The sequence below is a fragment of the Serratia sp. CoH_134_PS_4 genome (assembly GCF_058190535.1).
The window spans coordinates 1-56,494 of the sequence record NZ_JBXWKI010000008.1; the positions used below are offsets into that span (position 1 = coordinate 1).

The window sequence follows — 56,494 nt, forward strand, 5'->3', positions numbered from 1 at the left end:
TGGGTCGTTAGCTCAGTTGGTAGAGCAGTTGACTTTTAATCAATTGGTCGCAGGTTCGAATCCCGCACGACCCACCATTCTTAAAGAAATACCTCCCCTTATTATTAAAAATCTTGATTGGCATAAAGCACGAATCGTGTGGGTGAGACCCTGCGTTCAGGTTCGAGCATCGCGCAGCGATACGACAACGCGTAGCGTTGCCCGAAGGGTGAGGCCAACGGCCGAATCAATCCCGCACGACCCACCATTTCTCAAAGTACTTCAGCACTTTTCCCAAACTCGAATATCGCATAACGCACGAATCCTGTGGTGAGACAAAAGCGTATACGCTTTTGAACAGCGCTTGCGCTGGCCCGAAGGGCGAGTCTCTGAAAGAGACGAGTAACCTGCGTTCAGGTTCGAGCATCGCGCAGCGATACGACAACGCGCAGCGTTGCCCGAAGGGTGAGGCCATAAGGCTGAATCAATCCCGCCCCTTTGCGCTGATTAATCCCTTTTAGACCCCCGCACGGCTCTCTTTTGAACTTCATTATCCCAATATTTTTAATGTATTAAACACAACTAGCGTAAACGCAAAAATATCAGCGGACTTTTCGCGCTATTTTAGGTATTTTGTTTAGTATATAAAACGAATGGGTTGTAGTAGGGGGAGCACCCTTGCGGCAGACACCCAGCCTAGCACAGAGATTGTAGCGATGAGTGAAATGTTTGATGTGAACGCGGCGGTGTATCCGTTCCCGCCTAAACCCGTGCCGCTGGATGTTGCGCAGAAGGCGTTTTATCGCGAGAAAATTAAAACGCTGCTCAAGCAACGTAATGCGGTGATGGTAGCCCATTATTATACCGATCCGGAAATCCAGGCGTTGGCTGAAGAAACGGGCGGCTGCGTGGCGGATTCGCTGGAGATGGCACGATTCGGCAGCAATCACCCGGCGTCGACTCTGCTGGTTGCCGGCGTCCGTTTTATGGGGGAAACCGCCAAGATCCTCAGCCCGGAAAAGCAGGTGCTGATGCCGACGTTACATGCGGAATGCTCATTGGATCTTGGCTGCCCGGAAGAAGAGTTCAATGCCTTTTGTGATAGCCATCCGGATCGTACCGTGGTGGTCTACGCTAATACCTCCGCGGCGGTAAAAGCACGTGCCGACTGGGTCGTGACGTCCAGTATTGCTGTTGAATTAATTGAGCACCTCGACAGCTTGGGTGAAAAGATCATCTGGGCACCGGATCGCCATCTGGGTAACTATGTGCAAAAGCAGACGGGTGCCGATGTTCTTTGCTGGCAGGGCGCTTGTATCGTCCATGACGAGTTTAAAACCCAGGCCTTGATGCGTATGAAGGCCTTGTACCCAGACGCAGCGATACTGGTGCATCCCGAATCGCCTCAGGCAGTGGTTGATCTGGCAGATGCGGTGGGTTCAACCAGCCAATTGATTCAGGCGGCACAAACGCTGCCTAATCCGCAGCTGATTGTCGCCACCGACCGCGGTATTTTCTATAAGATGCAACAAGCCTGTCCGGACAAAGAATTATTCGAAGCGCCTACTGCCGGTGAAGGCGCCACTTGCCGAAGCTGCGCACACTGTCCGTGGATGGCGATGAATGGCCTGAAGGCCATCGCTGATGGGCTGGAGCAAGGTGGCGCACTGCATGAGATACACGTCGATGCTACGCTACGCCAGAAGGCCCTGATCCCACTGAACCGGATGCTGGATTTCGCTGCGCAATTAAAAATGCAGGTAAAAGGGAACGCCTGAGGGCAGATTAACCGCTTAATAAGGATGATAAAATGAGCTTTTTCAGTACCAGCAATATTTTGGTGCATATCCCGTTGGGGGCCGGAGGCTACGATCTTTCTTGGATTGAGGCCATTGGCACCCTGTTCGGTTTGCTGTGCATTTGGTATGCCAGCAAAGAGAAGATTATCAACTACCTGTTTGGTTTGATTAACGTCACGTTGTTTGCGGTGATCTTCTTCCAAATTCAGCTCTACGCCAGCCTGCTGCTGCAGCTCTTCTTCTTTGTTGCCAATATCTACGGTTGGTACGCCTGGAGCCGTCAGACTCAGGATAACCAGGCTGAATTGAAAATCCGTTGGTTGTCGTTGCCGAAAGCGCTGGCGTGGGCTGCCGTGTGTATTATCGGTATTGCCCTGATGACGTTCAATATTGACCCTGTGTTTGCCTGGCTGACGCAGATTGCGGTCGCGGTGATGCAGAGCCTGGGTCTGAGCGTGCAAATGCCGCAGTTGCAGCCGGATGCCTTCCCGTTCTGGGACTCAACCATGATGGTGTTGTCAATCGTGGCGATGATTTTGATGACCCGCAAATACGTGGAGAACTGGCTGTTGTGGGTGGTGATCGACGTGATTAGCGTAGCGATTTTCGCCTACCAGGGGGTTTATGCCATGGCGCTGGAATACGTAATTCTGACGCTGATTGCGCTGAACGGCTCCTGGCTGTGGATCAAGAGCGCGAGCAGTAACCAATCGCGGCCTTTATCTTCCGCCTCATAATCTTCCACATATAAATTGTTAGGGCACCTTATTAGGTGCCCTACGTGTTTTAGTGATGATGCCCCAGGTGAGAATAGGAGCCAGAATGTAAGTGGTCACTTGGCTCGGGCGCGCGGTTAATTCCGCAGTCGGGCGTATCACAATGCCGGTATTCCATCTGAATGGTGACATGGCCAATCCGGTAGTGCTCCAGTAGGTAAGCCTGGATGCGATACAGCAGGCCATCGTGATCGTTTGGCGGTATCACCTGCGCATGCAGTGTCATGAGCTTCTGCTCACCAATTTGCCAGACGTGCACATGATGGATGTTACGTACTTCCGGAATATTCAGGCACAGGTCTTTTTGCAACTTGTTGATATCCACCTCCTGCGGTGTGCCTTCCAACAGCTCGTGGAAGCTTTCTTTCAACAGCCGCCAAGCGCTGCGTATGACCAGGCAGGAGACCAACACCGAGAGTATTGGGTCGATTGGGGTCCAGCCGGTGGTCAATATCACAATGGCGGCCGCAATGGCACCCACGGATCCCAGTAAATCCCCCAGCACGTGCAATGCAGCGGCGCGTACATTGATATTTTTCTCTTCACTGCCACGGTGTAGCAGCCAGAAGGCGAACAGGTTAGCCAGCAGCCCCGCTATGGCGATAATCAGCATTGGCGTACCCATCACTGGCTGTGGTTCGAAGAAACGCCGTATGGCCTCCCACAGGATGAATACAACAATCACCAGCAACGCGGCAGCGTTGAGGAAAGCCGCCAGAGTGGTCAGGCGCAGATAACCAAAAGTGTGGCGTGCATTGGGTTTACGTTGCGAGAAGTGCACCGCCATTAGCGCGACCAATAGCGCTGCGGCGTCGGTGAGCATGTGGCCGGCATCTGCCAGCAGTGCCAGTGAACCGGAAATTAACCCACCGGCGACTTCGGCGACCATAAATACCGCAGTGACTAAAAAAGCGGTCAGTAGGCGTTTACTATTACTGTCTTTTGGCTGGTGTACATGTGGGGCGTCCGACATTATTCATCCTTATGCATAGCGAAATACGACTTGTCAGTGCTGACCAGACCCGCCAGTTCTATCAGTATCTGTTCCACTAACACACTTAATTCAGTATAGGCGGCCTGATTTAATGTTCCTTCACGGCCACTTTCTACCAGGTGCTGGCACAGGTTTGCTGCTGCCGGCAGTTGCAGCATCAACAGGCTGCCCTTAATACGATGTGCGCTTTGCCCCAATGCTGATAAATCTTGGCTCTGCCGCGCCTTTTCAAGCCGTTGTCGGTCTTGCTGTAACGTTGCCAGCAGTGTTGTCGCCAGACGTTGGAGCATCGCGTGATCATTACCCGCCATCTCGATCAGAGTCTGTTGTAGGTCAGTGAGGACTAACTGTTGCTCTGTCACCTGCGGCTGCTGCGGTAATACTTGAGCGATAGCCGACAGCGAAATAGGTTTGGTTAAAAACCGATCGATCGCCACCCGTCCTGATGGGATGCGAGTAAATTCCTGCACATCTGCCGAGCACAGAATAATTTGGCAGGCGGGAAGGTGGTGGCGTTGTTCGTCCCGGCGTATCAATCGTGCCAGTGTCAGGCCGTCCGGGCGCGGCATATTGTAATCAATAAACAGCAGGTCAAACGGATGCTGGCGGTGGGCTTTCAGCAGTGTATAGCCCTGTTCGAACAGGGTTGGTCGTAGCCCGAAGTGGCGTAATTGCCGCTCCATCAGCAACAGATTGGTGGGATGATCGTCGATCAGTGCCACGCGTAGGGTTGGCGACGGTAAATTGAACGTTTTGTCAGCCGGGTGGGTTGCCCGATCAGCCGCGATCCGAGTCACTGGCACCCTAACATAAACCTGGGTGCCCACGCTGGGTTGTGAATGTAGCGCAATATGGCCACCCATTTGCTCGACGATTTCCTTGCAGATAGACAGACCCAGCCCGGTACCCTGCACGGATACGCGCTGTGCACTGCGCGCGCGGTAAAAGGGTTGGAACAGCTTGTCTATCTCGTCGGCGGCGATACCGCAGCCGCTGTCGGCCACCGTCAGGCACAGGTCCCCCTGAGGCGCGGCGGACGCGTGCCAATCGATATTCACCTGAATAGTGCCGCGGGGGGTGAATTTAATCGCATTATTTATCAGATTGTTAGCTACCTGAAGTAAACGCTCACCATCAACAAGAACGGCGGTGGGTAGGTTGTCGGCCGCATTCACACTGAATCTCATCGGGCGTTCGCCAATCAGTGGTTGATACAGGGCGCTGATGTGGTCAATCCAGGGGCGCAGCGTCACAGCTTTGGGCACTAATGTCAGCGAGCCGGTTTCCAACCTTGCGTGATCCTGCAAGTCATTGAGTAAGTTGAGTAACGATGACGCTGAGCTGTAAATGACCGGTAATCCCTCAGGGGCTGGCTGGCGCTTTAGCTCCAGCTCCAGCAAGCCGAGAATAGCGTGCATTGGCGTGCGCAGTTCATGGCTGACGGTAGCCAAAAATTTGCTTTTCATGCGATTTTCCGCTTCAGCATGTCGGCGTGCCTGCTCGAGCACTTCACGCTCGCGCTTTTCTCGTCGTTGAAGCACAAAGCGGCGAAGTGTCAGCCCCAGCAACAGCAAGATTGCTGCTGCCAGCAGCGCTAAAAGCCAGGTGGTTTGTGGCTGCATACGGTTTTCGTTCACGGCATCAATCAAGTTGCTGCGATCGACAATCCATTCATCGCGTAATGATTGCAGCGTTTCTGACGGGATCTGCATCAGATTTTTATCGAGGATAGCTAACAGCAACGGCTGATCCTGACGTACACCGAAGGCCACTGGGTAGGCAATGTTATTGGCGGCAAACGCCAGTTTTATCGCACCAGAATAGCGTGACAGGGCGACAAAGTTTGCTGAGATCACATTATCTACCAGCGCATCTATTTGGCCGTTGGCCAACGCGTCATACAGGGTTTTGCTGTCGGTAAAACGGATCAGCTCTTCATCGGGGGGAACAAGCCCTTGAGCCAGGTCCCCCTGCAACACCCCGATACGCTTGCCGGCCAGATCGCTCCAGGTGGAAATGCCGTTGGTGTGTTGGCCAATGTAAACCCCCCACAGCGAGCGGTGGATTGGCATGCTGGCGCTGTAGCGCGCTTTAACGCCACGGGCTAATGGCAGTGCCGTTCGGAAACTGGCCTGACCGGATTGCACCAGTTGGTCCGCCTCCTCGGCATTACGTGCCCAAAGCGGCATAAAGCGCAGCCCGGTGTTCTGCGCAATGATATTCAAAATGTCGATTGCGTAGCCGCGCGGCTGCCCACCGGCACCGCGGTAGGCGAACGGAAAGTTATTCTCAATGGCGGCGTAATAAACGGTAGGGTGGGTTCCCACCCAACTTTTTTCCATTTGGGTCAGATCGGCGTTGCCAGTGTCGAGATAGCTGGGGATTTTTTTGCTCCAGCGGCTTTGAATGGCATTCATAAACTCCATCGGGGTATCGGCGATGGCAATATTGAGAGTGTCTATCAGTTGCGGGTTGGCGGCGGCAAAGACGAACGACAAATTCCCGAGATTAACGGTACTTTCGATCTGATAAAGCTGCCCGAGCTGCAATTGGTCAATAATAAAGCTGGCGCTGGCTTCGTCAGCAATAAAGTAGTCGCTGCTGCCGTTCAGTAAGGCATATACCGCCTGCAAGTTATTGTCATAACGCTGTACGTGAGGGGAGATCGCTTTCAACGCGTTACCGGCCTGCATATCGGTTAAGGTACTGATCGCCACCCGTGCATTGGCGGAATTGAGCATCACCTGACGGTCATTACTGCGATCTCGCAGTACACGTAAGTTACTGACGTAATAAGGCTGAGAGACTTTCAGATTATGCAGCGCTTCGTTTTGCGGAATGCCGTACACCAGATCGATAGTGCCGTTATGTAATGCCTGCTCAAGGCGTGCCAGATCGGTAAAGCCGTAGATTTGAAAGTGGATGCCTGTGACCTGCTGTATGTAACCGAGGTAGTCGGCGTTCAGGCCGTAAAAATCGTCATCCACAATGATGTTATAGGGGCTGGTGTTTTCACTGATGATCCCGATGCGCAGGCTGGCGTCGCGCCAGGGGTTTTTCTCACTGGCGATCAGCATATCGGGAGGGATACTCAGGTTGCTGACCAGTTGGTAGCGCACCGGTTGCCCCGCTTGCGCGGTTTTACCTAAACACAACAGCAGGGCTAACAACAATAGAACGCCACGCATCATGGCGTTAGCTCTTTAAATACCGCTACCAGTTCCAGCAGGTTGCTGGCACCGGTTTTGCGCAAAATATTCTTCTTGTGGGTGCTGACGGTTTTGTTACTGATGCTCAGCATGTCGGCAATTTGCAGATTAGACAGTCCCTTGCTGAGTAATCCGAGAACCTGCAGCTCTTTTGGGGTCAGCAGCGCCCCTTCCACTGACTGAGTTTCTTCTGCCATTGCCGTGTCGGGAAAGCTCAGGGCACCATCGAGTACAGTTTCAATCGCTTGCACCAGCTGTTCGAGTCGGCTGCCCTTATGGACAAACCCATTGGCACCTGCTGCATAGGCCATACGGGCATAAATGTCTTCTTCCTGTGCGGTATAGATCAAGACCGGTTGCTGTGGATAGCGACGACGGATTTTTTTCAACAGCTGCAGGCCATCTACCTGCGGCAGGCCAATATCGAGGATCACCAACGAAAAATCGCGAATGGCCAGTTGGCTCAGCGCCTGGACATCGTCTTGTACCGCCTGCAGGTGATACGGGCGGGACGATTTGATTAGCGCCGCTTCCAGTGCGACATGAACCACCGGGTGGTCATCAACTAATAACAGAGAGGGCATGGTTTGGCTCGAGTAACTGTATCCTGGTTGTTAGCATAACGAAAAAGGAGCCACTACGCTCCCCTGATGAAACAGCACAATCTACTGTTAATTTGGCCGTTCATTCTGCGGGCGGCAAAGGTGATTTACAGCGCTACCCTCACAGGCTAAATTGGTGGGATCTATACCCGTCGCCTTTCAAGTTGCAGCGTTGTTACCTGCACTCACTCACCCCAGTGACTTACTTAAGTAAGCGCCTGGGGATGAGTGAACTGGGTGCCTAGCTGCAACTTGAAATTCATAGGGTATGCGTTTTGTGAAATACCGCCTCTCGATACCGAATGGAAAAGTTATGAATTACCAAAACGACGATTTACGCATTAAAGAAATTAAGGAACTCCTGCCACCGGTGGCCCTGTTAGAAAAGTTTCCGGCGACTGAACGCGCAGCAGAGACGGTGTCCAAGGCACGCAATGCTATTCATCAGATCCTTCGTGGTAGTGACGATCGCTTGCTGGTTGTCATCGGTCCTTGCTCTATTCACGATACCAAAGCGGCCAAAGAATATGCGGGCCGCTTGCTGTCACTGCGTCAGGAGCTGAGTGGCGAGCTGGAAGTCGTGATGCGTGTTTATTTTGAAAAACCGCGCACCACCGTGGGCTGGAAAGGCCTGATCAACGATCCACAAATGGATAACAGCTTCCAGATCAACGACGGTCTGCGTCTGGCACGCAAACTGTTGCTGGATATCAACGACAGCGGTCTGCCGGCAGCTGGCGAATTCCTCGACATGATCACCCCGCAGTATCTGGCGGATCTGATGAGCTGGGGCGCGATCGGCGCACGCACTACAGAATCCCAGGTACACCGCGAGCTGTCTTCCGGCCTGTCTTGCCCGGTTGGCTTCAAGAACGGTACTGACGGCACCATCAAGGTCGCGATTGACGCCATCAATGCTGCCAGCGCACCGCACTGTTTCCTGTCGGTCACCAAGTGGGGCCATTCGGCGATTGTGAATACCAGCGGTAACGGCGATTGCCACATCATTTTGCGTGGCGGCAAAGAACCGAACTACAGCGCTTCACATGTGAAAGAAGTCAAAGAAGGCCTGGTCAAAGCGGGTCTGCCTGCACAGGTGATGATCGATTTCAGCCACGCGAATAGCAGCAAGCAGTTCAAGAAGCAGTTGGACGTGAATGCCGACGTTTGTGGGCAGATCGCCGGGGGTGAAAAGGCGATCATGGGTGTGATGATCGAAAGCCATCTGGTGGAAGGTAATCAGAACCTGGAAAGCGGCGAGCCGCTGGTTTACGGCAAAAGCGTCACCGATGCTTGCATCGGCTGGGCGGATACCGAGACGGTATTGCGCGAACTCGCGCAAGCCGTGAAAGCGCGACGCGCCAAATAAAGCTCGCTTTGCGCCATAAAAAAAGCCCCCGGCCAAAACCGGGGGCTTTTTAGATCAACGGGCGAAAATTACTTCGCTTTACCCTGGTTTGCCACGGCGGCCGCTTTAGCAGCGATCTCGTCGGCATTGCCCAGATAGTAACGTTTGATCGGCTTGAAGTTCTCGTCAAACTCATACACCAACGGCACGCCGGTTGGGATGTTCAGTTCGAGGATCTCGTCTTCGCTCAGGTTATCCAGGTATTTCACCAGTGCACGCAGGGAGTTACCGTGTGCCGCAACGATAACGCGCTCACCGCTTTTGATACGTGGCAGAATTTCTTCGTCCCAGTACGGGATCACGCGATCGATAGTCAGGGCCAGGCTTTCAGTCAGTGGCAGCTCTTTTTCGGTCAGCGCAGAGTAACGTGGGTCGTGGCCCGGGTAACGCTCATCATCTTTGGTCAGCTCTGGTGGGGTGACGGCAAAACCGCGACGCCATTGCTTAACCTGCTCATCACCGTATTTTTCTGCGGTTTCAGCCTTGTTCAGACCCTGCAGCGCACCGTAGTGACGCTCGTTCAGCTTCCAGGATTTCTCCGTCGGCAGCCAAGCCTGATCCAGTTCGTCCAGAATGTTCCACAGGGTGTGGATTGCACGCTTCAGTACGGAGGTGTAAGCAAAGTCAAAGGAGAAACCTTCATCTTTCAACAGCTTGCCTGCTGCTTTTGCTTCGGTACGGCCTTTGTCTGACAAATCAACATCATACCAACCGGTGAAGCGGTTTTCGTTGTTCCACTGGCTTTCGCCGTGACGCACCAGAACCAGCTTAGTTACAGCCATAGCTTAACTCCTTAATAATCTGACATTTCAATGATAACGAAAATCATTATATTGCCGCGGCCAGTGGCTCGGCAATCGATAGTGTTTAACCATAGCCAATTTCTTGCCGCAAAGTAAGTGCTGTGCTGAGGAAAAGCTGAATCGTTCAGGCGGGCGCCGAAAGGGAAAGTCGCACGGCTAAAGGGAATTCAGCCGTGCGGCAAGAGCAGGGGAATCAGGCCGATTTTTTCAGGCAATTACTCATAAAGGTTTTACGTTCGTCGCCTTTCAGACTTTTGGTCTTGGCATCGGCGTTACAGGTTTTCATTTTCTGCTGCTGCGGTGTCAGCGTTTTCGTCGCAGCGGTACCTTCGGATTTTAGGCAGGTGCTCATAAAGGTGGAGCGGTCCGCGCCTTTCAGCGTTTTGCTAGAGGCCTGTTGATTACAATCGGTCATGCGTTTCTGCTGCGCGGCCTGGGCGGGTGAAGGTGTTTTTGTTGCCGTTTCAGCCGCCATCAGATTGGTGCTAAGCAGTAAACCTGCCAGTAATGGAAGTGCAGTAATCAGACGCATAGGTGTTCCTTCAGCTATTGACCGGCCGGGCTGGCCGAAAATTGTGACGTTGCACAAGGTGTTGTGCTTATCACCGTAGCCTGATTCTAGTGCGAGGTTTGGAATAAGGAAAGGTAACGGCCGGCAGGGGGGAGATGTAAAAAGGTAAGTATTTATAACAAACGGCCCCTTGCCGCATGGCAAGGGGCGTAGCGGGTCAGATAGGATAAAACTGATAATGGGTGGCGCTTTGATAACGTTGGCCGGGTTGCAGCCAGCAATTGGGCTGCGGCCATTCTGGATGGTGCGGGCTGTCCGGTAAGAACTCGCTTTCAAGAGCCACGCCAGCGTAATTTGCGTAGCTGCCCCCGTCACGCGCTGGGGTACCGCCCAGATAGTTGCCACTGTAGAGCTGCAATGCCGGTGCAGTGGTGAAGACACTCATTTTCACCTGGCCATCTGCCGACCACAGGTGCGCAGCCGGGCTGTCTAACGCAGCGCATGTGCGGTGCAGCAGGAAGGCGTGATCGTAGCCCTTTACACGTTGTTGGTCGCGGTCGCGCAGAAAATCCTGCAGCAATGTTTTTGGTTGACGGAAATCCATGCCACTGCCTTCTACCGGTGTAAGCGCAGCACAGGGGATCCCATCACTGTCGACCGGCAGATAGCGGTCGGCAAACAGTTGCAACCGCTGGTGGCGCGCATCGGTGCCCTCACCGTCCAGGTTGAAGTAGGCGTGATTGGTCAAGTTAACGGGACAGGCGCTATCGGTTTGCGCCTGATAACTGATTTCCAGCCGGTTATCGGCAGTGAGCTGATAGCACACCTGGACATCGAGATTACCGGGGAAGCCTTGGTCACCGTCTGGCGAATGGAGGGCGTAACTGACCTGACGTTCACTCTGCTCAATAATTCGCCACCTGCGGGCGTTGAAACCCTCTGGCCCGCCGTGTAACTGGTGTTCCCCTTGATTGGCATCCAGAGGATGCCGCTTGCCATCAATCTGCAGGCTCGCGGTCGCGATACGGTTAGCGTAGCGCCCGACGGTGGCTCCCAAATAGGCCGCTTGCAGCAGATAGTCAGCCGGCGTTTGGCAGCCCAGCAGCAGTTCGCGGGTTTTGCCTGATTTCAGCGGAAGGACGGCAGAAAGCCAGGTAGCGCCCCAGTCCATCAGGGTTACCGTCATCCCAGCTGCGTTTTTCAACTGGGTTAATTGGTAGGGCTGGCCGTCAGGTGCCAGCGCCTGGTTGTCGCTCAACATGTACCAGCCCCCTCGGATGCTTTGCAAACGTAGAAGGTTTCTTTCAGCCCATTGGTTTGTAATGGATATTCACGGGCTACTGCTTCGCGCACGGGGGCAACTAATGCCTGTGGCATCAAGGCAACAATACAACCGCCAAAGCCGCCACCCGTCATACGCACCCCGCCTTGGTCGCCGATAACGGCTTTGACAATGTCTACCAACCGGTCGATTGGCGGCACGGTAATTTCAAAGTCATCGCGCATAGAGGCGTGAGATTCCGCCATGAGTCGGCCCATCAATGTCATATCGCCCGCGGCCAATGCATCAGCCGCGGCCAGCGTACGATCGTTTTCACTGATCACGTGGCGCGCTCGTTTGGCGACGATCGGATCCAGTTCATGTTGGATCGGGAAAAACAGATCTGGGCTGACATCGCGTAGCGCCTTGACGCCAAAGAAGCGCGCTGCGGCTTCACACTGCTGGCGTCGGGTGTTGTATTCGCTGTCCACCAAACCGCGTTTTACATTGGAGTTGATGATGACCACGGCAATATCTTCCGGTACGGATACCGCCCGTGTCTCCAGTGAACGGCAATCGATCAACAGAGCATGATCTTTCTCACCGAGTGCGGAAATCAATTGATCCATAATCCCGCAGTTGCAGCCGACAAACTGGTTTTCTGCCTCTTGTCCATTCAGTGCCAGTGCCACGCCATCCATCGGTAATTGATACAGAGCCTGTATCGCCTGGCCTACAGCAACTTCCAGCGAGGCAGAGGAACTTAGGCCGGCACCCTGCGGCACGTTGCCGGAGATCACCAGATCGGCACCGCCAAAATCGGCGTTGCGCTGTTGCAGGTGTTTGATCACTCCCCGCACATAGTCGGACCAGCGCTGGCTCGGGTGGCTCACGATCGGCGCGTCGAGCGAGAATTGATCCTGTTGGTTGTCGTAATCGGCGGCAATGACCCGGATCTGACGATCATTGCGTTTGGCACAGGCGATTACTGTCTGGTAATCAATGGCGCACGGCAGCACAAAACCGTCGTTATAGTCAGTGTGTTCGCCGATCAGGTTCACCCGGCCAGGGGCCTGAATAGTCAGCTCTGGCGCGTAACCAAAACGTTCGCTGAACAGGGAGTGGGTAAGATTTTTCAAACTCATTATTGGACTCCGGCTTCACGGTAATGAATATCACTAACGGCGCGCAGACGCTCTGCGGCCTGTTCTGCTGTCAGATCACGTTGGGTTTCCGCCAACATTTCGTAACCCACCATAAATTTACGCACCGTGGCGGAACGCAGCAGCGGTGGATAGAAGTGAGCATGCAATTGCCAGTGGCGGTTATCCGCATCATTGAACGGCGCACCGTGCCAGCCCATGGAATATGGGAAGGAGCACTGGAACAGGTTGTCGTAGCGGCTGGTGAGCTTTTTCAGTGCCACGGCCAGATCGCCACTCTGTGCGGTACTGAGATCGGTAATACGCTGCACGCTCTGCTTCGGCAACAGCAGCGTTTCAAACGGCCAAGCGGCCCAGTAGGGCACCACAGCCAGCCAGTGTTCGGTTTCCACTACGGTGCGGCTGCCGTCGGCCAGTTCGCGTTGAACGTAATCCAGTAGCATGGGGGATTGGTGTTGTTGGAAATAGGCGCGCTGAAGGCGATCTTCATGCTCGACTTCGTTTGGCAGGAAACTGTTGGCCCAAACTTGCCCATGCGGATGGGGATTGGAGCACCCCATCGCTGCACCTTTATTCTCAAATACCTGGACCCACGGATAGCTGCGCCCCAGATCGGCGGTCTGTTCTTGCCAGGTTGCGATCACGCATTCCAGCGCCGGAAGCGTCAACTCCGGCAGCGTTTTGCTGTGGTCGGGGGAGAAGCAAATCACCCGGCTGGTACCACGTGCGCTCTGGCAGCGCATCAAAGGGTCTGCACTTTCCGGTGCCAGTGGGGTGTCAGTCGTCAATGCGGCAAAGTCATTGGTGAACACAAAGGTATTTTTATAATCCGGGTTTTTATCGCCGGTCACGCGGGTATTTCCTGGGCACAGGAAGCAGTTCGGATCGTGCTGCGGCAGTGTTTCTTGCTGCGCGGATTCCTGCTGGCCCTGCCAAGGCCGTTTGGCGCGGTGCGGTGAAACTAATACCCATTGCCCAGTCAGCGGGTTATAGCGCCGATGGGGGTGATCGATTGGGTTAAATTCCGTCATGACGGTTCCTTTTCTTGGTCGATGCGGCTGGGTGTAATCGCTTTCATCTGCCGCTAACGGCCCAGTAATGCATATAAATGGATAGCTATGGGCAAAAAGATAGCACGTCTTTCGGAGGGAAAAGGTGATCTAGCGCGAAAAATGGAATCGCTTACACAAGGTGTGCCGGCAAGGAGTGCCGGTGATGCAGTCCGAGGAATATCAGGAAGGAAACAAGAATTCGTACATGGGTGATAACGTTTTCACCAGGACGGCCGGCAGGCAGGTACCTACCGGCTAAAAGGTGTCAGGAATGTTGATAGAGCGGGTAAGTGAACAGCAACAAATGTGTCAGATTAAGCCCAAAGTGGAACAAAATAGGTACCCACAAGCGACCACTCCACATCCATGCCAGACCGTATATCAATCCGGCCAGCGTGGCGAAAGCCACCATCAACATGCCACCAGCCAGATGTGCGGCACCAAAAATCACGGCTGCAATAATCAATGCCGGCCAGGCACCCAACCATTGGCTAAGACGTTGCTGCAAATAACCGCGGAATAATGCCTCTTCAGCCATGCAGACAAAGAACAGGTTAGCCATGACGAACGGCAGGATCCAGGATGGGGTATGCAGCTCGATCTTCAGGCCGCCAAGTGCCACGGCTATCAGCAGTAGAACCGGAACGCTGATAATCAACGCTATCCAGGACAATGACCCTCTGCTTTTCTCCGGTTCGTCGCGTTTAAATAACGTTGGCAAACAAGCAAATAGAAGGAATGGCACCAGCGCTTTGTCGAAGTTGTAGTACATCGTAAAAGGCGCGCTTAACGGGCCCGCTTTTTCACCGTCGATCATCAATTGGTTATTGATGCCCGGCACCAGATGCAGGAACAGCGCCACACAACTTGCAACGACCAGCACTTCGAACAGGACACTGAGATTACGCTGCGCGCGGAAATGGTGCCTTAGCCCCGCGAGAGCAACGATGCCCAATAAGCATGCCAGGCTGAGCGGAGTAAGCACCCCATGGTACATCCCCATCCCTGCTGAAGCGGCCAAAATTGACCAGGCAATCAGCCGGTTAAATGGCAAAAAGAATAACGAAGCAGCCAGTACGCCCCACATAACTATGTCCCTTTAAAATATGTACACGGCGCTCAGTGCCTTTGCGGCGTGTGATTATGGCGGAATTGAGCGCTAAGTCGGATAGTAACACAGTGAAGTTACAGTAAAGGTCGGGGCAGTAGCGCAAATGTTGCTATTAACCTTTCATCCAGGTTGACGACCGGGAAATTTCCGCCAAATTCTGCAAAAGGTCCAGACTCTGCTGGTGGATTTCCAGGGTGGGGGCTGCACACAAATCCTGTAAGACCGTGATCTGAAAACCGGCATCGTGCGCCTGTCTGGCGGTACTTTCTATTGCCAGTGGCGTGCTGACGCCGCCCAGCAAAAGATGGTGGCAATGATGTTCCTGCAACCAGGCTAACAAATTGTTACCGGCAAAGGCGGAGACGCCATGCTTTTCAAACTCAATATCTGCCGGCAACACCTGTAAATCCTTATCCCATTGGCAACCGGGGCTACTCAAACGCAGCGCGCCTATCTGTTTTAGGTGGTTGAACAAAGGAGAGTGGGCGGGAATATCGTGATAGTCGTCGGCAAAACCGACGCGTACCCAAATCACCGGGATTTTACGCACACGGGCGTAAGCCGCTGCGGCATTGGTGTTGGCAATCAGATTTTGCGCCACTGCCTGTTCACGACAGTGATTCGCACGGCCTTTGGGGCCAATCAGATCGTCAATAAGATCGATAATAATCAGTGCGGCGGACATAGTGTCTCCAGAAACGAATCCTTTACCCCTTATGATAAAAGGCCAAATGTGATGTGTTACGGAGGAAGTGTTGCCGGATATGTCATCGGATGAGTGGCCTTGCCACCCATCCGCATCATTCTCGGGGATTAGGCTAATGCATCGTGCTGATAGCGATATCCTGCAGCGTCAGGGACAAAGCTCAGGCGGTGAGTAATGCTCTGCGGCGCGTCCTCTGCATGGTGAGAGACAAACAGTAACTGGGTGCTACCTTGGGCGATCAATACGTCGATAAACCGGCGTACCAGCTGACGATTGAGCGGATCCAACCCTTGAAGTGGTTCATCGAGGATCAGCAGCGTCGGGTGCTTGACCAGTGCGCGGGCGATCAGGGCTAATCGCTGTTGTCCCCAGGACAGGCTATGAAACGGCGCTTCTCCCTGTAATCCCAGCAGCGCCAACCATTGATCGGCCAACTGCCGTTGGCGATCGGATACCGCTTGGTAAATACCAATCGAATCGAAGAAACCGGACAGGATCACGTTGCGGACGTTGGTGCTGACACGGTAGTCCAGGTGCAGGCTACTGCTGACGTAACCGATGTGGCGTTTGATATCCCAGATGGTTTCTCCGCTACCGCGACGGCGACCAAACAACGTGAGATCGTTGCTGTAGCCTTGAGGATGATCGCCAGTGATCAGGCTGAGCAGGGTGGATTTTCCCGCACCGTTCGGACCAACGATCTGCCAGTGCTCCTTGGGGTTAACCTGCCAGTCGAGGTGGTTAAGGATCGGTCTGTCGTCGTAACTGACAATGCCGTCGCGCAGGACAATTAACGGTTGATCCGCCGGTAACGTGGTTGTTTGGGTTGGATCTTCCGTTTCTGGCAGTGCCAGGCCATCAAGATTTTCACTGTGCGCCAATTGTGCGACCAACGCGTCGGCCATGACCTGTTCGCGTATCCCTTGGCTTGCCAGCGTGCAATCTGCCAATACGCCAACCTGGCGGATAAAGTCCGGCACTTCGTCAAAGCGATTGAGCACCAGGACCAGGGTATAGCCATGCCCAGAAAGGTCGCTCAGCAGTGCAGCCAACTGGGCACGCGAATTCACGTCCAGCCCGTCGAACGGCTCGTCCAGGATCAGTAAATCGGGTTGTGGCATCAGCGCGCGGCACAGCAGCGTTTTGCGTGTTTCGCCGGTTGAAAGGTATTTGAAACGGCGTGACAGCAGCGGAGTAATGCCAAACAGCTCGGCGAGTTGCGCACAGCGCGCGGGGTCTTTGACGTCTTCCTGAATGATTTCAGCCACGGTGCGCCCGGTGTCTTCTTCACCGGGGCTGAGCAGGTCGGTATTGTTGCGTTGCCATTCGTCGCTGACCAGCTTTTGCAACTGTTCGAAAGAGATGCGCACCGCATGCTTGAAATCGCTGCTGCGTTCGCCGTTGAGCAGCACCAGTTCATCGGCAAGTGCACGTGCCAGCGCGGATTTTCCGCTGCCGTTGGCACCAACAAAGGCCCAACTGTCGCCGGCCTGAATATCCAGCGTCTCCAGCGTCAGGGTACGGGTATCGCTTAAGCGAAACGAACCTTGCGAAATGTGCAACGACGACATCACCTATTCCTTTTTATGCAATTATTTTGTTTAGAAATAGGCGCATTGCAAGGCGATGTCAATCGGCAAAAATGCAACGTAACGTTGCGTTTAACACAACGTCGCGACGATCACGCGATCGGCATTAAACAAGGCCTGTACTGTGCTGCCGGGGCGTAATTTAAGTTGTTGCAACTCTGGATTGGCTACTGTGGCGCACAGGGTTTCACCGCCCGTCAGCGTGACCAGCACTTCGCTATGATCGGTGCCTGGCTGGATACTGGCTACCACGCCCTCCAGCGCGTTGTCCGCGGCCCCCGCCAACGCGGGATCGGTATTCAGCTTTACCCAAGGGGCTTTAATCAACGCCAGCACGTCTTTACCGGGGGAGAGTTGCAGTCTATCGGCACTCTGCTGGGTTATCGCCGCACTAAGACGCGTTTTGCCGTCGTTAAGCAAGATATCGAGATGTTGTTGTACTTTCTGGTGATCGCGTCCTATCACGGTGCCAAAGAACTGGTTACGCGCACTGGTTTGCAACGAGAAACGCGAGATGGCCGCCAATAGGCTGTCGAGCGGCAGGTTGTCTTGTTGCAACACATCGAAGGCTTTTTGCTGGATCTGCCCCAACAGGTCGTAAAGCTGGATCAGACGTTCACCGTAATGGGTCACCTGCGCACCGCCACCGCCTTTCCCCCCGGTCGCACGCTCAACCACAGTCTGCTCCGCCAACTGGTTCATGTCGTTAATCGCATCCCAGGCGCTTTTATAGCTGATACCCGCCAGTTTTGCGCCCTGGCTAATGGAGCCTGTGTGCCGGACCTGTTTAAGCAGCGCGATGCGGCGTGGATCGGCGAACAGTTTTTGCTGGAGTTTTAACGTGAGAAGAATTTCGGCCTGCATAACGCGTCCTGTCGGCTGCAAAAGTCTTATTGTCGCTGATTTAGCGGCAAAGCGCCAAAGGATGGCGCGTTAGTTGTCGTGGGGAGTGCACAAGGACAATAAAACTGGCGCCCAAGTTTCGATATGTTATAACATAACAAAAAATATAATGATGGCCTTAGGCCTCGCCACGTTTTTATTTCACCACAGGGATGCTGTAAATGAGTGTTGCACGCCGGCGTTTCGTCACGCCAATAAAATCACTTTATCGTCTGATTGCCTCGGGTTTTTTTCTCTTCTCGGGTGTCGCTCTGGGCGCCGTCAACGGTTGCGACAAAGCAGACGCGTCACCAGGCTGTGAAGACAGCGTTACCGTAGAAGCTTCAACTGCGTCCCCAGGAACCTACAGCGCCTTGGCGTCGGTCACACACGCGGCCTCACGTTTGGGACTGACCAACAAGGAAATGCCGCGCAGTGTGGATGTGATCGGCCACCAGGCTATTGCGCAACGTGGGGACAAAACGCTGGCTGACGTGGTCGAACACGCAACCGGTATGTCTGGCGTGGCATCACCTACGCTGAGTAATAACTTTTCGCTACGTGGTTTTAGGCCGGTGTCTTGGCTGTATAACGGTGTTGAAACGCCCGGCAGCACGATCCAACTGGCGGATCCGTCGCACTACGACAGTGTTGAGGTGCTGCGCGGCCCCGGCTCGGTGCTCAATGGCCTGAGCGCAGCCGGCGGTAGCGTCAATCTGGTGTCACGCCAGCCAACGTTTAGCCGCCAGCCTGTTGAGTTCGACTACGGCTTAGCCAGTTACAACAGCCAGCGTTTACATTTTGGTTCTGGCGGCACGCTTTTGGATGATGTGGCAGCTTATCGTCTGGATGTCAGCGGTAACGACAACGGTACCAACGTGCAATATGAACGCGATAAGCAGAAACGCGTATCCGGCTCATTGCTGTTTAAACTGACAGAAAATGCCCTGCTGACGCTGAGTTTGGATCGCATGCTTAACCGCACGACCAATCCTTACTACGGCACACCGCTGGTGGACGGGCGCATTGCACGCGAGCTGCGCGATATCAACTACAACAACCTGACTGACAGCCGGATTCAGAGCAATGCGACGTCTTTCCAGGCCAGTTTGGACTGGTTCACCACCCCGGAAATCGAGCTGCATAATCAGTTCTATTACTACAGCGGTTTTCGTGAATGGCGCAATGTAGAACGTTATCGTACATCTGCCGCGACCCAACCCGGCTATGTAAACCGTGATTCTTTCGGGGCGTTGGCCCACGATGATGATCTGATAGGCAACCGCAGTTCACTGGTATTCGATCGGCCGCTGGGCGGTTTTGACAACCGGTTGGTGATCGGTGTTGATGTAAGCAAAAGGCGCTTCCAGTACTACTCCAACGGGTTTCCCGGTTCTGAGGACGTTTCGCTGCTAACGCCGGTCAGTGAGGACTTCTCGCAGGGAACGGATCTTCAGCGTTCTCCTGTTCGTCACGTCACGCAAAACCAGTACGCGGGATTCCTGGAAGATCATTTCAGCCTGACTGAGCGCTTAACCTTGCTGGGGCAGCTGCGTTACAACCACATGCTGATGGATTGGCATTTCCAAAGCCCACAAGAAGAAAGCCATGAGCACACCTACGCGTTTAGCGTCTGGAGTCTGGGGCCCAGCTATGCGCTAACCGACAACCTTAATGTCTACGCTAACTACACCACGGGTCAGGAACCTGGCAACGATCTGTTCTTTTTAAGCCCGGCACAAACCGGTTTGCCGTTAACTCGAGCGCGCCAGTGGGAAATGGGTGCCAAGGGCCAGTTTTGGGCGAACAAGGGGGAAGCCACGCTGGCGTTATACGAGCTGCGCAAGGACAACTTGTTTGTGCCTAACGCACAACAACCGGATACGTTGAATGCTGTCGGGCGGCAGACCTCGCGCGGCGTTGAGTTAAGCGTGATGCTGCGGCCAAGTTGGCAATGGGAACTGGCTGCCAATGCGGCCTATACCCACGCTCGTTACGATGAATACCGTGGCGGTAGCCCGTTGCGCAGCTATAACGGCAATCGTCCGGCTTACATTCCTGACTGGACCGCCAACCTCACTGCGCGTTACAAACCGACGGAGTCATTAGGGCTTACGTCATCGCTGCGCTACGTAGGCAGCAGCTATAACGACGATGCCAACCAGCGCAAAATGCCAGCCTACACCACGCTCGATCTGGCAGCAGACTATCAATTAACCCCAATCGTTAACCTGGGCGTTCGTATCAGAAATGCGACCAACCAACTGTACGCCTACCAGCGCACCTACCCGGATCAGGTGCTGATTGCGCCGTCGCGTACGTATGAAAGCTTTATTTCGGTGAGGTTCTGATAGCGCCATGCCATCGATAATCCGCCTGCTGTGCGCACTTGGGCTGGTGATGAGCACGCTGGCACAGGCTACGCCTGTGACGCTAAGCAACTGTGGCCAACAATACCGTTACCCTTCGGTGCCTGAACGCGTGTTGGTGTACGCGAACCCTGCGCTGGAAAATATGCTGGCTCTGGGAGTCGTGGCGCACGTTGTTGGCATTATTGGCTATGACTACGCGCAGGATACTGTGTCCTCTCCGGCGCCCGCAGGATGGAATAAGGCACTGAGTAAGCTGTCGGCCACCGCGCCACCTGCGGCGGAGTCCTTGTTGTTATTGAACCCGGATTTTGTCTACTCGGCCAGCTACTACTGGCTTAACAGCCCGGAAGCCCCGAATCGCGAACGGCTGACAAAGTGGGGGATAGCGACGTATCTCTCGCCCAATGTCTGCGGGGGGCAACAAAGCGCGACAACTTCAACAGCGAGCTTTGACGGCATTTTCGCCGAATTGAGAGAGATTGCCCGCATTTTTAACGTCACTCGCGACGCCGAAACCTTAATCCAGCATCAGCAAGATCGGCTGCGGGAACTCAGGCAACAGGCGGCGTCACTTCCTCGTCAGCGGCTGCTTTGGTGGTATGCCGGTACTCAAACCCCATATGTGGCAGGGTGCTGCGGAGCTCCGGCGCTGCTTACCCGGGAAGTCGGCAGCGAAAATCTGTTTGCCGATCTGGCTGCACTTTGGCCTACCGTCTCATGGGAGACCATCGCTGCCCGCGATCCTGATGTGATTGTACTTGGCGATTTGCCCCGCGGTGGCCTTGGCGACAGCGCCAAAGACAAAATCTATTTTTTAGAACATCACCCGTTAACGGCAACTTTGCGTGCCGTGCGACAAAAACGCTACGTCATTTTGCCCGGTTATGACCTGGATCCTTCGGTCCGTACGGTTCCGGCTTTGCACCGTTTAATCAAGGGCCTGCAGCAACAGGTCTCACCATTGCCCATTCCCAACAAGGAACCCTGATATGTCCTCCCTTTCATTCTCTTCACTGCTGGCCTCATGGGATCAACAACAAGGTGCCTACATCGCCGAGCGGGAAGCGCGTTTCAGTGCACAGTTGGATGTACTGGAACTCTCGGTAGGCCAGGATTTTCATGTGCTGGATCTGGCCTGTGGGCCAGGTTCACTCAGCTTGCGCATCCTTCAACGCTTCCCGAGAGCCAAGGTGACGGCAATGGATTTAGATCCATTATTGCTGGCAATTGCCCGTGGCGCCTTAGCGGAATACGGCGATCGGGTCCGTATCCTTCAGGCCGATCTCGCCGATCCTGACTGTTTTGCATCTCTAGGTGGCTCCGCACCGCAAGCGGCGGTTTCCAGTACCGCACTGCACTGGCTAATGCCGGAACAATTGGGGGTTCTGTATCGTAACATTGTCGAACTATTGCCCGACGGTGGCGTGTTTTTGAATGCGGATCACCAGCGTTTTGATCACCGGCACCCACGCATTAAAACGCTCGCCGAACAGCACGATGACCAGACACAACAGCGGGCGTGGCAAGAGGGGGTTGAAGACTGGGATCAGTGGTTTGCCAAGGTGCAGCAACTGCCTGAGTTGGCACAATACCAGCAACAGAGGGAGAGCCTGTTCGACGGGCGTCCAGTGCCCCCTGCGGTAGCATTGGACTTTCACGTCGCCAGTTTGATACAGGCGGGTTTTAAAGAGGCAGGGTCGGTCTGGCAATGGCTGGATGACTACGTGATTGCAGGCTGGAAATAACATGGATGGGTCCGTACGTCGTCGTTTCACTCGCTTGCCGGGAAGCTCTGGGGGCTGCTGGCTGTTAATGCTCACCCTGGCGTTACCGCTGTTTTTACTGGGTGCGTCTTTGTATGGACCGGCCCCGATATCGCTGCAGGATGCGTGGCATATTTTATTTGCCCCCGGAGCTGCTGATGCCTGCGGAAACACGGATGTCTATCAACGGATAATCTGGTCGCTGAGAATGCCAAGAGCCTTGCTGGCTGCGGTAGCGGGGGCCGGATTGGCGCTGGCCGGTACGCTCCTGCAGTCGCTGACGCGCAACCCACTGGCCGATCCCTGGGTATTGGGGATCTCTTCCGGTGCAGGTGTTGGCGCAGTTCTGGTGCTGGTTTTTGGCGTGGGTGGTGGCTTGCTGTCGGTATCTGGCGGGGCATTTATCGGTGCTGCCGGCGCGTTTGCGCTGGTTTTACTGCTCGGCGGGCGCGCTCTGAATGCGGAGTCATCATTATTTATTCTGGCCGGCGTCGCGGTTACGCAACTGCTGTCTGCCCTGACCTCGCTGATTACCCTGTGGCAAGCGGACGCCAATACCACTCGCGGCGTGATGTTTTGGCTGCTGGGATCTTTTAGTGACGCTCGTTGGCCGCAGGTGGCTCTGATTGCGTTGCTGCTGGTCGTGGCATTATTGATTTGCTGGATGAAGGCAGGGGAGCTGGACGCACTGGCTTTCGGAGGCCTGACCGCGGCCTCTTTGGGGGTGGCGGTGGTGCCACTGAAGCTGCTGCTGTATGTCATTACCATGGCACTGACCGCCGTGATTGTCGCGTTCAGCGGTGCGGTGGGGTTCATCGGTCTGACGGTTCCCCATGTCGCCAGGCTCCTGGTTGGACCGCGCCACCGGCTGTTGCTACCCGCCAGCGCATTGTGCGGTGCGCTGTTTGCCGTTGCAGCAGATACGCTGGCCAGAACCCTGTTCGCACCCCGTGAATTACCGGTTGGAGTACTGACTGCGTTGTTGGGCGTCCCGGTGTTTCTGGCATTGCTCTATCGGAAAATAAACGCATGAGGGCTGAAAACGCTGTATCCGGGTTGCGTGTTGAACATGTGGGGTGGTCAACGCCGGAACATGTGGTGCTGGACGACCTCAGTTTTCAGGCGCGTCCCGGCGAGGTTACCGGCGTATTGGGCGTTAACGGTAGCGGAAAATCCACGCTACTCAAACTGTTGGCAGGGTTGATCCCGCCCAGTCGTGGGCGGATTTATCTGCACGAGACGGATATTGCCACGTTGAAGGGGCACGAGCGGGCTAAACGGATGACGTTCCTCGAGCAGTCTGGCCCCAGCGCCTTTGCCATACCGGTAAAGGACGTGGTGTTGCTTGGGCGCTTGGTGTACGCCAGCCGTTGGGCGGGATTTAGCGCAAAAGATTACCGCATTGCCGGACAGGCAATGGAGCAGGTGGGAATGTCATCGCTTGCTGAGCGAGAATGGCATCAGTTGTCGGGCGGCGAGCAGCAGCGCGTCCATCTGGCGCGCGCATTGGCACAGCAAACGCCATGGCTGCTGCTGGATGAACCCGCTAATCACCTTGATATTGCCCACCAGCAACAGTTTATGGCTTTACTGCGACGTTTGGGTATCAGCGTGGTGGTATCGCTGCACGATCTGAATTTGGCAGCCAATTACTGCGACCGACTGATGCTGTTGAAAGAGGGGCGTTTGCATGCCTTTGGTCCACCGCAGCAGGTGCTAACGCCTGAGACGATTCGCGACGTGTATGCTGTTAATGCCCGCGTGGTATCGGTTAGCGATTATGCCGCACCGTTGATCTATTATCCTGCTCAATAACGTCTATCGGCAGTCGGTATGACGCATCGCTGCACAAATGGCACGTTTGGCCGGTTACAAATGTCGTGCAGCCTTTAAAATAAGCACGTTTTAGTCTGTATTTTGGTTTAAAGTAGAGATTACGTGGCGGTGTTCATTACCGCTCAATGGGCAGTTAAGTGAGGCTACCATGTTGGAATTATTGGAAAGTTTGCTGTTCGCCGTCGTGATGGTACCTATTGTGATGGCTATCATTCTCGGGTTGATCTACGGTTTGGGTGAGGTGTTCAACATTTTCTCCAAAGTGGGCCATTCTAAAGAGAATCGTACCTAGTACCACCCCTTCCTTATACCCGTCGGCGCCGTTCGGCGGGTGTTTCTCAAGTTATGTCCCACTCTGCCGATAAACCGCATGACAAGCTTCTGCGCGACGTTATATTATTTTTTATATAACGAAGAGTGATAATGCACGTTAACTTGCGGAGAAAACAATGAAACAGCAATGGACTAAGTGGGTCGGCGGTATCGTATTGGCATCCGGTATGGTCATGCAGGCGTCTGCGGCAGATAAAATTACCGTTTTTGCAGCAGCATCGCTGACTAACGCGCTGCAGGACATCGCAACCCAGTATCAGAAAGGCAAGGATGTCCAGGTGGTGTCTTCATTCGCCTCGTCCTCCACGCTGGCACGTCAGATTGAGCAGGGCGCTCCCGCTGATTTATTTATCTCTGCCGACCAGCAGTGGATGGACTATGCCATCGACAAACAGCAGATGGTTAAAGACACGCGTTATACCCTGTTGGGTAACGAACTGGTGCTGATCGCCGCTAAAGATGCCAAACAGGCTAAAATTACGCTCGATAAACAAACCGATTGGACAAAACTGCTCAATGGGGGCCGTCTGTCGGTGGGCGATCCGGACCACGTACCGGCCGGTATCTATGCCAAGGAAGCACTGCAAAACCTCGGTGCCTGGACCGCATTAGAACCAAAGCTGGCACGGGCCAACAACGTACGTAGCGCTATGGCGTTAGTGGAGCGCGGCGAAGCGCCGTTGGGCATTGTTTATGGTTCAGACGCGGTAGCCAGTGATAAAGTCAGCGTTGTGGCCATCTTCCCAGAAGACAGCCATAAACCGGTTGAATACCCGATGGCGATCGTTAAAGGTCATCAAACACCGGCCGTTAGTGCGTTCTACAGCTACCTGAAGGGCCCAGAAGCGGCTGCTATTTTCAAACATTATGGATTCTCCCCGCGTAAATGATGTTGAGTGAGTACGAATGGCAGGCGGTAGAGCTGAGCCTGAAAGTGTCCGCCCTGGCGGTGGTGTGCAGCTTGCCCTTTGGCATTTTGATGGCCTGGGTGTTGGTTCGCTGCCGCTTCCCCGGCAAGTCACTGTTGGACAGTATTATTCACCTGCCGTTGGTGCTGCCGCCCGTGGTGGTCGGCTATTTATTGCTGATCGCCATGGGGCGGCGCGGCGTGATTGGCGAATGGCTGTATGACTGGTTCGGTTTCAGTTTCAGCTTCAGTTGGCGTGGCGCTGCCTTGGCTTCTGCGGTGGTGGCATTCCCGCTGATGGTGCGTGCCATTCGGTTGGCGCTGGAAGCGGTGGATACCCGTTTAGAGCAGGCGGCCCGTACGCTTGGCGCTAACCCATGGCGGGTGTTTTTCACCATCACGTTGCCATTATCGTTACCCGGCGTCATTGTTGGCGTGGTACTGGCTTTTGCCCGCTCATTGGGCGAGTTCGGCGCCACCATTACCTTTGTTTCCAATATTCCCGGTGAAACGCGCACCATCCCGCTGGCGATGTATACCCTGATAGAAACGCCGGGGGCAGAAGCCGCCGCTGCGCGCTTGTGTGTGATTGCCATTGTGTTGTCACTGGTTTCACTGATGGTTTCCGAGTGGCTGGCCCGCTGGGGTCGCAAACGGATGGGCGTGTAAATGCTGGAACTGGATTTTTCCCAACGGCTTGGCGATCTGAATCTTAACGTCCGCGCCGATCTGCCCGCCCAGGGCATCACCGCCATCTTTGGTCTGTCTGGCGCAGGTAAAACCTCCTTAATCAACGCCGTCGGCGGTCTGACACCTCTGCAACAGGGGCGCATTGTGCTCAATGGCCGTACGCTGGTGGATACCGATCAGGGGCTTTGTCTGCCGCCGGAAAAACGCCGTATTGGCTATGTGTTTCAGGATGCGCGGCTGTTCCCGCATTACCGGGTGCGCGGCAACCTGCAATACGGCATGGCAGCTGGCATGCGCAAGCAGTTCGACAGCATTGTTGAGCTTTTGGGGATCGGCTCGCTGCTCAATCGTCTTCCGTTGACGTTGTCAGGGGGAGAGAAACAGCGAGTGGCGATTGGTCGCGCTTTGCTGACCGCCCCCGAGCTGCTGTTGATGGATGAACCCTTGGCATCACTGGATCTGCCGCGTAAACGTGAGTTGCTACCCTACCTGGAGCGACTGGCGCAGGACGTCAATATCCCAATCCTCTACGTTAGCCACAGCATGGATGAAATTCTGCAGTTAGCGGAGCAGGTGATGGTGCTGGATAACGGCCAGGTACGGGCATTCGGTGGGCTGGAAGAGGTGTGGGCCAGCAGTGCATTGCGTCCGTGGTTACAGCGTGAAGATCAGAGCAGCGTGTTGCGTGTCAGTGTGATCGAACACCATGCGCGCTATGCGATGACTGCGCTGGCACTGGGTGACCAACGCCTGTGGGTCAGCGGTGTTGACGCCGCATTGGGGGCTCAACTGCGTATACGAATCAATGCCGCCGATGTCTCTTTGGTGTTACAACCGCCGGTCAACAGCAGTATTCGCAACGTTCTGCCCGCCAAGGTGACCGAGTGCCTGGAGGTCGATGGGCAGGTAGAGGTGAAACTGGCGGTAGGGGAAAGCGTACTGTGGGCGCGGATTACGCCATGGGCGCGAGACGAATTGGCGATCCGGCCGGGACAGTGGCTGTATGCACAGGTTAAAAGCGTGTCTATCAGCCGGGAAGCTCGTTGAAAATGCCCTCTCATCTATTTTGGAGAGGGCATGGCATCATTACTGGCCCAGCACACGCGTGCGGATCACCTCGGCGATGCCGGGTTGCAGGTGATCGGCGATCACCAAATCGGCACGTTGTTTGATGGCATCATCGGCATTGCCCATTGCCACACCCAATCCGACCGCTTCCAGCATACTGAGATCGTTGTAGTTATCCCCAAAGGCCACCACCTGATCCATGCTCAGGCCCTGTGACTCGACCCACTGCTGCAGGCGTTTCCCCTTGCTGTTACCGCCTTTGGCGATATCGACCTGATCGTGCCACGACCATTCGCACGCCAACCCCAGTTCTTTTTCCACTGTTTCAGCGAAGTTGCGCAGCGCAGGAATATCGGCATGCGAGGTGGCGAACTTCCAGATGGACTGCGCTTCATCGGCTGCTTGAGCCAGGCTGTTGACCTGCAGCAGTGTTGGGCGTTGCGCCGGTGGCAGGGTTTCCGCCCAGGCTAATGAACGGGTGACGTGGCCACTCGTATCCTGATATAGCATGGCATCGTCAACGTACATCAGACCATGGATATCGCTTTGTTTTAGCATCTGCAGTACCAACCGAGCCTGATCTTTTTCCAGTGGATCGGCAGCCAGCACTTTTTTCTGCTGGAAGTCATACAAATAGGTGCCGTTGCAACAGATTGCTGGGGTGTCTATCTCCAGTGCCTGATAGAACGGATGGATCGCCACATGATGACGACCGGTGACCACCACCACTTTGACGCCGGCGGCACGTGCTTCAGCCAGGGCCGCCAGTGACTGCGGTAAGATGCGTTTTTGGGTGTCCAGCAAGGTGCCATCCAGATCGAGGGCAATGACGCGGTAGCTCATAGGGATCTCATTATCGTTAGCAACAAAATTAAACCGATGGTACACCGGATAAGCGATGGATAAAACCGCACATATTTCATCTATAACACAGGGTTGTTATGTCACGGATGTGAGGTAAGCTAGGGGAAACCGAAAAACCTGAAACCGGTTTCTCTTTTACCCTATGCAAGGAGAACACATGAAGCAAATCGTTTATGTCGCCAGCCCGGAGAGCCAACAAATTCACGTGTGGCAGCTCAGCGATACAGGTGCGTTAGCACTGTTGCAAACCGTTGACGTCCCCGGTCAGGTTCAACCGATGGCGTTCCACCCGGACAGAACACACCTGTATGTGGGCGTGCGTCCGGCTTTCGGTATTGTCAGCTACCGCATTGAGGCGGATGGCACGTTGCAACAGGCCGGTATGGCACCGCTGCCAGGCAGCCCGACTCATATTTCTACCGATTTGCAGGGACGTTACCTGTTCTCCGCATCCTATAGCGGCAACTGCACCAGCATCAGCCCGATCGGCCATGACGGCGTAGTGGTGGCCCCTATCCAGCAGATTGATGGTTTAACCGCGCCGCATTCGGCGAATATCGACCCGACCAATCAGCTGCTGTTGGTTCCCTGCCTGAAAGAAGATCGCATCCGTCTGTTCAATCTGGATCAACAAGGCACCTTGACGCCGCATGCTCAGGAAGCCGTAGCGACTGCCGTTGGCGCTGGTCCGCGTCATATGGCATTCCACCACAATGACAAATATGCCTATTGTGTCAATGAGTTGGATGGCACAGTGGATGTGTTCGCCATCAGCGAAAACGGCGGCAAATATACTCTGGTGCAAACTCTGGACATTATGCCGGCTGATTTCAATGGCACCCGCTGGGCGGCAGATATTCATATCACGCCGAACGGCCGTTTCCTGTACACCAGTGACCGCACTGCCAGCATTTTGACGATTTTCAGTGTGTCCGAAGACGGTAGCACCCTGTCGGTCGTGGGCTACCACCCGACCGAAGAGCAGCCGCGCGGTTTCAATATCGATCACAGTGGGCGCTTTGTGATTTCGTCCGGTCAGAAGTCCGATCATATTGGGGTGTATGAAATCGATCAGGCCAACGGCAAGCTGACTACCCTGGCGCGGTACCCGGTAGGTAAGGGCCCGATGTGGGTCAGCATAGTAGATACCCGTCATACTTGAAGTTGCCTCTGTGTTGGCTGCGTTTGCTCACCCCAGTCACTTACTTGAGTAAGCTCCTGGGGATTTACAAACTTGCCGCGTTACTCGGCAAAGCCTCGCCCCGTTGGGGCCAGCGCAAGCGCTGTTCAACTAAGCCGTGGCTTTGTTGTGATGCAACTCCAATTATTTGGGGTATAGAAAAGGAATATTACGCAAGGTATGACAGGTGGTGATGTAGATTGGCTTTTGCAGTCTCATCTTCATCATATCTATGTCGAGCCAACATTCCCATCGGGGCGGGTATATCCGCCCCGAATCAAATCAGCTGTACGTCACCGTCAGCGTGGCGCTGCCGAGGCTGTGGAAGTGCACGTTAAAGCCGACCAGTGCACCGCTGGAGCCCTCATCCACCTCAATGTTTTCTACATCCAGCGCATGTACAGTGAAGTGGTAGCGGTGGCTTTCGCCCTGTGGGGGAGCCGCGCCGCCATAACCGGCGGAACCAAAATCGGTACGGGTCTGGATAGCCCCGGCCGGTAACCCCCCTTTGCCTGAGCCTGCTCCCTGCGGCAGTTCGCGCGCCGTCGCGGGGATATTGGCGACCACCCAGTGCCACCAGCCAGAGCCGGTCGGCGCATCGGGATCGTAAACCGAAATCACAAAACTCTTGGTGCCTTCCGGCACGCCATCCCAGGCCAGATGCGGAGACAGGTTATCGCCGTGATAACCCATGCCGTTAAAGACCTGAGGCTCCGGCATTTTTGCGCCGTCCTGCAGATCGTTGCTGTACAAACGAAAAGCCATGGTGACTCCCAGTTGTCGGTAAAAGCAGAGCCCCTAAGCTAGATCGTTTTGCCGGAACAACACAAGCATCATTGTATCTCGCCAGCTGTGTCACCAATGGGTTACCATAATTAACGCCGAGGCTACAAACTCGACATCTACAATTCACAGAACGATATAAAGTAACCATGATTTCATTAAAAAAACGCACGCCGTGGTTTGGCTGGCTGCGCCGCTGGGCCAAGGGCATTAAGCGCGACATTTATGCACTGTGGTTGGCGGCCCGTGACCGGCGCACGCCATGGTATGCAAAATTGATTGCCCTGTTGGTTGCGGGTTATGCCGTGTCGCCTATCGATCTGATCCCGGATTTTATCCCGGTGTTGGGCTATCTGGACGACGTGATCATCGTGCCGCTGGGCATCATGCTGGCGGTACGCCTGATCCCCCGGCCACTGATGGCGGAATTTCGTGAGAAAGCACAGCGGCGTATCGATAATCCTACCGGCCGCATGGCGGCAGCCATGATTATTGCGCTGTGGGTGTTATGTCTGGTGATGCTGGCCCGCTATTTGGACCAGCATTGGGAATCGATTACTGCACCGCTGCCGTGATGGCGGAGGTCAACTGGCTGAGCTGATCGGGTTCAATGATGTATGGCGGCATCAAATAAATCAGTTTACCGAATGGCCGGATCCACACGCCACGTTCAACGAACCCACGCTGTAGCTGTGCCACATCTACGGATTCACGCATTTCCACCACGCCGATAGCCCCCAATACTCGCACATCCGCCACTTTTGGCAGTGACTTCAGCGGTAATAGCTGCTGTTTCAACTGGGTTTCGATAGCGGCGACCTGCTGTTGCCAGCGATTTTCCGCCAGCAGTGACAGGCTGGCGTTGGCCACCGCACAGGCCAGCGGGTTACCCATAAAGGTGGGGCCGTGCATAAAGCAGCCTGCCGCGCCGTTACTGATGGTTTCCGCCACATGGCGGGTGGTCAGGGTGGCGGACAGCGTCATATAGCCGCCCGTCAGCGCTTTGCCCAAGCACAGAATATCCGGCACCACGTCGGCATGCTCACAGGCGAACAGTTTGCCCGTGCGCCCGAAGCCGGTGGCGATTTCGTCGGCAATAAGCAGCACTTGATGGCGATCGCAGAGTTCACGGACTCGCTTGAGGTAGGTCGGATGGTAAATACGCATGCCACCGGCTCCCTGAACCACGGGCTCCAGGATCACCGCGGCCACTTCTCCGGCGTGCTGTTCCAACAGCGCGGCGAACGGCGCGATATCATTTTCATCCCAGGCTTGGTCGAAACCGCATTGCGGCGCAGTAGCAAACAGGTGTGGCGCGAGGTAGCCTTGGTACAGGCTGTGCATTGAATTGTCAGGATCGCACACCGACATCGCACCGAAAGTATCGCCGTGATAGCCATGCCGCAGGGTCAGAATACGCTGCCGCTTTTCCCCACGCGCCTGCCAATATTGCAGCGCCATCTTCAGCGAGACTTCCACCGACACCGAACCGGAATCGGCCAGAAACACACACTGCAACGCTTCCGGCGTCATATCCACCAGCTTGCGACACAGAGCAATCGCAGAGGGATGGGTAATGCCACCGAACATCACATGTGACATTTTTTCCAGCTGCTGCGTGGCTGCCTGATTCAGTTGTGGGTGGTTATAGCCGTGGATTGCCGCCCACCAGGAAGACATGCCGTCAACCAAACGACGGCCATCTGCCAGTTGTAGCTCAACGCCGCTGGCGGACTCTACGGGGTAACAGGGGAGCGGATGGCTCATTGACGTGTACGGGTGCCAAATGTGGCGCTGGTCAAATTCGAGGTCGGCAGCAGTGATAGACATACTTGTAAACCAAATCGTTTTCGTAATGGTTGACAGTATATCCACAATATCTAAACTGACGACACTTTTTTCATTTTTGGAGACGCCGTGATGGCCGATCGCATTCACTGGACAGTGGGTCTTGCCCAGACCCTGTTTGATAAACCCCTGCTTGAGCTGTTGTTTGAAGCACAGACTGTCCACCGCCAGCATTTTGACCCGCGTCAGGTGCAGGTGAGCACGCTGTTATCAATCAAAACAGGTGCCTGCCCGGAAGACTGCAAATATTGCCCGCAAAGTTCACGTTACAAAACGGGCCTGGAGTCTGAACGGTTGATGCAGGTGGAGCAGGTGCTGGAGTCTGCACGTAAGGCCAAGGCGAATGGGTCGACGCGTTTCTGCATGGGGGCGGCGTGGAAAAACCCGCATGAGCGCGATATGCCTTACTTGCAACAGATGGTGCAAGGGGTGAAGGCGATGGGCATGGAAACCTGCATGACGCTGGGCACGCTGGACGGCACCCAGGCGGAACGGTTGGCAGAGGCGGGGTTGGACTATTACAACCACAACCTGGACACCTCGCCGGAATTCTACGGCAGCATTATCACCACCCGCAGCTACCAGGAACGTCTGGATACGCTGGGCAAGGTACGCGGAGCGGGCATTAAAGTGTGTTCTGGCGGCATTGTTGGGTTGGGCGAGACGGTTCGCGACCGCGCCGGGTTGTTGGTGCAGTTGGCCAATTTGCCAACCCCGCCTGAAAGTGTGCCGATCAACATGTTGGTGAAGGTAAAAGGTACGCCACTGGCGGACAACGAAGACGTCGATCCTTTTGATTTTATCCGCACTATCGCAGTTGCACGCATCATGATGCCGGGTTCATACGTACGCCTTTCTGCCGGGCGTGAGCAAATGAACGAGCAAACCCAGGCGATGTGCTTTATGGCTGGTGCCAACTCCATCTTCTATGGCTGTAAATTGCTGACGACACCTAATCCGGAAGAGGATAAAGATCTGCAATTGTTCCGTAAGCTGGGCTTGAACCCGCAGCAGACCGAAACCGAGCATGGCGACAACCAGCAACAAGAAGTGCTGGCTGCACGACTGATGCAGGCCGATACCGCTGAGTTCTATAACGCGGCGCTGTAATGAGCTGGCAACAACGAATTGAACAGGCGCTGGATGAGCGGCAACAGAGTGCTGCTTATCGGCGCCGGCAGGTTAATCAGGGCGGCAATAGCCGCCATATTCAGCTTAACGGCGAGCGCTACCTAAATTTTTCCGGCAACGACTACCTTGGCCTGAGCCAGGACGCGCGAGTGATCGCCGCCTGGCAGCAGGGCGCGCAGCAGTATGGTGTCGGCTCTGGCGGCTCTGGCCACGTAACGGGGTTCTCTGCGGCGCATCAGGTGCTGGAACAACAATTGGCGGAATGGCTCGGCTATCCCCGTGCGCTGCTGTTTATTTCTGGCTATGCCGCAAATCAGGCACTGCTTGCGGCGTTGATGCAAGCAGAGGACCGCATTTTAGCGGACCGCCTTAGCCATGCCTCGCTGTTGGAAGCCGCGGCGCATTCTCCCGCCCAGTTGCGGCGTTTCCGCCACAATCAGCCGCAAGCATTAGCCGATTTGCTGACGAAATCCTGCGGTGGCCAAACGTTGGCGGTCACTGAAGGCGTTTTCAGCATGGACGGTGACAGTGCGCCATTGGTAGAGCTGCAACGTTTGACCCGCCAAGCGGGCGCCTGGCTGATGGTCGACGATGCGCACGGTATTGGCGTTCAGGGTGAACAAGGGCGTGGCAGTTGCTGGCAGCAAGGGGTGCGACCGGAATTGCTGGTGGTCACCTTTGGCAAAGCTTTTGGCCTCAGTGGGGCAGCCGTGCTGTGCGATGAAGCCACGGCCGAATACCTGCTGCAGTTTGCCCGCCATTTGATTTACAGCACGGCAATGCCACCGGCACAGGCCTGCGCACTGCAAGCGGCTTTGCACTGCATCCAGCAGGGCGACGAACTACGCGCCAGATTGCAGGACAACATTCAACGTTTCCGCCAGGGGGCAGCTCAGTTATCGCTTACCCTGACGGCGTCGGTTACTGCCATTCAGCCGCTGCTGGTTGGCGATAACCAGCGTGCACTCGATCTGGCACAGCACTTGCGTGCGCAAGGCCTGTGGGTGAGTGCTATCCGTCCGCCAACGGTGCCGCCAGGTAGCGCGCGTCTGCGCATTACCCTGACGGCGGCACATCAAGCGCAGGATATTGACCGGTTGTTGGAGGTATTGCATGACGTCAGCGTTTGAGCCGGTTAATAAGCACGCCGTAGCCTCGGCTTTCAGCCGTGCGGCGGGCAGTTATGACGCTGCAGCGGTGTTGCAACGTGATGTTGGTGAGCGCTTGCTGGGGATGGGGCAGGAGCACCGCGGTGAGCAATTGCTCGATGCGGGCTGTGGCACCGGTCACTTCAGCCGTCGTTGGCGTGCATTGGGCAAACAGGTCACTGCGCTCGATCTGGCTCCGGGCATGTTGGCGTTTGCTCGCCAGCAACAGGCGGCGGATCATTACCTGCTGGGGGATATCGAAAACGTACCGCTTCCCGCGGAGGCAGTGGATATGTGCTTTAGCAGCCTGGTCGTCCAATGGTGCAACGATCTGCCGCGTGCGTTAGCGGAGTTATACCGCGTCACGCGCCCAGGCGGCATGATTCTGTTTTCAACCCTGGCGGCTGGCTCGTTACGTGAGTTAGGCGACGCCTGGCAGCAGGTGGACGGCGAACGCCATGTGAATGATTTCCTGCCGTTGGCGCAGATCGCGTCGGCCTGTGCAGACTATCGTCACCGTCTGGACGTGGAATGGCAAACCCTGAACTATCCGGATGTCATGGCGCTGATGCGATCGCTCAAAGGGATCGGGGCGACCCATTTGCATCAAGGCCGCGAGGCCGGGCTGCTGTCTCGCCGGCGGCTTGCGGCCTTACAGGCGGCCTACCCCTGTCAACATGGGCTATTTCCGCTGAGTTATCATCTGGTTTATGGAGTAATTTATCGTGATTAAGCGTTGGTTTGTCACCGGGACCGATACCGAAGTCGGCAAAACGGTGGCGAGCAGTGCCTTGCTGCAGGCCGCCAATCTGGCGGGTTACCGCACTGCGGGTTACAAGCCGGTGGCTTCCGGCAGTGAAATGACTGACGAGGGATTGCGCAACAGTGATGCGTTGGCATTGCAGGCTAACAGTGCGGTGGCGCTGAGCTACCACGAAGTGAACCCTTACGTTTTTGCCGAACCGACGTCACCGCATATTGTCAGCGCTGATGAAGGCCGACCGATCGAACTGGCGCAGCTTTCTGCTGGATTACGTCATTTGGAACAGAAAGCAGACTGGCTGCTAACGGAAGGGGCAGGGGGCTGGTTTACACCACTTTGCGAGCAATATACCTTTGCGGACTGGGTACAGCAGGAACAGCTGCCGGTGATTTTGGTGGTGGGTATTAAACTGGGCTGCATTAACCATGCAATGCTGACCGCGCAGGCGATTCAGCAGGCAGGGCTGTCGCTGGTCGGCTGGATTGCCAATGACGTCAGTGCGCCGGGCCGCCGGCATCAAGAATATCTGACTACGCTGCGCCGCAGGTTGCCTGCACCGTTATTGGGCGAGATCCCACATCTGCCTGAACCTGAACGACAAGCGTTGGGGCATTACCTGGATTTGAGCGTTTTATCCCTTTGAGTGTTAAATCCTCCGTCCATGGACTCGCCATGGACGGAGATAACCTGATTTACTGTTTTACATGGCGGTGATGCAAGCATTATCGAGGTAAAGCACCCCGTTTTTCGCTAACGCATACAAATTGAAAGACAAGATGACATGGGTTGCCCAAACCGGCACTTTTCGTCTGTTGCTGTTAAAACGATACTCTTTGAACTCGGCATAGTCAGTGACCCTGAGCGTGCCGTCCCAGGCGGCGGTATCCGATTTGGCGATGATTGATACGCCGTTGCCTTCCGTTTCCTGAATGCAGGCATACTGGAGTGAGCTATAGATATTGCTGGTGCCGCCATTCAGTATTTTCATCGTAAAACAGGCACCGAGTTGTTCATATTGCGAAACGGGAACAACCAACTGCACGCCCGCCCTGGAATTGGTATTGCCCAGTTTGGTCACTTTTAGTGCATTGCTGCCGTTAATGCCTGCCCCTGATTCGATGGCGAGAGTAATGGCATCTGAAGTGAAAGGATCGTTGATATTACCGCCGGAGACTTCCCAGCCAAAGGGTTTGGTGGTAAATGAAAAATTGCCGTCCTTTATTTTGTTATTGTTCTCCGTGGTCAAGGTTTGAATACCGGCACCCGCGCCGCCGCCGTCGAGACGGCTATTGCTAATCACGAAGTCGCCGGTGCCGCCGAAATAACGACCGGTCAGGGTTCTTACCCCATAGAATTTAACGTTTTCGACAATGATTCCGCTGCTACCCGTTTCGGCGTAGAAACAATAGTCTTGAGGCAAAGAGCCTTTCAGCGTGATGATCTCTCCACCTTGAATGAGTAATGAAGCATTCTGGTTAGCACTACAGCGGAATGGGATATCTGTGATTAGGCTGTTTTCATTGTTGAACTCGATATGACAGCCGTGCAATTCGACGCTGCCGGCTTTCACATTCACAATGGCACTGGCGTAATCTATTGATGTTCCAAAGAAACGAAATGCACCGTTAGGATTCTGGTTGCCGATAGCAAGCCCTTGCGAATTACCAAGGGTACCGCCAAAGAAATTGATACCTTCCCCAAAGTTTTTAGCCCCAGAGTCAGCGTGTGGCATATGTACGCATTCAAAGCAGCGGACGATCTCACAGGCATAGTGATGTCCAATATAGGCGTTGGTACCAAAATACATGCCGTAATAAAAACCGGAAATATAAACGCTGCTTACGGCGAAGTTTCCCAGCAAACTTTCCGGTGATTGAAAAATGATCCCATCAATAAAATTATACACTGGAGGCTGACCCTCCACTTCGGGTTGTTTTGCTCCTATTCCTTTGACAGTAAAGTTTTTCAGGATAGGTGCTGGACGAATGGGGATCCCATTATCCAATGCGAGAGACGTTGCGTAGCAACGCATAAAGTAGTTGTGATCGCTTTCAGTACCACCTGGAATATTAGTGGTAATTTTTACGCCATTACCGTCGATATAAACGAAGCCTACGTCGATATCGGTCTTGGGCGCGACCCATTCCTCAAAGGGCGCAGTGAATTTGACGATTGCTGGTCTTTTTAATGTGTCTTTAATGAAGGTTTGCGCTTTGATCAGTTCGTCACGTGACTTGACGTAAATGCCTTCCACATCGAGGCGTTCTTTTAACGTCCAGTGCTTATTGTCCAGATCGCTATATTGAATAAATTGTGCGTCATTATCAGCCATGGTCTAACCCTCAATTCAAGTTTAAATGGTGTGAAAACCCGTTGAATATGAAGGGAAGGCTTGGCAGTCGCCAGACGGCATGGTTCTGTCAGTGTTGGTACAACAGCGGGTGTCCTTAGCAAAGCACCCGTTCTCGATCTTCAATAAGAAGTGGGGCGAAATATTTCACGCCCCGCCTGTCACACTGCCAAATAGGCATTGATCAATTCCTCATCCAACTGTTCCAGTGTGCCATCTGCCACACTGCGTCCCTGATCCATGAGGCAAAAACGATCCGCTACGCGACGAACAAACGGCAGTTTGTGCTCGACTAACAGGATAGTCATACCCAGTTCGCGGTTAAGTTTACGAATCACGTTAGCGATGTCGCCAGCGATCGTCGGCTGAACGCCGTGAGTGGGTTCATCGAGTATCAGTAACTCGGGTTCCAGTACCAGGGCACGGCCAATCGCCAGCTGTTGTTGTTCACCGTCGCCTAAGTCGCCGGCGCGGCGACTGCGCATTTCCCGCAGGTTGGGGAACAGGGCGTAAATCAATGGCGGAATACGGCGGGTCTTATCGCGGCCGGCCATGAGTGCTACCTGCAGATTTTCTTCTACGCTGAGTTGAGAAAAGATCTGCCGGCCCTGGGGTACATAGCTGATTCCCAGAGCGGCTCGGGTTTCAACCGGTTGCTGTAATAGATTCTGCGGAGGTTCGCCGGCCAATTGCCAGGTCATGCTGCCACTGACGACAGGCAAGTGACCCATAATACAGTTGACCAATGTGGTTTTTCCCACGCCGTTACGGCCAATCAGCACCGTACATTGGCCGCGTTGCAGCTCAAGATTGATGTCCCAAAGGGTGTGATTTTGGCCGTAGAACTGATTTACTGCCCTTAAACTCAACATTTGGCATTTCTCCTCAAAGACCTGTATTCCACTCGTGGATGTACGCCCCCTTGGGGCGCTGGCGGAACGTCCCCTCAACGGGCCGCGCTGTTCGCACCGGGTAGTGCGACAGGACGACCGGCGCAGGAACGTTAATCGAACTCTCTACTTCCTTGTTTTTTCCAATCCTTGTTGCCGTTTCCGCGTTTGCGGTTTCTTTCCCGAGTGTCTTAATGTCCAGAATAAAATGCTGTTAAGCTACCTTTAATTAGGTAGTTAGGTTCAGGCTTAAATCAGCAATAGGGAGCCAAAAATGGTGGCTAATAGCTGTTTATCAGCGTTCTTTTGTTTTTTACACGCAAATGATGGCTATTTCGTGCTGCCTTTTGAGTGAACGGATAGCCGATCACTTCCCCGTTCATTAGTGGATATTTATCCCGGTAGTTATTGGGTATGCAAAGGTAATGCAAGCTATGGGCCAACTTTTAAAATCAGTTAAAAATGAGGGATTGTTATTGCCTTGTTAACGGCTGGCCGGGCTAAGGCAAGGGTGTTGAACAAGTGAGAAAAGCGGGGGAAAGTTAACGCGGACGATTTTTGCACTCTTCCAGTGCTCTGCAGAATGGTTATGGTGCAAGCTGTTTCGGCGGTTGTGGAAAGATGCAACAGGTGACGGCAACAATGAGATAAATCTGTTTTTGGCAATGGGGCTTTTTAGCATTAATCGGCATAAACAAAGCGATATTTCTGTGAAAAAATAACTAAAAAAGCCGTTCAGGCAATGAGAAATGGCAAAAAGCGTTCTTTCTGCAACTCCCGTCGCTGGCGGGGCGGTGAGAGTTATCCACTATTCCTGTGGATAACCTTGTGCATTAGATTTAGAAAAGCGGTTTGAAGCGAGAGCTGACGCGGGTTCTGTTCGCTTTGTCCGCAATCTCGTCTTTTTTATAAATTAGTTATTTATCAATAAATTAACTAAAATCAAGCGGCCAATGTATTGATGAAGTCTCTATGTATGATTTTTCACCGCAGTGCTATCAATAAGTTAATTCGTGGCGGATTTTGGGGATAAATCTGTTATTGACAATAAAAATGTCACGCCGCTGTAACCCTGCCGGTGCATTCCGCCTGGTTTGACGCACGCAAAACAGACGAATCGCTTGAAGCTGGTTTTATATCCAGTATCATAGGCACTGGCGAAAATCGCCGGGGCTTTCCATAATTAGAGGCCATTCATCGAGCATCAGCTCTATGGCCGCCTGAGCGCGCACATCTCCACAGGGTAGCCGAGTCAATGAGTAAAATTTTCAAACTGCATTCTGATTTCAAACCGGCCGGCGATCAGCCGCAAGCCATCAGTAAGCTGGAAGAGGGCCTGGAAGACGGCCTGGCTCACCAGACGCTGTTGGGCGTTACCGGTTCGGGTAAGACCTTCACTATCGCCAATGTGATCGCCGATCTGAACCGGCCAACCATGGTGCTGGCACCCAACAAAACGCTGGCGGCACAGCTTTACGGCGAGATGAAAGAGTTCTTTCCCGAGAATGCGGTCGAGTATTTTGTTTCTTACTACGACTACTACCAACCCGAAGCCTACGTCCCGAGTTCCGACACGTTTATTGAGAAAGACGCCGCGGTGAATGAACACATCGAACAAATGCGCCTTTCTGCGACTAAAGCGTTGCTGGAGCGTCGTGACGTTATCGTGGTGGCGTCGGTGTCCGCGATCTACGGCTTGGGCGATCCGGATCTGTACCTGAAGATGATGCTGCATTTGACCAAAGGCATGATTATCGATCAGCGTTCGATTCTGCGCCGCTTGGCAGAGCTGCAATATACCCGTAACGATCAGGCCTTCCAGCGTGCAACTTTCCGCGTACGTGGCGAGGTGATCGATATTTTCCCGGCTGAATCAGACGAGTTGGCGCTGCGCATTGAGCTGTTTGACGAAGAAGTTGAACGGCTTTCGCTGTTTGATCCCTTGACCGGGCAGATCGAGCAGATAGTGCAGCGCTTTACCATTTATCCAAAGTCGCACTACGTGACGCCGCGTGAGCGGATCCTGCAGGCGATGGAAGAGATCAAAGTGGATCTGGCCGAGCGGCGAAAGGTGTTGCTGGCCAACAATAAGCTGCTGGAAGAACAACGTTTGACGCAACGCACCCAGTTTGATCTGGAGATGATGAACGAACTGGGCTATTGCTCCGGCATTGAAAACTACTCGCGCTATCTGTCAGGGCGTGGAGAAGGCGAGCCGCCCCCAACGCTGTTTGATTATTTACCGGCGGATGGCCTGCTGGTGGTCGACGAATCCCACGTCACCATTCCGCAAATCGGGGCCATGTTCAAGGGCGACCGTTCGCGTAAGGAAACCTTGGTCGAATACGGTTTCCGTCTGCCTTCGGCACTGGACAACCGCCCGCTGCGTTTTGAAGAATTTGAAGCACTGGCTCCGCAGACGATTTATGTGTCAGCTACGCCAGGCAAGTATGAGCTGGAGAAATCCGGTGATGACATCATCGATCAGGTTGTGCGGCCGACTGGGCTACTGGATCCTCAGATAGAAGTGCGGCCTGTGACGACGCAGGTGGATGACCTGCTTTCCGAGATCCGTAAGCGGGTGGCGATCAACGAACGCGTGTTGGTCACCACCTTGACCAAACGCATGGCGGAAGACCTGACGGAATACCTGGAAGAACACGGTGAGCGCGTACGTTACCTGCATTCGGACATTGATACCGTAGAACGTGTCGAAATCATTCGTGACCTGCGCCTGGGCGAGTTTGATGTGCTGGTGGGTATCAACTTACTGCGTGAGGGGTTGGACATGCCTGAGGTGTCACTGGTGGCGATTTTGGACGCCGATAAAGAAGGCTTCCTGCGTTCTGAACGTTCGTTAATCCAGACCATTGGCCGTGCGGCGCGTAACCTGAACGGCAAGGCGATTCTTTACGGCGACAGAATTACCGACTCAATGGCCAGGGCGATCGGCGAGACTGAACGCCGCCGCGCCAAACAGCAGGCGTTCAACGAAGAAAACGGCATTGTGCCACAGGGCCTGAACAAGAAAATTTCCGATATTCTGCAGCTGGGCAAACCGGGTAATCGCGGTAAAGGCCGAGGGAAGGGCAAGGCGGCGGAAAATACCGAGCAATACCAGAACCTCACGCCGAAAGCGCTGGATCAAAAAATCCGCGAGCTGGAAGCGCAGATGTACACCCACGCACAGAACCTTGAGTTCGAACAGGCGGCGGGCTTGCGCGACGAGATTCACCAGCTGCGCGAGCAGTTTATCGCTATTTCGTGACCGGTTGGGGCGCCGCGGAGCGCGGCGCTGCCAAACATAAAGTCCTTGTCGCTCCCGCCAAAGCTGATTATGGTGTGCGGCCAATTCACTACAACGAGCTACCGATCATGACCGAACACCAGTCCAAAGACCCGCTGCACGGCGTCACTCTGGAACAACTTCTGAATAAACTGGTGGAGAGCTACGGTTGGTCGGGGCTGGCTGAACGCATTCGCATCAACTGCTTCAGCAGTGATCCCAGCATTAAGTCCAGCCTCAAGTTTTTGCGTCGTACCCCTTGGGCGCGCAAGCAGGTGGAAGATCTTTACATCGACATGATCGAAAAAGCCGCCAGCGATAACCCGTGGTTGCGTGGCGGCAAGTAAGTGCTTAGGCGCGGGTGCCTAATTCGATCAACGCCTGATCCAGCGCCTGGCGCAGCAATTGACGATCGTGGCGGTAGGGGATATCGGTCGCTTCCAGCGGTTGTTTGATCACCACGCGATCTTGCACTTCACTGGCATCCACCGAGGGGCCGACAATCAGCGCGTCGATCATCTGGCGACCAATCTTCTCTTCCATCAGTTCCAGCTTATTTTTCAGCGTCAAGGCTGCAGCCGCGACGCTCAGTTCCCGTCCCAGGTTACCGATATAAATCATATTGGCGCTGCTGCGGCGCAAGGCCTGCGTGAGGTCATCAAGCAGCAGCAGGGGCATCAGGCTGGTCAGGAAGCTACCTGGCCCGATCAGAATCACATCGGCCTGTGCAATGGCATCCAACGCTTCGCGCGTCGCGTTGACGCGCGGTGACAGCATCAACTCTTGCGGCATGTCGGTCAGCTGATCGACATTCACTTCACCGTAGACATGGTTGCCTTCGTGGTCGTGCGCCATCAGATCCACGGGCTGCTCGGACATCGGGATCAGGGCTGCATCTACCTTCAGTAAGCTTCGCACCAGATTGATCGCTTCCAGTGGGCGAACGCTGAGGTGATCCAATGCCTTCAGCATCAGGTTACCGAGGTTGTGTCCCGAGAGCTCACCATTGCCGCTGAAACGATATTCAAACATGGCGGAAGCCACGCTCGGTTCCGTGATCAACTGATTGAGGCAGTTACGGGTGTCGCCCCAGGCGATGCCGCCTTCTGAACGTCGGATACGGCCGGTTGAGCCGCCGTTATCGGTGGTGGTGACAATACCGGTTAAACGGGATCCTAAAGACGACAGGGAAGACATTACGCGGCCCAGGCCATGGCCACCACCTAATGCCACCACCCGATCGAGGTCGGCCAGGGTACGATTACGCATAAATTTCCTTACAAAGGGGCTTAACTGCCCGCATAAAGTAGCGGATTTGGCGCAAAAACGCGAAAAAGAGTGTGATTCACGTGATTCCGGTCAATTCGTCTGCGTAAAGGGCGTTTATCATGGTTTATCAGATTTGGAGCCGCTTAAAATCGCTGTATACACAATTATATAGCGAAATTGCGCGTTGGCTATCCAGTTTGTTTAGCGCTAGAATTCTGATGAAAACCACGGTTTCGTTCCGGCTACTCAATCAGTAGGAACTGAAACCAAAACTCCTAGCCTCTGGGCCTACGTTGTTCTCGCGGATGATATGGCGCTTTGGCCGTGGCGAAGTTAGCCACCAGGGTGCAGAGTGGAAACGCTCGCGCCTCCCGACTTTGGAAGGTGTTATGGTGCCGCAACTCATTGATGCTTATGAGCGTAAGTTCTATTACTTGCGCCTGTCGATTACCGACGTGTGTAACTTTCGTTGCACCTACTGCCTGCCGGATGGCTATCGTCCTAATGGTAGCCCAAAAACCTTCTTGTCACTGGATGAGATCAGACGTGTTAGCCGCGCATTCGCCGAGCTGGGCACAGAAAAAGTGCGCCTGACCGGCGGCGAGCCCTCGCTGCGTCGCGATTTTACCGAGATCATTGCCGCCGTGCGTGAAAACCCGGCTATACGCCAGCTTGCCGTGACCACGAATGGCTACCGTCTGGCGCGCGACGTCGCCGGCTGGCGTGATGCCGGCCTGACGGCAATCAACGTCAGCGTCGACAGCCTGGATCCCCGACAATTTCATGCCATCACCGGCCAGGATAAATTTCGTCAGGTGATGGAGGGTATCGATGCCGCTTTCACTGCCGGCTTCAACAAAGTAAAGGTTAATGCCGTGCTGATGCGTGATGTTAACCATCAGCAACTGGGTACCTTCCTGCACTGGATAAAAGACCGCCCAATCCAACTGCGTTTTATCGAACTGATGGAAACCGGCGAGGGCGGAGAACTGTTCCGCAAACACCACGTGTCTGGCGATGTGATTCGCTTACAGCTGGAGCAGCAAGGTTGGCAGCGCCAGCCACGCGGCCGTAGCGACGGTCCGGCCCAGGTGTTCAGTCACCCGGACTATCAGGGCGAGGTGGGCTTAATCATGCCGTACGAGAAAGATTTCTGTGCCAGTTGCAACCGACTGCGGGTGTCCGCCATCGGTAACCTGCACCTGTGTCTGTTTGGTGAACAGGGCATTACCTTGCGCGATCTGCTGGCGGATGACAGCCAGCTTGAGGAATTGAAGGATCGCATTCAGGGCGGGCTGCTGACCAAAAAGCAAACCCACTTCCTGCACCAGGGCAACAGTGGCATCACGCAAAACCTGTCGTTTATCGGCGGCTGATACCCGGCATATTTCAAGCCGCAGCCTTGTTGGCTGCGAGCGTGCACCCCAGTCACTGACTTGAGTCAGCGCCTGGGGATTGACGCACTGGCCGCCGAGCTGCAACTTGAAATCTATTGGGTATCCTAAATAGGAGCATATTGAACAATGAGTCATGCCAGCAGTGAATTCATTCCGGCACATATCGCTATTTTGACCGTTTCAGACAGTCGTGGTGAAGCAGAAGATACCTCCGGCCAATACCTGCAGGAAGCCGCGCTTGAAGCGGGGCACCAGGTTGTGGATCGCGCCATCAGCAAAGACGACATTTATCAAATCCGTGCACAAGTTTCCGCGTGGATCGCCGACGAAAAAGTACAGGCAGTGCTGATTACCGGCGGCACCGGTTTTACGGCCCGTGATAACACGCCGGAAGCCCTGTTGCCGCTGTTTGATCGTGAAGTGGAAGGGTTCGGCGAGCTGTTCCGCATGGTGTCTTATGAAGAGATTGGCACCGCCACCATCCAATCGCGTGCCTTGGCTGGGATTGCTAACCAGACGGTGATTTTTGCCATGCCTGGATCGACCCGGGCCTGCCGTACGGCCTGGGAACGTATTATTGGAGAGCAACTGGACGCACGCCACCGTCCGTGCAACTTCCTGCCACATCTGAAGAAATAAAAATATGACGCAGCTAACTCACATTAACGCCGCGGGCGAAGCCCATATGGTCGATGTTTCCGCTAAAGCTGAGACGGTGCGCGAGGCGCGTGCCGAGGCTTTCGTGGAGATGCTACCCGCAACTCTGGCGATGATTATCGACGGCAGTCACCACAAGGGCGACATATTCGCCACGGCGCGCATAGCCGGTATTCAGGCGGCAAAACGCACCTGGGAACTGATCCCACTGTGCCACCCACTGATGCTGAGCAAAGTTGAAGTGCAGCTGGAAGCACAGCCGGAACACAGCCGGGTACGGATTGAAACCTGCTGCCGGTTGACCGGTAAGACGGGGGTTGAAATGGAAGCCCTGACCGCAGCCTCGGTGGCTGCGTTGACCATTTATGACATGTGTAAAGCGGTACAGAAAGATATGGTGATCGGCCCGGTGCGGCTACTGGCGAAAAGCGGCGGTAAGTCCGGTGATTTTAAGGTGGAACTATGATTAATATTCTGTTTTTTGCGCAGGTGCGCGAACTGGTCGGCACCGGCGATTTGTCTATGCCGGCGGACTACCCAACGGTAGAGGCACTGCGTAAGGCGCTGTGTTCCCGGGGTGATCGCTGGGCGCTGGCACTGGAGTCCGGAAAGCTACTGACTGCGGTGAATCAGTCGCTGGTGGCGGCCGAACACCCGCTGCGCGCAGGTGATGAAGTCGCTTTCTTTCCACCGGTAACCGGAGGTTAATGGTGGAAAATACCCGTATCCGCGTAGGTGAAGCGCCATTTAATGTGGGTGATGAATACCAATGGTTGGCGCAGTGCGATGACGATGGCGCTGTCGTGACGTTTACCGGCAAGGTGCGTAATCACAACCTGGGCGATAACGTCAGTGCGCTAACACTGGAACATTATCCGGGAATGACCGAAAAAGCATTGGCGGAGATCCTGGACGAAGCCCGTAGCCGCTGGCCGTTGCAGCGTGCAACGGTCATCCACCGTGTAGGCGAGCTGTTTCCTGGCGATGAAATCGTGTTTGTTGGCGTGACCAGTGCGCACCGCAGCATGGCTTTTGAAGCCACCGAGTTCATCATGGATTACCTGAAAACTCGCGCACCCTTCTGGAAGCGTGAAGCGGTTGGGCAGGGTGACCGCTGGGTCGATGCGCGTGACAGCGATCGACAGGCGGCGGAACGCTGGCATAAAGCGGTTAAATAGCCGATAAACAGCGGAAACAAATCAATACCTTTGCTGCTTTCGCGTTAGGTTTTCTGTGGTACGCTTATAGCAGGTAGATCCTTGGGATACCCTATGAATTTCAAGTTACCGCCAGGCAAACTGGGGCTTGAAAGGTGATGGGTACCGGGGGATTTAAATCTTGTTTCACACATAAAAGGTAACCGTCATGGACCGATATCCACGCTCTAATGGTTCAATCGTCGAACGTGCCAACAGCGGCATTCAGGCTTACATGGCGCAGGTTTATGGCTGGATGACCTGCGGCATGCTGTTGACGGCGTTTGTTTCCTGGTACGCGGCTAACACGCCTGCGATCCTTAACTTTATCTTCTCCAGCCAGATCACCTTCTTCGGCCTGATTATCGTGCAGTTGGGGCTGGTGTTTGTCATTTCCGGTATGGTCAACCGCCTGAACGGTACGGTAGCCACCGCGCTGTTTATGCTCTATTCGGCACTGACCGGGTTGACGCTTTCCAGCATTTTCATCGCTTATACCTACAGTTCAATCGCCAGCACGTTTGTGGTGACTGCCGGTATGTTCGGTGCAATGAGCCTCTACGGCTACACCACCAAGCGTGATTTGAGTGGTTTCGGCAGCATGCTGTTTATGGCGCTGATCGGGATTGTGCTGGCTTCACTGGTCAATATCTGGCTGAAAAGCTCGGCGCTGATGTGGGCGATTACCTACATCGGTGTGGTGGTGTTTGTTGGCCTGACGGCGTACGACACCCAGAAGCTGAAAGCCATGGGCGAGCAGCTGAACTCGGATGACAAAGACAGTTTCCGTAAATACGCCATTGTCGGCGCACTGACGCTGTACCTTGATTTCATCAACCTGTTCTTGATGTTGCTACGTATTTTCGGCAACCGCCGCTAAATCCGTCTTCTTTCAAACTGCAGCTTGAAATCCATAGAATTTATAGTGAATAGAAAGACTCTGCGATCCCTATCGCAGAGTCTTTTTTTATGCAATTTTGCGTCGGAACATGGCGTAGGCGGCGCTGCCGGTGGTGGCGGTGATCACCAACAACGGCCACAGGCTGTGCCAGATGATGCTGAAACTGGCGTCCTTCAGGTAAATCTGTTTAGTGATGTCGGTAAAGTGGCGGATCGGGTTGAGCCAGGTGAGGTTTTGCAGCCATACCGGCATGTTTTCCACTGGCGAGACATAACCGGAAAGCAGGATAGCCGGCATCATAAACACGAATACACCGATAAACGCCTGTTGCTGAGTGGCGCACAGCGACGAAATCAGCAAGCCGAACCCCACCAACGACAGCCCGTAAACCAGCATCGTGCCGTAGAACAGCAGCAGTGAACCGGCGAACGGAATCTGATAGATAAAGATACCAATCAACAACACGATGCTGGCCTGGAAGGTCGCGACGATCAGCGCGGGGACCGCTTTGCCGATAAATATCTGCCAGGTGGTTAACGGCGACACCAACAGCTGTTCCAGCGTACCCTGTTCGCGCTCACGTGCTACTGACAGTGAGGTGACAATCAGCACGCCGATGGTGGTGATCATGGCAATCAATGACGGCACCACAAACCATTTATAGTCCAGGTTCGGGTTATACCAATTGCGTATTACCAACTCGCTGTTGTTAGGCTTGGCGCGCTCACCGATCAGCTCATTTTGATAGTCCTGTACAATTTGCTGCACATAGTTGGCAGCGATCTGCGCACTGTTGGAGTTGCGCCCATCCAACAACAGCTGCAGCGGGGCGGTATTGCCAGTAGCGATATCACGCGAGAATTGCGCTGGGAAGCGGATCAGCAGCAGGGCTTTTTGATTGTCGATGGTGGCTTGGATCTCCTGTGGGCTACGCAACAGCAGCACATGGGAGAAGGCTTTTGCTTTGGCAAAACGCTGGGTCAGTTCGACGGAGGCATGGCCGCTGTCTTCGCTATAAACCGCGATGGTGGCATTGGTCACCTCCAGCGTAGCGGCGAACGGGAACAGCAGGACCTGCAAGATCACCGGCATAATCAAAATGGTCCGCGTTTGCGGATCGCGCAGTAACGTCTGCATTTCCTTGATGATTAACGTCCAAAGACGGTGAAACATCATCTAGCTCCTTAATCCAGCCGTCGCTGGGTTTTCCAGGCGGTCAGGCCAATAAATACCACCGCCGAAGCGATCAGGAACAACAGGTTAACCATCAGCACTGTGCCGACGTTGCCCGCCAGAAACAGCGTTTGTAGCGTGCTGACGAAGTAACGCGCCGGAATGATGTAGGTTACAGCCCGCACGATGGCCGGCATGCTGTCTATCTGGAAGATAAATCCAGACAGCATGATCGACGGCAGAAAGGCAGCATTCAGCGCCACCATTGCTGCGTTGAACTGGTTACGGGTGATGGTCGAAATCAGCAGCCCCATACCGAGCGTACTGGCAAGGAACAGGCTACTGATGACGAATAAAATCAGCAGCGAGCCGCGGTAGGGGACGCCAAGTACCCATACCGACACCCCCATGCACAACACCATGGCGATCATGCCGAGGAAGTAATAAGGCACCAGTTTGGACAACAGCAGTTCGGCACGCGTGACCTGAGTGGAGAGCAGAGCCTCCATGGTGCCACGTTCCCATTCACGGGCGATCACCAGTGAGGTAAGGATAGCGCCGATCACCGTCATGATAATGGTGATGGCGCCGGGGATAATGTAATGCCGGCTGATCGCCGCCGGGTTGAACCAATAGCGCATCTGAACATCAATTAACGGCTTTTCCTCACGCCCGCGATCGGTGGCGCGTTGCTGCTGCCAGATTTGCCACACTCCCTGGGTATAACCTTGAACAAAGTTGGCGGTGTTTGGCTCGCTACCGTCGGTAATAATTTGAATCGGTGCGCTATCTTGTGGCCGTGCCATGCGTTGAGCAAAATCATTGGGGATCACGACCAGCCCGCGGATACGGCCCGCCTGCATCAGTTGGATTAACTGTTGACGGTTATCGCTAATGGTCGGTTCGATATAGGGTGAGCCGGCAAAGGCATTCGCCAGATCGCGTGCATCTTCGCTTTGTTGTTCCATCAGGATCCCCAGCCGCAACTTGCTGGAGTCCAGATTGATGCCGTAACCGAAGATAAACAGCAGCATCAGTGGAATGACAAAGGCGATCAGCCCGCTGCTCGGATCGCGCAGGATTTGCCGCGTCTCTTTCAGGCACAGTGCGCGCAGGCGTCGCCAGGAAAAACCGCTGTCGTCGCGGGTGGCCATTTTGCTACTCATGGCTGCTCCTCCTGATCATAACCTTGCACCAGTTCGATAAACGCCTGCTCCATCGACGGATTGGGATTCTCGGCGCTGGCGATCTGGTGTTTGAGATCGTCCGGAGTGCCTGCGGCAATGATCTTGCCGCGGTACACCAGCCCAATGCGGTCGCAGTATTCCGCTTCGTCCATAAAGTGGGTGGTGACCATCACGGTCACGCCTTTGTCCACCATGCCATTAATGTGCAGCCAAAACTCACGGCGGGTCAGCGGATCGACGCCGGAGGTCGGTTCATCGAGAAACAGAATATCCGGCTCGTGCATAAGTGCGCAGGCCAGCGCTAACCGCTGTTTGAAGCCAAGCGGCAGCGAATCCGGTGTTTGGTCGAGGATGGGGCCAAAATTGAAGGCGTTGGACATCTCGCCGATTTTTTCGCGCTGCGCCTTGCCGCTCAGGCCGTAAACCCCGGAGAAAAACTTCAGGTTTTGCGCCACGGTCAGGTTACCGTACAGCGAGAATTTCTGCGCCATATACCCCAAATGCTGGCGAGCCTTGCCGGAACTGGTTTTGAGATCCATACCCAGCACCAGTGCTTTGCCTTCGGTTGGCACCAATAACCCGCACATCATTTTAAACGTGGTGGATTTACCGGCACCGTTCGGGCCCAGCAGGCCAAAAATCTCACCGCGTTGCACTGTGAAGTCCACGTGATCGGTGGCGGCGAAGTCGCCAAATTTCTTTGTCAGCCCCTGCGCTTCGATCACGGTTTCAGTTTTTTCGCCTTCAACGGTAGGCATGATCTCCGCCAGCGCTGATTTACTGTTCGGTCCACCGCCGAGCAAATCGATAAACGCATCTTCAAACCGAGGATCCGCCTCGCTCAATTCGGCGTCCGGCAGATCCAGCGCCTGTAGCAATTGCCGATGATCTTCACCTTCTTTGAGGATCAATCGCAGGTATTTACCCTGGATCACACCGTCAGTGACTGCAGGCAGGCAGATCGCCCGTTGCAGCAGGGCCCGGTGATTACCGGCGGGCGGCGCGATCAGCACGGTGCGCCCAGCCATGCGCTGGGTAAGATCCTGGGGGGCGCCACTAAAGAGCAGCTCGCCCTCATTGAGCAGCAAAACTTCGCGGCACTGTTCAGCTTCGTCCAAATAAGAGGTGCTCCACAGGATCAACATGCCGTCGTTGGCCAGTTCGTGCACCATGCGCCACAGTTCGCGCCGTGAGATCGGATCGACCCCGACGCCAGGCTCATCCAGCAGCAGCACCTGCGGCTGCCCGACCAGCGTACAGGCCAGCCCGAGCTTTTGCTTCATGCCGCCGGAAAGTTTGCCCGCCAACCGGGTGGTGAAGCGGGTGAGATCGGTAAATGTCAGCAGCCGATCAAACGTCTGTTTACGCAGATCACCGGTCACACCGCGCAGATCGGCGTAAAGCGTCAGGTTTTCCATCACCGTCAGATCTTCATACAGGCCAAATTTCTGTGGCATGTAACCGAGGATGGCGTGCAGCTGGCGATCCTGGGCGATCGGATCCAGCCCGGCGACACGCAGTGTGCCGCTACTGGGTTTCAGTAGCCCTGCCAGCATACGCAGCAGGGTGGTTTTACCCGCGCCGTCTGGGCCAACCAGCCCGGTGACGGCACCGCTGGTCAGTCGGGTGGTGAGGCTGGCGACCGCCGGCTTTTCCAATGTCGGGAAACGTTTTTCCAGCGCTTCAAGTTCAATCACCTGTTCCATCACCACCCCCTTAAGGTTTGGCAAAGCGAACGGTGACTGGCATTCCCTGGCGCAATGCGTCATCGGCGTCAGTGACGATAACGCGTAGCCGGTACACCAAATCGGTGCGCAGGTCCGGCGTTTCCACGCTTTTCGGCGTGAATTCAGCGGTGGGTGACACAAAGCCGATTTTGCCGTGATACGGCTTGTTTGGCCGGCTGTCAGTATAAATTTCCAGTTCGGTGCCGGGGGCTGCTTTGCCCAGACTGACTTCGTTGACATAGGCGCGCACCCACACCGGGCGCGTCAGCGACAGGGTAAATACCGTGCCACCGGCGGCAAGCATGCTGCCCGGTTCGACCGCACGGGTCAGCACCGTGCCCGCTGACGGGGAAACCAGACGGGTATCTTGTAAATTCAGCTGCGCCTGAGCCAGCGCGGCTTCGCTTTGCGCAAGGTTAGCTTTGGCTTCTTCAATCTCCTGTGGGCGGTTACCGCTCAGGTATTGCGATAGCTTGTCTTTCGACGCTTGCAGGTTGGCCAGGGCTTGATTGCGTGAGGTATGGGCATCTTCCAGCGCGTCGGCGGAGGTGGCGTTTTTTGCCCACAGCCCTTGTTGCCGCTTCAGGAAGCTATCGGCGTAGTTAAAGGCCGACAGACGTTGAGCCACTTCTGAGCGTACCTGCGCAATTTCCTCGGCGCGATAACCGGCCAGCAGCAGTGCCAGTTTGGCTTTGGCGCTACCCACGTTAGCCTGCGCCTGCTGCAATGCATTGAGGTATGGGGCATCGTCCAGTTTGCCAAGCAATTGCCCAGGCTGGAGGGTATCGCCTTCATCGACCGTCAGCGACGCCAGCCGCCCATCAACACGGAACCCCAAATTCACTGTGCGGATATCTACGTTGCCGTACAGCGTCAGCGGTTTTTCTTGCTGCTGTTGGTAATACCAAACCCCGTAAATGGCCGCGGCGATAAGTACAATAACTGCAACAATGAGGGCACTGCGTTTCTTATTCATAACACTCCCTGCCTGAATTTACGCGCCATAGCGTTGGCGCAGCCCATTAACCAGAATTTCAATGTGTTCAGCCAACACTTCGCTGATTTGATCCGCCTCGGCGGTGCCGATTTGCTGCCAGCCAGCCTGCCGGCGTACGGTTTCCCTCGCCACGCGGAACGACAACACTTCGCCAATCAGTGCGTGGGTATGCAGCACGATTTTGGTCGAATGCGGGTCGATGCCTGTGTAGGCCGCCAGCAGTCGGCAAAGCTTGTCATGCAAGGGGGCGACCACTTGTTGGTGAATCAGAGGATAGGCGTCAGTGGGGGAAAGCTGCTCACGCGACATAATCTTGCTGAGGTTGAGCGTCTGCGGTTGCGTCATCAGGTCGCTGAATGCCAGCAGGCCGCGTTTAAGGTGCTCGAGATAGTATTCCCGCGGGCGTTCGGCCTCTGGCAACTGCCAGAAGCGATCAATCTCGTCGGCCAGGGGGCGAAATGCCTGCTGGATAAAGTCGGCAATCCACTGTGCGACGGCCAGGTAAAGGCCCTCTTTGGAATTGAAGTAGTAGGTGATGGCCGCGATATTGTGCCCGGCGCGCTGCGCAATATCGCGGGTGGTGGCACCCTGAATGCCGTATTCACCGAACATCTCGATGGCGGCGGCGATCAGCTGCTGGCGTGCCTGTTCACCGCGAGCCCGGCTGGCCGTTTGATTGTTTGGCATTGATGACGCTCGCTAAAGTTAATCAATCATATGATTAACTTTATGCCAGATTGCACGAAATGCAATCAGTAACCGTGATTTATTTAAGGGCTTTTTTTCGGACTAGGCTGAATTCTCGGCATATTGTGCTCTGAGTCACTTAAATTACGTTTTCTTGTTCGACTTCTGCTACAATCGCCCGCTTGGTGCACTGCAGTTTGTGCCAATCCCTCGTGGTCATGCTTAATGTCCCGTCTGATAATCCTCCCAGGAAACTGCACCGAACACTGTTAGGTTAGGGGGGATCTGGAGTTTTTCTCTTTATGTCATTTGAAACCCTCGGCTTAAGTGCTGAAATTCTGCGCGCTGTTGAAGAACAGGGCTATCGCGAACCTACGCCAATTCAACGCCAGGCGATTCCTGTCGTATTGGAAGGTCGTGACCTGATGGCCAGCGCCCAGACCGGTACCGGTAAAACCGCTGGCTTTACCCTGCCGCTGCTACAGCTGCTGAGTAAGCATGATCATGCGGTCAAAGGTCGCCGTCCTGTACGTGCACTGATCCTGACGCCAACCCGTGAATTGGCGGCGCAGATCGGCGAAAACGTCGAATCCTACAGCAAATATCTGCGTCTGCGTTCGCTGGTGGTATTTGGCGGCGTGAGCATCAACCCGCAGATGATGAAACTGCGTGGCGGTGTTGATGTTTTGGTGGCAACACCAGGCCGTCTGCTGGATCTGGAACACCAACGTGCGGTTGACCTGTCCAAAGTTGAAATTCTGGTGCTGGACGAAGCGGACCGCATGCTGGATATGGGCTTTATCCATGATATCCGTCGTGTGTTGGCCAAGCTGCCTGCCAAGCGTCAGAACCTGCTGTTCTCTGCGACCTTCTCCGACGACATTAAAGCATTGGCTAACAAGCTGCTGCATAACCCGGCATCGGTTGAAGTGGCGCGTCGTAATACCGCGTCCGAGCAAATCGAACAGAGCGTGCACTTCGTTGATAAGAAGCGTAAGCGGGAACTGCTGTCCCAGATGATCGGTGAAGGTGACTGGAAGCAAGTGTTGGTGTTCAACCGCACCAAGCACGGCGCTAACCACCTGGCCGAACAGCTGAACAAAGACGGCATCACTGCCGCAGCCATCCACGGCAACAAAAGCCAGGGCGCCCGTACCCGTGCATTGGCCGATTTTAAAGATGGCAAAATTCGTGTGTTGGTGGCGACAGACATCGCGGCGCGCGGGTTGGACATCGACCAACTGCCACACGTGGTGAACTACGAGCTGCCGAACGTACCGGAAGACTATGTACACCGCATTGGCCGTACCGGCCGTGCAGAACGTACCGGTGAGGCTATCTCGCTGGTGTGTGTGGATGAGCACAAACTGCTGCGTGATATCGAACGTCTGCTGAAGCGTGAAATTCCGCGTATTGCCCTGCCAGGCTACGAGCCGGATCCAAGCATCAAGGCGGAGCCTATCATCAATGGCCGTCAGGGTGGCGGACGTGGTGCTCCACGCGGCAACGGCGGTGGTCAGCGTTCCGGTAACGGCGGTGGCCAGCGCAGCGGCAATGGCGGCCAGCGTGAAAATCGCGGTGGTGGCAGCGCCCGCCCGCAGGGTGATGGCAAGCCGCGTTCAGGTGCGCCTTCGCGCCGTCCGCGCAGCCGCCCAGCGGAGTAAATTGCGCTGCTGTCAGCGAATAAAAAGCCACCGTTTACGGTGGCTTTTTTTTATCAAAAAATCAGGATGATGCCCAATATCAGCGCATCTCAAGTTCCGGTACGACCGACATACCGACGCGCAGCCGCGCCAACGCCGGCTGATTGGGCTCCAGCAGAATTTTCACCGGCAGGCGTTGCACCACTTTGGTGTAGTTGCCGGTGGCGTTATCGGCGCTGATGGCGGCAAACGTGGAGCCTGTTGCGGGCGCAATGCTGTCTACGTGGCCCCGTAATGTCACCCCAGGCAGCGCATCTACGCTGATCGACACCGGCTGGCCGGCAGAGACGTTGGCCAGCTGGGTTTCCAGAAAGTTGGCGACCACATAGCTTTGTTGCAGCGGTACCACCGCCAGCAAGCGTGTTCCTGCGGAGACCCAGGCACCCTGACGTACCGCGCGCTGGCCGACAGTGCCGCCAATTGGGGCAACAATCCGCGTATAGGAAAGGTTCAGACGTGCCTGATCAACGCTGGCCTGTGAGGCGGCAATGTTCGCTTCTGCCTGTTTCCGGCTGGCCTGCAACACGCCAACCTCCTTGCGTGCAGACACCACGGCGGCCTGGTTCTGTTTCAACTGCGCTGCGGCGGTTTGCATCACGGAAGCGGATTTTTGCTGTTCATCCGCGGTGGCAGTACCGGTTTTTAACAACCGGCGATAGCGATCGGCATTTTGTCCGGCATAGTTAAGCGTAGCCTGGCTCGCGCTGACGCTGGCTTCTTGCTGAGCAATATTGGCCTGTTGTTGATCCAGCTGTGCTTGAATGCTGGTGAGTTTGGCCTGGCTAATTTGCAGATTGGCCTGTGCCGTTTCCAGCGCAACGCGGTAATCCTGGTCGTCGATGGTTGCCAGCACTTCACCGGCTTTCACCTGCTGATTATCACCGACATTCACGCTGCGGATATAACCGGAAATTTTGGGGGCCACCAGCGTGTAATCAGCACTGACTACCGCGTCATCGGTACGAAAATGATGACGATTGAGAGAGGCACGAATAAAGAAAGCGATAGCCAGCAGGACTAACAGCAGCAACGCCAAAGTTAAGGTTCGTTTTGCAGGGGTGAAGCTCATGGTTATGATCCTGATGTTTTTGGAACTAAAGGTAAAAGCGTTTGCGGTGGATAGACCCGCTTCGGCAACCAGGCGGTCAACAGCACCAGCAGCAGGGCGAAACCAATAATCAGCAGATAGGCGTCACTGATGCTGAGGATCACCGCCTGATGTTTTAGCAGCGTCGAAAAATGCCCAAGATTTTCCGCTGAACTGACCGAACCATCCGGCAACAGGGGCATAGCACCGCTGGCGCGATCGGCGTTCTCTGCCGTCATCAACCACGGGTGATTGCCCAACCGATCAACCAGCACCTGAGAGTGAAATTTCTCCCGGTGGGTAATAACGTTTTCTACCAGGCAGCTTGCCGCCACTGCGGAAAAACCGCGCACGGTGTTAAACATTGCCGAGGCAAAGGGGCCTTCTGGGGCCATGATCACGCTGGTAGACGTCATTAACACCGGTAAAATCATCATCGGTTGGCCAAACGCCTGGAGGCTTTGGATCAGCCAGAAATTTTGTCGCGCCCAGTCGTCTGTCAACTGCATTCCGAGCAGACAAGAGCAGGCTATTAGCGCAGCACCGAGGGTCAGTACCCAGCGGGCATCTATCCAGCGCAGGTTCAACAGGGTGGCGATTAAAGGCGCGATGACCAATTGTGGCAAGCCAACGGCCAACGCCAAGGGGGCGAATTGCACGGTGCGAAAGCCTTCCACCTGCGAAAAGTAAAAGGATGGCAGCATCGAGCCTGACAACGCCAGCAACAGCACGCCAGCCAGCGTCAGCAGGCTATAAGAAAGATTTATTCGCTGCAGTAGTTGCAGTTTTAGCAGTGGCAACGGATGGAACCATTCGTTGATCAAAAATACCACCAACAGCGCAATAGAAACCGGCAACATCAGGCTGATCAATGGCGAATTGAACCAGTCGAGTCGTTCTCCCTGGGTTAGCGAAAGAATCAATAGCGCGATGCCACTACAGCCGGTGATCATGCCGAACAGATCGATTTGACGAAAACGTTCCAGGCGTAAAGGATCCTGCGGCAACCCCCAACTTATCAATAAGAAGGCGATCAGACACAGCGGGATCGCTTGCCAAAAGACAAACTGCCAGCCCAGATTGTCGGTCCATAGCGCCGCCAGCGGCGCGGCGACATTGGGGCCAAAGGTGGCAGTGAGCGCATAGGCGGCCAGCCCGTAAAGCTTGATGGTGGGGGGCAGAAAACGCAGCGCCACTGTCATCAGCAAGGGGGGCAATGCGCCGCCAAACAGACCTTGCACGACGCGCAACGCAATAAACAGCCCAGGGTCTGTGATTAACGGCTGGATTACGCCGACGGCGGCAAAACCGCCGATCACCACCAGAGCAAAGCGGCGCAGCGAGAAGGTCACGGCAAACCAAGGGGCGATCATCATGGCCGAGACTTCCGCCGCCTGATAAACCGAGGTGATCCAACTGCCTTGATCGAAACCTATACCGATAGCCGTACGGATAT

Annotated in this window: 52 protein-coding genes, 1 tRNA gene, 1 other RNA gene and 1 riboswitch (1 of these 55 cut by a window edge); of the genes, 29 read left to right on the forward strand and 25 right to left on the reverse strand. The window is 54.8% G+C overall.

The window, feature by feature from the left end:
• Position 1 precedes the first annotated feature (1 nt).
• From AC2FCQ_RS13775 to pnuC, 4 genes are all read left to right on the forward strand, one after another.
• Positions 2 to 77 (forward strand) — tRNA-Lys (locus AC2FCQ_RS13775).
• A 45-nt stretch (positions 78 to 122) separates the two neighbouring features.
• A non-coding RNA gene (locus AC2FCQ_RS13780) (RtT sRNA) lies at positions 123 to 247 on the forward strand.
• 448 nt (positions 248 to 695) lie between these two features.
• On the forward strand, positions 696 to 1,757 hold the full coding sequence (nadA, locus tag AC2FCQ_RS13785; protein ID WP_265554318.1) for a quinolinate synthase NadA: 1,062 nt from the start codon (positions 696 to 698) through the stop codon (positions 1,755 to 1,757).
• A 32-nt stretch (positions 1,758 to 1,789) separates the two neighbouring features.
• Positions 1,790 to 2,515, forward strand: coding sequence for a nicotinamide riboside transporter PnuC (gene pnuC, locus AC2FCQ_RS13790; protein WP_490308598.1), 726 nt, complete (start codon positions 1,790 to 1,792; stop codon positions 2,513 to 2,515).
• Between the two features lie 49 nt (positions 2,516 to 2,564).
• Here the strand turns inward: pnuC and zitB are convergent, their stop codons facing one another.
• Genes zitB through AC2FCQ_RS13805 form a run of 3 tightly spaced genes read right to left on the reverse strand, consistent with a single transcriptional unit; the run spans position 2,565 to position 7,341 of the window.
• Positions 2,565 to 3,527, reverse strand: a complete 963-nt coding sequence (zitB, locus tag AC2FCQ_RS13795) for a CDF family zinc transporter ZitB (RefSeq protein ID WP_490308597.1) — start codon at positions 3,525 to 3,527, stop codon at positions 2,565 to 2,567.
• Positions 3,527 to 6,739 (reverse strand): ATP-binding protein, encoded by a 3,213-nt coding sequence (locus AC2FCQ_RS13800; protein WP_490308596.1) that lies wholly within the window; start codon positions 6,737 to 6,739, stop codon positions 3,527 to 3,529. The genes zitB and AC2FCQ_RS13800 overlap by 1 nt, the downstream gene beginning before the upstream one ends.
• Entirely contained in the window at positions 6,736 to 7,341 is a 606-nt protein-coding gene (locus tag AC2FCQ_RS13805; RefSeq protein WP_209636228.1) for a response regulator, read from the reverse strand. The genes AC2FCQ_RS13800 and AC2FCQ_RS13805 overlap by 4 nt, the downstream gene beginning before the upstream one ends.
• A 331-nt stretch (positions 7,342 to 7,672) precedes the next feature.
• On the opposite strand from AC2FCQ_RS13805, the gene aroG reads away from it, so the two are divergent.
• Positions 7,673 to 8,728, forward strand: a complete 1,056-nt coding sequence (aroG, locus tag AC2FCQ_RS13810) for a 3-deoxy-7-phosphoheptulonate synthase AroG (protein ID WP_209636226.1) — start codon at positions 7,673 to 7,675, stop codon at positions 8,726 to 8,728.
• A gap of 68 nt (positions 8,729 to 8,796) precedes the next feature.
• On the opposite strand, the gene gpmA is transcribed toward aroG, so the two are convergent.
• From gpmA to modE, 9 genes are all read right to left on the reverse strand, one after another.
• The gene (gpmA, locus tag AC2FCQ_RS13815; RefSeq protein WP_004941818.1) at positions 8,797 to 9,549 is read right to left on the reverse strand and encodes a 2,3-diphosphoglycerate-dependent phosphoglycerate mutase; all 753 of its coding nucleotides are present in this window, start codon (positions 9,547 to 9,549) and stop codon (positions 8,797 to 8,799) included.
• 214 nt (positions 9,550 to 9,763) lie between these two features.
• Positions 9,764 to 10,102: a PsiF family protein gene (locus AC2FCQ_RS13820; protein WP_209636224.1), complete on the reverse strand. Its 339-nt coding sequence runs from the start codon at positions 10,100 to 10,102 to the stop codon at positions 9,764 to 9,766.
• Positions 10,103 to 10,298: 196 nt separating this feature from the next.
• Positions 10,299 to 11,342, reverse strand: coding sequence for a galactose-1-epimerase (galM, locus tag AC2FCQ_RS13825; protein ID WP_490308595.1), 1,044 nt, complete (start codon positions 11,340 to 11,342; stop codon positions 10,299 to 10,301).
• Positions 11,336 to 12,490 (reverse strand): galactokinase, encoded by a 1,155-nt coding sequence (gene galK / locus AC2FCQ_RS13830; protein ID WP_314587329.1) that lies wholly within the window; start codon positions 12,488 to 12,490, stop codon positions 11,336 to 11,338. Before galK ends, galM begins: the two co-directional genes overlap by 7 nt.
• A complete protein-coding gene (galT, locus tag AC2FCQ_RS13835; RefSeq protein ID WP_490308593.1) occupies positions 12,487 to 13,536 on the reverse strand; it encodes a galactose-1-phosphate uridylyltransferase in 1,050 nt (349 codons plus the stop codon). The genes galK and galT overlap by 4 nt, the downstream gene beginning before the upstream one ends.
• Positions 13,537 to 13,822: 286 nt before the next feature.
• Complete coding sequence (locus AC2FCQ_RS13840) at positions 13,823 to 14,644, reverse strand: CPBP family intramembrane glutamic endopeptidase (RefSeq protein WP_490308592.1); 822 nt, start codon at positions 14,642 to 14,644, stop codon at positions 13,823 to 13,825.
• A 136-nt stretch (positions 14,645 to 14,780) separates the two neighbouring features.
• Positions 14,781 to 15,353: a cysteine hydrolase family protein gene (locus AC2FCQ_RS13845; RefSeq protein ID WP_490308591.1), complete on the reverse strand. Its 573-nt coding sequence runs from the start codon at positions 15,351 to 15,353 to the stop codon at positions 14,781 to 14,783.
• Between the two features lie 128 nt (positions 15,354 to 15,481).
• A complete protein-coding gene (gene modF, locus AC2FCQ_RS13850; RefSeq protein ID WP_490308590.1) occupies positions 15,482 to 16,945 on the reverse strand; it encodes a molybdate ABC transporter ATP-binding protein ModF in 1,464 nt (487 codons plus the stop codon).
• A gap of 90 nt (positions 16,946 to 17,035) precedes the next feature.
• Positions 17,036 to 17,827, reverse strand: a complete 792-nt coding sequence (modE, locus tag AC2FCQ_RS13855) for a molybdenum-dependent transcriptional regulator (protein ID WP_209636211.1) — start codon at positions 17,825 to 17,827, stop codon at positions 17,036 to 17,038.
• Positions 17,828 to 18,027: 200 nt separating this feature from the next.
• On the opposite strand from modE, the gene AC2FCQ_RS13860 reads away from it, so the two are divergent.
• From AC2FCQ_RS13860 to modC, 9 genes are all read left to right on the forward strand, one after another.
• Positions 18,028 to 20,196: a TonB-dependent siderophore receptor gene (locus AC2FCQ_RS13860; RefSeq protein WP_490308589.1), complete on the forward strand. Its 2,169-nt coding sequence runs from the start codon at positions 18,028 to 18,030 to the stop codon at positions 20,194 to 20,196.
• Between the two features lie 7 nt (positions 20,197 to 20,203).
• Positions 20,204 to 21,205: an ABC transporter substrate-binding protein gene (locus tag AC2FCQ_RS13865; protein WP_490308588.1), complete on the forward strand. Its 1,002-nt coding sequence runs from the start codon at positions 20,204 to 20,206 to the stop codon at positions 21,203 to 21,205.
• A gap of 1 nt (position 21,206) precedes the next feature.
• Positions 21,207 to 21,962: a class I SAM-dependent methyltransferase gene (locus tag AC2FCQ_RS13870; RefSeq protein WP_490308587.1), complete on the forward strand. Its 756-nt coding sequence runs from the start codon at positions 21,207 to 21,209 to the stop codon at positions 21,960 to 21,962.
• 1 nt (position 21,963) lies between these two features.
• Complete coding sequence (locus AC2FCQ_RS13875; RefSeq protein ID WP_490308586.1) at positions 21,964 to 23,013, forward strand: FecCD family ABC transporter permease; 1,050 nt, start codon at positions 21,964 to 21,966, stop codon at positions 23,011 to 23,013.
• Positions 23,010 to 23,795: an ABC transporter ATP-binding protein gene (locus AC2FCQ_RS13880; protein WP_490308585.1), complete on the forward strand. Its 786-nt coding sequence runs from the start codon at positions 23,010 to 23,012 to the stop codon at positions 23,793 to 23,795. The genes AC2FCQ_RS13875 and AC2FCQ_RS13880 overlap by 4 nt, the downstream gene beginning before the upstream one ends.
• A 169-nt stretch (positions 23,796 to 23,964) precedes the next feature.
• Positions 23,965 to 24,108 carry an AcrZ family multidrug efflux pump-associated protein gene (locus tag AC2FCQ_RS13885; protein ID WP_037421566.1) on the forward strand — a complete coding sequence of 48 codons (144 nt, stop codon included), beginning with the start codon at positions 23,965 to 23,967 and terminating at the stop codon, positions 24,106 to 24,108.
• Between the two features lie 157 nt (positions 24,109 to 24,265).
• Positions 24,266 to 25,039, forward strand: a complete 774-nt coding sequence (gene modA / locus AC2FCQ_RS13890) for a molybdate ABC transporter substrate-binding protein (protein ID WP_265554280.1) — start codon at positions 24,266 to 24,268, stop codon at positions 25,037 to 25,039.
• Positions 25,036 to 25,725, forward strand: coding sequence for a molybdate ABC transporter permease subunit (modB, locus tag AC2FCQ_RS13895; protein WP_209636196.1), 690 nt, complete (start codon positions 25,036 to 25,038; stop codon positions 25,723 to 25,725). The genes modA and modB overlap by 4 nt, the downstream gene beginning before the upstream one ends.
• Positions 25,726 to 26,793: a molybdenum ABC transporter ATP-binding protein ModC gene (gene modC / locus AC2FCQ_RS13900; RefSeq protein WP_490308584.1), complete on the forward strand. Its 1,068-nt coding sequence runs from the start codon at positions 25,726 to 25,728 to the stop codon at positions 26,791 to 26,793.
• A gap of 39 nt (positions 26,794 to 26,832) precedes the next feature.
• On the opposite strand, the gene AC2FCQ_RS13905 is transcribed toward modC, so the two are convergent.
• The gene (locus AC2FCQ_RS13905) at positions 26,833 to 27,657 is read right to left on the reverse strand and encodes a pyridoxal phosphatase (protein WP_209636192.1); all 825 of its coding nucleotides are present in this window, start codon (positions 27,655 to 27,657) and stop codon (positions 26,833 to 26,835) included.
• 178 nt (positions 27,658 to 27,835) lie between these two features.
• Here AC2FCQ_RS13905 and pgl point away from each other — a divergent pair, with 178 nt between their 5' ends.
• Positions 27,836 to 28,840 (forward strand): 6-phosphogluconolactonase, encoded by a 1,005-nt coding sequence (gene pgl / locus AC2FCQ_RS13910; RefSeq protein WP_490308582.1) that lies wholly within the window; start codon positions 27,836 to 27,838, stop codon positions 28,838 to 28,840.
• 300 nt (positions 28,841 to 29,140) lie between these two features.
• Here pgl and AC2FCQ_RS13915 read toward each other — a convergent pair whose 3' ends face one another.
• Positions 29,141 to 29,623 carry a kinase inhibitor gene (locus tag AC2FCQ_RS13915; protein WP_209632188.1) on the reverse strand — a complete coding sequence of 161 codons (483 nt, stop codon included), beginning with the start codon at positions 29,621 to 29,623 and terminating at the stop codon, positions 29,141 to 29,143.
• A 167-nt stretch (positions 29,624 to 29,790) separates the two neighbouring features.
• Between AC2FCQ_RS13915 and AC2FCQ_RS13920 the strand changes: the two genes are divergently transcribed.
• Positions 29,791 to 30,216 (forward strand): YkvA family protein, encoded by a 426-nt coding sequence (locus AC2FCQ_RS13920; protein WP_209632189.1) that lies wholly within the window; start codon positions 29,791 to 29,793, stop codon positions 30,214 to 30,216.
• Here the strand turns inward: AC2FCQ_RS13920 and bioA are convergent.
• Positions 30,197 to 31,471 carry an adenosylmethionine--8-amino-7-oxononanoate transaminase gene (gene bioA / locus AC2FCQ_RS13925; protein WP_490308581.1) on the reverse strand — a complete coding sequence of 425 codons (1,275 nt, stop codon included), beginning with the start codon at positions 31,469 to 31,471 and terminating at the stop codon, positions 30,197 to 30,199. The two genes, AC2FCQ_RS13920 and bioA, sit on opposite strands and share 20 nt — an antisense overlap.
• A 90-nt stretch (positions 31,472 to 31,561) precedes the next feature.
• On the opposite strand from bioA, the gene bioB reads away from it, so the two are divergent.
• Genes bioB through bioD form a run of 4 tightly spaced genes read left to right on the forward strand, consistent with a single transcriptional unit; the run spans position 31,562 to position 35,174 of the window.
• Positions 31,562 to 32,599 (forward strand): biotin synthase BioB, encoded by a 1,038-nt coding sequence (gene bioB / locus AC2FCQ_RS13930; RefSeq protein WP_209632191.1) that lies wholly within the window; start codon positions 31,562 to 31,564, stop codon positions 32,597 to 32,599.
• On the forward strand, positions 32,599 to 33,750 hold the full coding sequence (bioF, locus tag AC2FCQ_RS13935) for an 8-amino-7-oxononanoate synthase (protein ID WP_209632192.1): 1,152 nt from the start codon (positions 32,599 to 32,601) through the stop codon (positions 33,748 to 33,750). The genes bioB and bioF overlap by 1 nt, the downstream gene beginning before the upstream one ends.
• Entirely contained in the window at positions 33,734 to 34,501 is a 768-nt protein-coding gene (gene bioC, locus AC2FCQ_RS13940) for a malonyl-ACP O-methyltransferase BioC (RefSeq protein ID WP_265554262.1), read from the forward strand. Before bioF ends, bioC begins: the two co-directional genes overlap by 17 nt.
• Positions 34,494 to 35,174 carry a dethiobiotin synthase gene (gene bioD / locus AC2FCQ_RS13945; protein WP_404760135.1) on the forward strand — a complete coding sequence of 227 codons (681 nt, stop codon included), beginning with the start codon at positions 34,494 to 34,496 and terminating at the stop codon, positions 35,172 to 35,174. The genes bioC and bioD overlap by 8 nt, the downstream gene beginning before the upstream one ends.
• 57 nt (positions 35,175 to 35,231) lie before the next feature.
• Here bioD and AC2FCQ_RS13950 read toward each other — a convergent pair whose 3' ends face one another.
• Both AC2FCQ_RS13950 and AC2FCQ_RS13955 read right to left on the reverse strand, forming a co-directional pair.
• Complete coding sequence (locus AC2FCQ_RS13950; protein WP_209632195.1) at positions 35,232 to 36,863, reverse strand: hypothetical protein; 1,632 nt, start codon at positions 36,861 to 36,863, stop codon at positions 35,232 to 35,234.
• A gap of 179 nt (positions 36,864 to 37,042) precedes the next feature.
• Entirely contained in the window at positions 37,043 to 37,753 is a 711-nt protein-coding gene (locus AC2FCQ_RS13955) for an ATP-binding cassette domain-containing protein (protein WP_209632196.1), read from the reverse strand.
• Between the two features lie 1,273 nt (positions 37,754 to 39,026).
• Here AC2FCQ_RS13955 and uvrB point away from each other — a divergent pair.
• Together uvrB and AC2FCQ_RS13965 are read left to right on the forward strand one after the other, a co-directional pair.
• Entirely contained in the window at positions 39,027 to 41,039 is a 2,013-nt protein-coding gene (uvrB, locus tag AC2FCQ_RS13960) for an excinuclease ABC subunit UvrB (protein ID WP_209632197.1), read from the forward strand.
• A 107-nt stretch (positions 41,040 to 41,146) separates the two neighbouring features.
• Complete coding sequence (locus AC2FCQ_RS13965) at positions 41,147 to 41,404, forward strand: VF530 family protein (protein ID WP_209632198.1); 258 nt, start codon at positions 41,147 to 41,149, stop codon at positions 41,402 to 41,404.
• A gap of 4 nt (positions 41,405 to 41,408) precedes the next feature.
• On the opposite strand, the gene yvcK is transcribed toward AC2FCQ_RS13965, so the two are convergent.
• On the reverse strand, positions 41,409 to 42,326 hold the full coding sequence (gene yvcK / locus AC2FCQ_RS13970) for a uridine diphosphate-N-acetylglucosamine-binding protein YvcK (RefSeq protein WP_209632199.1): 918 nt from the start codon (positions 42,324 to 42,326) through the stop codon (positions 41,409 to 41,411).
• A 260-nt stretch (positions 42,327 to 42,586) separates the two neighbouring features.
• Positions 42,587 to 42,729: riboswitch (molybdenum cofactor riboswitch) on the forward strand.
• On the opposite strand from yvcK, the gene moaA reads away from it, so the two are divergent.
• The 6 genes from moaA to AC2FCQ_RS14000 all read left to right on the forward strand — a co-directional run bounded on the left by moaA (position 42,716) and on the right by AC2FCQ_RS14000 (position 46,456).
• Positions 42,716 to 43,702, forward strand: coding sequence for a GTP 3',8-cyclase MoaA (gene moaA / locus AC2FCQ_RS13975; protein ID WP_404760133.1), 987 nt, complete (start codon positions 42,716 to 42,718; stop codon positions 43,700 to 43,702). Its footprint overlaps the riboswitch before it by 14 nt.
• 147 nt (positions 43,703 to 43,849) lie before the next feature.
• Complete coding sequence (gene moaB, locus AC2FCQ_RS13980; protein ID WP_209632201.1) at positions 43,850 to 44,362, forward strand: molybdenum cofactor biosynthesis protein B; 513 nt, start codon at positions 43,850 to 43,852, stop codon at positions 44,360 to 44,362.
• Positions 44,363 to 44,366: 4 nt separating this feature from the next.
• Entirely contained in the window at positions 44,367 to 44,846 is a 480-nt protein-coding gene (moaC, locus tag AC2FCQ_RS13985) for a cyclic pyranopterin monophosphate synthase MoaC (protein ID WP_490308580.1), read from the forward strand.
• The gene (moaD, locus tag AC2FCQ_RS13990; protein WP_209632202.1) at positions 44,843 to 45,088 is read left to right on the forward strand and encodes a molybdopterin synthase sulfur carrier subunit; all 246 of its coding nucleotides are present in this window, start codon (positions 44,843 to 44,845) and stop codon (positions 45,086 to 45,088) included. The genes moaC and moaD overlap by 4 nt, the downstream gene beginning before the upstream one ends.
• A gap of 2 nt (positions 45,089 to 45,090) precedes the next feature.
• On the forward strand, positions 45,091 to 45,558 hold the full coding sequence (gene moaE, locus AC2FCQ_RS13995; protein WP_265554869.1) for a molybdopterin synthase catalytic subunit MoaE: 468 nt from the start codon (positions 45,091 to 45,093) through the stop codon (positions 45,556 to 45,558).
• Positions 45,559 to 45,745: 187 nt separating this feature from the next.
• Complete coding sequence (locus AC2FCQ_RS14000) at positions 45,746 to 46,456, forward strand: Bax inhibitor-1/YccA family protein (RefSeq protein ID WP_209632203.1); 711 nt, start codon at positions 45,746 to 45,748, stop codon at positions 46,454 to 46,456.
• An 87-nt stretch (positions 46,457 to 46,543) separates the two neighbouring features.
• On the opposite strand, the gene AC2FCQ_RS14005 is transcribed toward AC2FCQ_RS14000, so the two are convergent.
• The 5 genes from AC2FCQ_RS14005 to AC2FCQ_RS14025 are packed head-to-tail and all read right to left on the reverse strand — an operon-like array spanning position 46,544 to position 52,248.
• Positions 46,544 to 47,650: an ABC transporter permease gene (locus tag AC2FCQ_RS14005; protein WP_490308579.1), complete on the reverse strand. Its 1,107-nt coding sequence runs from the start codon at positions 47,648 to 47,650 to the stop codon at positions 46,544 to 46,546.
• An 11-nt stretch (positions 47,651 to 47,661) separates the two neighbouring features.
• Positions 47,662 to 48,816, reverse strand: a complete 1,155-nt coding sequence (locus tag AC2FCQ_RS14010) for an ABC transporter permease (RefSeq protein WP_209632205.1) — start codon at positions 48,814 to 48,816, stop codon at positions 47,662 to 47,664.
• A complete protein-coding gene (locus tag AC2FCQ_RS14015) occupies positions 48,813 to 50,543 on the reverse strand; it encodes an ATP-binding cassette domain-containing protein (protein WP_490308578.1) in 1,731 nt (576 codons plus the stop codon). Before AC2FCQ_RS14015 ends, AC2FCQ_RS14010 begins: the two co-directional genes overlap by 4 nt.
• A gap of 10 nt (positions 50,544 to 50,553) precedes the next feature.
• Positions 50,554 to 51,540, reverse strand: a complete 987-nt coding sequence (hlyD, locus tag AC2FCQ_RS14020; protein WP_490308577.1) for a secretion protein HlyD — start codon at positions 51,538 to 51,540, stop codon at positions 50,554 to 50,556.
• An 18-nt stretch (positions 51,541 to 51,558) separates the two neighbouring features.
• Entirely contained in the window at positions 51,559 to 52,248 is a 690-nt protein-coding gene (locus AC2FCQ_RS14025; protein ID WP_209632208.1) for a transcriptional regulator, read from the reverse strand.
• Positions 52,249 to 52,550: 302 nt separating this feature from the next.
• Here AC2FCQ_RS14025 and rhlE point away from each other — a divergent pair, with 302 nt between their 5' ends.
• Positions 52,551 to 53,912 carry an ATP-dependent RNA helicase RhlE gene (gene rhlE / locus AC2FCQ_RS14030; protein WP_209632209.1) on the forward strand — a complete coding sequence of 454 codons (1,362 nt, stop codon included), beginning with the start codon at positions 52,551 to 52,553 and terminating at the stop codon, positions 53,910 to 53,912.
• Positions 53,913 to 53,991: 79 nt separating this feature from the next.
• On the opposite strand, the gene AC2FCQ_RS14035 is transcribed toward rhlE, so the two are convergent.
• Entirely contained in the window at positions 53,992 to 55,020 is a 1,029-nt protein-coding gene (locus AC2FCQ_RS14035; RefSeq protein WP_404760131.1) for an HlyD family secretion protein, read from the reverse strand.
• 2 nt (positions 55,021 to 55,022) lie between these two features.
• Positions 55,023 to 56,494: the 3' portion of an MFS transporter gene (locus AC2FCQ_RS14040; RefSeq protein WP_404760130.1), read on the reverse strand. Its footprint extends 136 nt past the window's final position; the window shows 1,472 of its 1,608 coding nt (coding positions 137-1,608); the start codon falls outside the window, past its right edge — the gene reads right to left on this strand; its stop codon occupies positions 55,023 to 55,025.

What these genes read in the sequence shown, in the direction of transcription:
- nadA (WP_265554318.1), top strand. Translation starts at nt 696, where the DNA reads ATGAGTGAAATGTTTGATGTGAACGCGGCGGTGTATCCGTTCCCGCCT.
- pnuC (WP_490308598.1), top strand. Translation starts at nt 1,790, where the DNA reads ATGAGCTTTTTCAGTACCAGCAATATTTTGGTGCATATCCCGTTGGGG.
- zitB (WP_490308597.1), bottom strand. Translation starts at nt 3,527, where the DNA reads ATGTCGGACGCCCCACATGTACACCAGCCAAAAGACAGTAATAGTAAA.
- AC2FCQ_RS13800 (WP_490308596.1), bottom strand. Translation starts at nt 6,739, where the DNA reads ATGATGCGTGGCGTTCTATTGTTGTTAGCCCTGCTGTTGTGTTTAGGT.
- AC2FCQ_RS13805 (WP_209636228.1), bottom strand. Translation starts at nt 7,341, where the DNA reads ATGCCCTCTCTGTTATTAGTTGATGACCACCCGGTGGTTCATGTCGCA.
- aroG (WP_209636226.1), top strand. Translation starts at nt 7,673, where the DNA reads ATGAATTACCAAAACGACGATTTACGCATTAAAGAAATTAAGGAACTC.
- gpmA (WP_004941818.1), bottom strand. Translation starts at nt 9,549, where the DNA reads ATGGCTGTAACTAAGCTGGTTCTGGTGCGTCACGGCGAAAGCCAGTGG.
- AC2FCQ_RS13820 (WP_209636224.1), bottom strand. Translation starts at nt 10,102, where the DNA reads ATGCGTCTGATTACTGCACTTCCATTACTGGCAGGTTTACTGCTTAGC.
- galM (WP_490308595.1), bottom strand. Translation starts at nt 11,342, where the DNA reads ATGTTGAGCGACAACCAGGCGCTGGCACCTGACGGCCAGCCCTACCAA.
- galT (WP_490308593.1), bottom strand. Translation starts at nt 13,536, where the DNA reads ATGACGGAATTTAACCCAATCGATCACCCCCATCGGCGCTATAACCCG.
- AC2FCQ_RS13840 (WP_490308592.1), bottom strand. Translation starts at nt 14,644, where the DNA reads ATGTGGGGCGTACTGGCTGCTTCGTTATTCTTTTTGCCATTTAACCGG.
- AC2FCQ_RS13845 (WP_490308591.1), bottom strand. Translation starts at nt 15,353, where the DNA reads ATGTCCGCCGCACTGATTATTATCGATCTTATTGACGATCTGATTGGC.
- modF (WP_490308590.1), bottom strand. Translation starts at nt 16,945, where the DNA reads ATGTCGTCGTTGCACATTTCGCAAGGTTCGTTTCGCTTAAGCGATACC.
- modE (WP_209636211.1), bottom strand. Translation starts at nt 17,827, where the DNA reads ATGCAGGCCGAAATTCTTCTCACGTTAAAACTCCAGCAAAAACTGTTC.
- AC2FCQ_RS13860 (WP_490308589.1), top strand. Translation starts at nt 18,028, where the DNA reads ATGAGTGTTGCACGCCGGCGTTTCGTCACGCCAATAAAATCACTTTAT.
- AC2FCQ_RS13865 (WP_490308588.1), top strand. Translation starts at nt 20,204, where the DNA reads ATGCCATCGATAATCCGCCTGCTGTGCGCACTTGGGCTGGTGATGAGC.
- AC2FCQ_RS13870 (WP_490308587.1), top strand. Translation starts at nt 21,207, where the DNA reads ATGTCCTCCCTTTCATTCTCTTCACTGCTGGCCTCATGGGATCAACAA.
- AC2FCQ_RS13875 (WP_490308586.1), top strand. Translation starts at nt 21,964, where the DNA reads ATGGATGGGTCCGTACGTCGTCGTTTCACTCGCTTGCCGGGAAGCTCT.
- AC2FCQ_RS13880 (WP_490308585.1), top strand. Translation starts at nt 23,010, where the DNA reads ATGAGGGCTGAAAACGCTGTATCCGGGTTGCGTGTTGAACATGTGGGG.
- AC2FCQ_RS13885 (WP_037421566.1), top strand. Translation starts at nt 23,965, where the DNA reads ATGTTGGAATTATTGGAAAGTTTGCTGTTCGCCGTCGTGATGGTACCT.
- modA (WP_265554280.1), top strand. Translation starts at nt 24,266, where the DNA reads ATGAAACAGCAATGGACTAAGTGGGTCGGCGGTATCGTATTGGCATCC.
- modB (WP_209636196.1), top strand. Translation starts at nt 25,036, where the DNA reads ATGATGTTGAGTGAGTACGAATGGCAGGCGGTAGAGCTGAGCCTGAAA.
- modC (WP_490308584.1), top strand. Translation starts at nt 25,726, where the DNA reads ATGCTGGAACTGGATTTTTCCCAACGGCTTGGCGATCTGAATCTTAAC.
- AC2FCQ_RS13905 (WP_209636192.1), bottom strand. Translation starts at nt 27,657, where the DNA reads ATGAGCTACCGCGTCATTGCCCTCGATCTGGATGGCACCTTGCTGGAC.
- pgl (WP_490308582.1), top strand. Translation starts at nt 27,836, where the DNA reads ATGAAGCAAATCGTTTATGTCGCCAGCCCGGAGAGCCAACAAATTCAC.
- AC2FCQ_RS13915 (WP_209632188.1), bottom strand. Translation starts at nt 29,623, where the DNA reads ATGGCTTTTCGTTTGTACAGCAACGATCTGCAGGACGGCGCAAAAATG.
- AC2FCQ_RS13920 (WP_209632189.1), top strand. Translation starts at nt 29,791, where the DNA reads ATGATTTCATTAAAAAAACGCACGCCGTGGTTTGGCTGGCTGCGCCGC.
- bioA (WP_490308581.1), bottom strand. Translation starts at nt 31,471, where the DNA reads ATGTCTATCACTGCTGCCGACCTCGAATTTGACCAGCGCCACATTTGG.
- bioB (WP_209632191.1), top strand. Translation starts at nt 31,562, where the DNA reads ATGGCCGATCGCATTCACTGGACAGTGGGTCTTGCCCAGACCCTGTTT.
- bioF (WP_209632192.1), top strand. Translation starts at nt 32,599, where the DNA reads ATGAGCTGGCAACAACGAATTGAACAGGCGCTGGATGAGCGGCAACAG.
- bioC (WP_265554262.1), top strand. Translation starts at nt 33,734, where the DNA reads ATGACGTCAGCGTTTGAGCCGGTTAATAAGCACGCCGTAGCCTCGGCT.
- AC2FCQ_RS13950 (WP_209632195.1), bottom strand. Translation starts at nt 36,863, where the DNA reads ATGGCTGATAATGACGCACAATTTATTCAATATAGCGATCTGGACAAT.
- AC2FCQ_RS13955 (WP_209632196.1), bottom strand. Translation starts at nt 37,753, where the DNA reads ATGTTGAGTTTAAGGGCAGTAAATCAGTTCTACGGCCAAAATCACACC.
- uvrB (WP_209632197.1), top strand. Translation starts at nt 39,027, where the DNA reads ATGAGTAAAATTTTCAAACTGCATTCTGATTTCAAACCGGCCGGCGAT.
- AC2FCQ_RS13965 (WP_209632198.1), top strand. Translation starts at nt 41,147, where the DNA reads ATGACCGAACACCAGTCCAAAGACCCGCTGCACGGCGTCACTCTGGAA.
- yvcK (WP_209632199.1), bottom strand. Translation starts at nt 42,326, where the DNA reads ATGCGTAATCGTACCCTGGCCGACCTCGATCGGGTGGTGGCATTAGGT.
- moaA (WP_404760133.1), top strand. Translation starts at nt 42,716, where the DNA reads ATGGTGCCGCAACTCATTGATGCTTATGAGCGTAAGTTCTATTACTTG.
- moaB (WP_209632201.1), top strand. Translation starts at nt 43,850, where the DNA reads ATGAGTCATGCCAGCAGTGAATTCATTCCGGCACATATCGCTATTTTG.
- moaC (WP_490308580.1), top strand. Translation starts at nt 44,367, where the DNA reads ATGACGCAGCTAACTCACATTAACGCCGCGGGCGAAGCCCATATGGTC.
- moaD (WP_209632202.1), top strand. Translation starts at nt 44,843, where the DNA reads ATGATTAATATTCTGTTTTTTGCGCAGGTGCGCGAACTGGTCGGCACC.
- AC2FCQ_RS14000 (WP_209632203.1), top strand. Translation starts at nt 45,746, where the DNA reads ATGGACCGATATCCACGCTCTAATGGTTCAATCGTCGAACGTGCCAAC.
- AC2FCQ_RS14005 (WP_490308579.1), bottom strand. Translation starts at nt 47,650, where the DNA reads ATGTTTCACCGTCTTTGGACGTTAATCATCAAGGAAATGCAGACGTTA.
- AC2FCQ_RS14010 (WP_209632205.1), bottom strand. Translation starts at nt 48,816, where the DNA reads ATGAGTAGCAAAATGGCCACCCGCGACGACAGCGGTTTTTCCTGGCGA.
- AC2FCQ_RS14015 (WP_490308578.1), bottom strand. Translation starts at nt 50,543, where the DNA reads ATGGAACAGGTGATTGAACTTGAAGCGCTGGAAAAACGTTTCCCGACA.
- hlyD (WP_490308577.1), bottom strand. Translation starts at nt 51,540, where the DNA reads ATGAATAAGAAACGCAGTGCCCTCATTGTTGCAGTTATTGTACTTATC.
- AC2FCQ_RS14025 (WP_209632208.1), bottom strand. Translation starts at nt 52,248, where the DNA reads ATGCCAAACAATCAAACGGCCAGCCGGGCTCGCGGTGAACAGGCACGC.
- rhlE (WP_209632209.1), top strand. Translation starts at nt 52,551, where the DNA reads ATGTCATTTGAAACCCTCGGCTTAAGTGCTGAAATTCTGCGCGCTGTT.
- AC2FCQ_RS14035 (WP_404760131.1), bottom strand. Translation starts at nt 55,020, where the DNA reads ATGAGCTTCACCCCTGCAAAACGAACCTTAACTTTGGCGTTGCTGCTG.